Origin of the sequence: Streptomyces yerevanensis, from assembly GCF_000716805.1 — a bacterium.
GTDB classification, from domain to species: Bacteria; Actinomycetota; Actinomycetes; order Streptomycetales; family Streptomycetaceae; genus Streptomyces; species Streptomyces flaveus.
Genome location: NZ_JNWJ01000065.1, coordinates 1 through 57671, shown reverse-complemented (window position 1 = coordinate 57671; position 57671 = coordinate 1). Strand labels below are relative to the sequence as shown.

The window sequence follows — 57671 nt, the reverse complement described above, 5'->3', positions numbered from 1 at the left end:
GTACTGGGCGGCTCCGCGTATGACGTCGGCGTGGTTCTACCACCGGGACAGCGCGCAGGAGTTGGGCACGCCGTGGTGGGCCGGCGTCGTGATGACGCTCGCGCTGTTCGGCTGCTCGATGGTCCTCACGGCCTGCTTCTTCTCCTGGGTGCCGCGTCGCAAGATGTGGTTCACGGTGCTCGGGGCGGGGACGCTGTACGGCTATCTGCTGCACGGTTTCCTGGTCAAGGGCGGCCGTTTCTGGGGCTGGTTCGACTACACGTGGCTGCATGAGCCGCTCGGCGAGATCTTCGTCACCCTGGTCGCCGCCACCGTGGTCACCCTGCTGTGCACGCCGCCCGTCCAGCGCATGTTCCGCTTCGCGATGGAGCCGAAGATGGAGTGGGCGTTCAAGCGGGACGCGGCGGAGCTGGCTCGAGAGCGGGCCAAGTCCTAGGCCGAGGCCCAAGTCCTAGGCCAAGCCCAGGAGTTCGCGCATCCTCGCGTACTTCTGGGCCAGTCGCGTCCGCGTGGACTCGTCCAGGGCCGCCAGCCTGGCCGGATTCGCGTTGTGGGCCAGGTCGGATTCCTTGACCAGGAGGGCCCCCGGCGTCGCCAGGATGCGTTCGGCGTACGACTCCGGGGGCTCGCCGGGGCGCCTGGTGAGGGCCAGGACGATGTCCTTCGTGCGCCGGGTCAGTGCGGCCTTGCGCAGGAGCCAGTCCTCCGAGACGGCGTCGTCCTCGACGGCGTCGTGGAGCCAGGCGGCGGCGATCTGTTCGTCGTCGCCGCCCCGGGCACGTACCCCTTCAGCCACCGCCTGGAGATGCTCGGCGTACGGTCGGCCCGCCTTGTCGGTCTGGGCCGCGTGTGCGTTGCGGGCGATGGCTTCGACTTCGGTGAGGGTCAGCAGCGCTTTTTCGGTCATGCGTCGAGTGTGCCCCGCAACGCCGATCTGGCCGGTACCGACGCCGCCGCCACACCGATCACGAGCACGGCCGCGGCGAGCGAGCCGTACAACAGCGGGGGTATGTAGGGCGCCTGCCCCGTCAGCCCCTTCATCATCGGGATGAGCGTGGCGAGCGCGATGCCCGTGCCGAGGACAAGGCCCGCGAGCGCGACGAGCAGGGCCTCCCAGTGGATCATGTTCAGCACCTGGCGGCGGGTGGAGCCGATGAGCCGCAGGGTGCCCAGTTCGCGCCGTCGGTCCAGAACCGTCATCACCAGCGTGTTGACGGCGGCGACGGCCGCGAAGCCGCCGAGGACCGCAGCCATGACGGTGTTGGCCCAGGCGTTCAGCTCGCGGTCGAGGGACTGGGCGGCGGTGTAGCCACCGCGGTCCGCGACCGTGCCGAACTTCGCCAGGCCGGTGGCGCTGCCGCCCTTCGTCCAGAGTTCGGTGGCGAAGGCGGAGCTGACGTGGCGCGCCAAGTCCGCATGGCTGAGGGTCACTTGGGACAGACCCATACCGCGGCCGTACGTCGCCACGACCGTCGGCCTCGCCTTCGTACCGTCGGGCAGGCGCAGTTCGACGCGCTCGCCGACGCCGACACCGGCGTCACGGGCCAGCAAGGCGTCCATCGCGACCTCGCCCCGCTCCAGCGACAGCGCACCCTTCTCGATCTCCAGGTCTTGTACGCGGGCCAGGTCCCGCGCCGAACCCGTGACGCCCTGGGCGGAAGCCTCCTGAAGGTATCCGCCCGCCGGGAGGAGGACCCCGGTCTTCAACAACCCGACGGCGGCGGTGACTTCGGGGCTGCGGGCGGCCTGACGTACGGCATCGGGTGCCAGCCCCGTCTCCGACGTCACGATGTGGTCGGCCACGGTGCCGGCCCGCTGCTGCTCCCGCGTGACCCGCTCCTCACTGGTGTGCATGAAGACGAGTACGGAGGAGAAGGCCATCGCCAGGACGATCGGGGTGATCGCGGAGGCCAGACGGCGGGCGTTCGTACGGGAGTTGGCGGCCGCCAGGGAGGCGGAGGCGCCCGCGCGGCGCAGCGGCAGCCCGAACAGGGCGGCGCAGGCGCGCGCGACCAGGGGGCCGAGCAGCGCCACGGCCAGCATGAACAGCATCACGATGCCCAGCGCCGCGTTGGCCGCGTCCTCGCCGGTCGTCGAGGCGGAGACACCCGCGCAGACGAAACCGCCGATGGCCGCCGCGATCCCCAGCGGCGTACGGATCCAGCCGAAGCGCAGCCGCTCCACGGACGCCTCGGTGAGTGCCTGCCCCGGCTTGGTCCGTGCCGGGCGACGGGCCGCCATGTACCCGGCGACCAGTGCGGTGCCGAGCACGGCGCCGACGGCTGTGAGCAGCGGGATGTACGACACCGACAGCTCCACCGGCTCCGGAATCGCCCCCTTGTCCTTGAGCTGCCCGAACCACCAACGGGCCAGGCCGATGCCCGGCAGACAGCCGACGAGGCCGGCGAGCGGAGCGACCAGCAGGTTCTCGGTGGCGATGGACCGGCGGATCTGGCGCGGGGCCGTACCGATCGCGCGCAGCAGCGCGAACTCGCGGGCCCGCTGGGCGATGGACAGCGCCACCGTCCCCGCCGCCGTGAACACGGCCACCATCGTCGCGACCCCGCCGAACGACGCGCCGAGCCCGATGAGAAGCTCCTTGGCCTCGGCGAGCGAGGAGTCCTCGACCGAGCCGCGGCCGTCGCCGGCGTGCACCTCGGCCCGGTCCCCGAGAGCGCGCGCGACCTGGTTCTTGAGTGCCTCGGCCGTCACCCCGTCCTTCGGCAGGACGGCGATCGCATCGATACGCCCGGGATGGCCGGAGATACGTACGGCCTGGGAGTCGGCGAACCAGACAGTCCCCTCTGCATCACCCTGCTCCCCTGGCTTCGCGATGCCGGAGACGCGGAAGGTGCGAGGGCCGTCGGCGGTGGTGAGGCTGACGCGCTCGCCGACCGTGCCCTTCCCGAGGACCACCTCACCGTCTACCGGCGCCCGCCCCGCCGCCAGCCGCTCGCCGGTGAACGCGGTGGAACCCCAGCCATGGGCGGTGAGCCGCGCGCCGTCGCCCGCCCGCACGGGGAAGGTCACGTCCGCGACGGCCTGGCTCGCACCGGACACCGAACCGGCCTTCGCCACCAGGGAGTTGTCCAGCCAGGCCCGGTCCGGGACCGGTACGGCGTCGTCCTCGCGACTGTCGCCGTGGCCTGTGACGCGGTGGGCGCGCTGGTCTGCGGCGGCGACCACGGGGGCGTCTTCGTAACGGACGGGCGGGACGGAGGCACGCAGGCCGGTCTCCAGGAGGATGCCGCAGGCCGACACGATGAGCGCGGCCATCGCCAGCGCGACGAACGTTCCCACGAAGGCGGCGGGCTTGAAGCGGACGGCGGCGCGGGCCAGGCCGTTGGGTACGAACATCAGGCGGCCGCTCGTACGGTCACGGGAGCCGTCAAAGCGGCCATCCGGGCAGCGATCTGCTCCGCCGGGGCGCGCTCCAGGCGGTCGACGATCGAACCGTCGGCGAGGAACAGGACGCGGTCGGCCCAGGCGGCGGCCGTCGGGTCGTGGGTGACCATGACGACGGTCGCCCCCAGACCGTCGACGGCCTGACGGAGCAGCCCCAGGACCTCACCGGCAGTGCGCGTGTCGAGCGCGCCGGTCGGCTCGTCCGCGAAGACCACGTCGGGCCGGGTGACCAGGGCACGGGCGATCGCAACTCGCTGCTGTTGCCCACCGGAGAGCTGACCCGGACGACGCCGCCCCAGCCCGTCGAGGCCGACCTGAGCGAGGACCCCGGCCGCTCGGCGCCGGTCGGGCCGGTGACCTGCGAGACGCATCGGCAGCACGACATTCTGCTCCACGGTCAGGGACGGCAGCAGGTTGAACGCCTGGAAGACGAAGCCCAGGCGTTCCCGGCGCAGCGCCGTCAGCTTGTTCTCGCTCATCCCGGTGATCTCCGTGCCGCCGAGCCGCACCGTCCCGCCGCTCGGCCTGTCGAGCCCCGCCGCACATTGCAGAAACGTGGACTTACCGGACCCGGAAGGACCCATCACGGCGGTGAAGCTGCCACGCGCGAGGGCCAGGTCGATCCCACGCAGGGCATGCACGGCGGACCCACCACGGCCGTACTGCCGCCGTACGCTCCGTAGTTCGACGGCCCAGTCGCCGTCCGGCCTCAGGCCGCTCCGTACGTTCTGCGGGGCGTCGTCCCCGGCCCCGTCGTCGTACCGCCTCTTCCGCAGGCCCATGGCCGGGTCCGTCCTTCCGTCGCACCGATCCCTACCGATGCTTCGACGCTACGGATCCGGGGCCTGCCCCGACCATGAGGCCGACCGGCGACTTGAGGGTGGGGAGAACCCCACCAGGCCCCGCCGACAAGTCGTTTGGTAATCTAATTATTGACGCTTCCTTGACCGACCCTTGACCTTTCCGAGGAGGAACAGGCCCATCGGACACGCAGACATCCTCATCGCCATGGGTGGCGCCTTTCTCGCCGCGGCGGTTCTCGCCCGCGTCGGCGCCCGTATCGGACTCCCCACCATTCCGCTCTTCATCCTGGCCGGGATCCTGCTCGGCCCGCACACGCCCGGCATCGTGATCGTCTCGGACCCGCACGACATGGAGATGCTCTCCGCGCTGGGTCTGGTGCTGCTGCTCTTCTACCTCGGCCTCGAGTTCCACATGGACGACCTCAAGGCGGGTGGCCGTCGGATGGCTCTCGCCGGAGGCATGTATCTGGCGTTGAACGTCGGTGCGGGCCTGGGGTTCGGGTTCGCCCTCGGCTGGGGCACCGCCGAGGCGCTGGTCCTCGCCGGAGTGCTCGGCATCTCGTCGTCCGCGATCGTGACCAAGGTGCTGGTCGACACGGGGCGGCTCGGGAACCCCGAGACCCGGCCGATCCTCGGCATCATCGTCGTCGAGGACATTTTCCTCGCGCTCTACCTCGCGGCGCTGCAGCCGGTTCTGTCCGGCGCCTCCTCGCTCGGGGCGGCGGTCCTCGACGGCGGCAAGGCCTTCGCCTTCCTGCTGCTGCTCGCGCTGGCGGCCCGTTTCGGTACGAGGGTCGTGGGGCGGCTCGTTGCCACCAAGGACGACGAGTTGCTGGTCATCTCCTTCCTCGGGGCCGCCGTCTTCGTGGCCGGGGTGTCGGAGTGGTTCGGAGTGGCGGACGCCATCGGGGCCTTCATGGTCGGGCTGATGCTCGGCAGTACGGCTTCGGGTACGCGTATACGCACGCTGGTGCACCCTCTGCGGGACGCCTTCGGCGCGATCTTCTTCTTCGCCTTCGGCCTCTCCATCGATCCGGGCGACCTTCCCACGGTGCTGTGGCCCGTCCTCGCCGCGGTTTCGCTGACGCTGGTCATGAACGTGCTCGCGGGGTTGGGGGCGGCTCGGGTGTACGGCTTCGGAGCCGGGCCCGCCGCCAACATCTCCACCACACTGCTCGCTCGCGGCGAGTTCGCCCTCATCCTCGCCACGATGGCGGCGTGGCTGGTCGCTCCCCCACTCTCGGCTGCTCCCCCAGTGCCTTAAGGGCCTGGGGGGACCCCCAGAGCGGGGGGACCCCCATCGCGGCGGAGCCGCACATCGATACAGCCCCGCGCCCCTGAAAAGCCTGCGGCTGCCCGCGCCCCCAGAAAAGTCCGCGCCCTGAGCAAGTCCGCGCCCCGAAGACCCCGGCGGCCCGAACAAGCCCGGGCCCCGGAAAGCCCGCACCCCGCGCAAGGCCGCGCAAGGCCGCGCAAGGCCGCGCCCTGAAAGCCTGCACCACAACGTGCCCGCAGATTCCCTCCGGCGGGAGGGGGCGTGGGCCGGTGCGTCGTATGCCCGTCGCTTAGCTCCGGTCTCGGAGGACCAGGGCCTTGTACCAGCTAAGGGCCGTATGCCCGCCCTGCGACGGGCTGACGCACCGGCCCACGACCCCGCACCCACCACCCACTCAGGGGCGCGGGGAACGGCGCGACCAACCACAACGAACCCGCACCCGCCAGTGAACCGAACCCACCCACCCGGTAGGCGCCCCGCCCAACCGCCGGAGGTCAACCGCCGGAGAGCTCCCGACAGATCAGCAGCAACGCCCTGTCATCGTTCACATCCCGCGCAACCGCCTCAATCAAATGCCACGCCGCCCCATGAAACCCCCCGGCCACATACCGGTCCGCCTCACCGGTAAGCCGGTCCATCCCCTCCGCGATGTCCCGGTCGGACGTCTCGACCAGGCCGTCCGTGAACAGCATCAGAACGTCGCCCGGACGCAACGTCCCCTTCACGGAGTCGAACTGGGCCCCGTCGTACACCCCGAGCAACGGCCCCTCCGCGGACTTCTCCTCCCAGCGCCCGCTGCCCGCGCTGAGCTGCAGCCCGGGAGGATGCCCGGCCGAGAAGAGCTCGTAGTCGCCGGAGTCCAGGTCCAGGACAAGGTGGATCGACGTGGCGAAGCCCTCGTCCCAGTCCTGCCGGAGCAGGTAACCGTTCGCCGCGGGCAGGAAGGCGTGCGGCGGCAGCGAGCCGAGCAGCCCCCCGAACGCCCCCGACAGAAGCAGCGCACGCGACCCGGCGTCCATGCCCTTGCCGGACACGTCCGTCAGTACGACCTCGAGCGTGCGCCCCCCGTTCGTACGGGCAGCCACCACGAAGTCCCCCGAGAACGACTGACCACCGGCCGGCCGCAAGGCCATCTCCCGATGCCAGCCCACCGGCAGCTTCGGCAACTTGCTCTGGACCCGGATGCGTTCCCGCAGGTCGAACAGCATGGTGCCGCCGCGTCTCCACGGAACCCCCACCCGGCTGCGGAACTGCGCGATCAACAGACCGAAGAAGCCGCAGGCGGCGACCACCAGCACGGTTCCCGGCGTCACCCGGGACGGCCCCTCCGTGTACGGGCCGAGTTTCACGGACTCGACGATCAGGGCGGTGGCGGCGGCCGCGTACAGGCCGAGCAGGCTGGCCGGCCGCAGCACCAGGCCGCCGGCGACGATCGGGAGGACCAGCGCGGCCGGCGAGAACCACACGGAGTTGACGAGTGTGGCGCCCGTGATCACGGGAATCGTCAGCAGCAGAGCGGCCAGCGCCACCCAGTCCGAACCGTCCCCGCGGAAGTAGTCGACAGCGGATCTGCGCAGCCCGGTGCGGACCCGGTGCAGTTGCTTCTTGCACCGGGCCGCAAACGTGTCGGCTTCCGCGCGCCGCTCTCGTCCTGCTGCCATTGTTCGGGACCCTATCCATCGGACCTGGTACTTGGCACGGGAGGTCCCACTTGTCCCCCGTCCGAGAACCGAAGTCACAGAAACGTCCGATCCCCGAGGATCGCATGCCGCGGTGGGCGGCCCGCCCCGAGCCGGCAGAAATCCACTCGCTGATCCCGGATTGCCCTGGTAGGCATGGCACATGACGACTGACTTGCGCGTGCTCCGGCCGGAAAAATGGGACGAGTGGTACGGAAAGCTGGTGCTCGCCTTCGGCGGAGTCGACGAGTCGCCCGAGGAGCGCGCCCTGTGGAACGGCCTCACGGAGTTCGACCGCTTCATCGGGGCCTGGGACGGCGACGTGTGCGTGGGAACGGCGGGTGCGTTCAGCTTCCGGATGACCGTTCCGGGCGGAACCCCGGTGAAGGCGGCCGGCATCACGATGGTGAGTGTCGCCGCGACGCACCGCCGCCGCGGGGTGCTGACGTCCATGATGCGCAGGCAGCTGGACGACATCCGCTCCTGGGGCGAGCCGCTGGCCGTACTGACCGCCTCCGAGCCGGTGATATACGGCCGCTTCGGCTACGGCGCGGCGACCCAGCAGCTGCGCGCGGAGATCGACACGTCCCGGGTACGGCTGTCGGTGCCTGCGGGCACCGACGACATACGACTCCGCCTCGCCGAACCTGATGCGGACGCCGTACGCGATGCGTGTGAGGCCGTCTACGCACAGCGGGTACCGACCCGGCCCGGGATGATGGCGCGGCTGCCCGGCTGGGAGCATCTGCCGTTGCTCGACCCGGAGAGCGACCGGAAGGGCGCATCGCCGTTGCAGTGCGTGCTCGCCGAGCGGGAGGGGGAAGTGGTCGGCTACGTCCGGTACTCCATCAAGCCGGAGTGGGACGCGGCCGGGCCCAAGGGCACGGTCGAGCTGCGCGACCTGGAGGCGCTGGACCCGGCTGCGTACGCGGCGCTGTGGCGGTTCCTCTTCGACATCGACCTGACGTCGACGGTGAAGACCTACAACCGGCCCGTCGACGACGCCTGGCAGCACCTCGTCTCCGACATCCGGCGGTGCGGGCTCAGCATGCGCGACTCGCTGTACGTACGGACCGTCGACGTCGGCGCGGCGCTCGAGGCGCGTACGTATCAGACGCCCGTGGACGTCGTGTTCGAGGTCGAGGACGCCTTCTGCCCCTGGAACGAGGGGCGTTGGCGGCTCTCCGGGGACGCGAAGGGTGCGTCCTGCGAGCGGACCACCGACTCGGCCGATCTCGCCCTGTCCGTACGGGAGTTGGGGGCTGCCTACCTCGGTGGCGTGTCCCTTGCCTCACTCGCCGCGGCCGGGCGGGTACGGGAGCTGCGCCAGGGCGCGCTCGCGGAGGCCTCGCTCGGCTTCTCCTCCGTCGTCGCACCCTGGCTGCCGCACGGCTTCTGAGCGGTTTCAGGCCTTCTGGCAGGTGGGGCACCAGAAGAGGTTGCGGGCGGCGAGACCGGCGGTGCGGATCTCGCCGCCACAGATGTGGCAGGGCAGGTCGGCCCTGCGATACACGTAGACCTCGCCGCCGTGGTCGTCCCTGCGCGGCGCGCGGCCCATGGCCTCCGGCTCGTGTTCCGGGCGGACCGTGTCGATGCGGTTGTTGCGGACGCCCTGGCGCATGAGCGCGACGAGATCCGTCCACATCGCGTCCCACTCGGCCGGAGTGATGTCCTTGCCCGGCCGGTACGGGTCGATGCCGTGCCGGAAGAGGACTTCCGCGCGGTAGACGTTCCCTACGCCTGCGATGACCTTCTGGTCCATGAGGAGTGCGGCGATCGTCGTACGGCTGCGGGAGATGCGTGCGTACGCCTGGGCCGGCTCGGCGTCCTCGCGCAGCGGGTCCGGACCCAGGCGGCCGTGGATCGCCTGCTTCTCCGTGTCCGTGATCAGGGTGCACGTGGTGGGACCGCGGAGGTCTACGTACGCGGTGTCGTTGGTGAGGCGGAGGCGGACGGTTTCGGTGGGCGGGGGCGCGGGGGTGTCGCCGAAGGTGACCTTGCCGAAGAGGCCGAGGTGGATATGGGTCCAGTTCTCGGTCTCGAACCGTAGGAAGAGGTGCTTGCCGTGGGCTTCCGCGGTGGTGAACGTTGTCCCGTCCAGGAGGGCTGCGGCGTCGGCGAACTTGCCCTGCGGGCTGGTGACGCGTGCCTTCCTGCCACCGAACCGTCCGAGGTAGTCCTCGGCCAGCCGGTGGATGGTGTGCCCTTCGGGCACGGGGGCCTCCTGTGCGTGTTCGTGCTGCGGTCCGAGCGGGGATTCTTTCCCCAGCCCCGCCCCTTCCCGAAACTGGGGGCTCCGCCCCCAGACCCCCATCGGCCTGAACGGCCTCGTCCTCAAACGCCGGACGGGCTGACTTGTGCCTGGCCTGCGCTGAATAGCTGACCTGGCCCCTCAGGGGCGCGGGGCTGTGTCAATTTGCGGCTCCGCCGCGTGGGCGCGACCAGCCACGACGCACCGGCAGCCGCGACACGACTGTCACCCCCACCTCCTGGCGGGGGCCTGGGCGCGGCCCCCCACGCGGCGGAGCCGCAAATTGATACAGCCGGGAAGGGGCGGGGCTGGGGAAGAAGAAAACCCCTACCCCCGCGGGTGGTGCGCCGGAATCTCCGGCAGATCCCCCGTCGTCTCGTACGCCGACAGCATGTCGATACGGCGGAGGTGACGGGCATCGCCCGAGAACGGCGTGTTGAGGAACGTCTCGACGAACTTGGTCGCCTCGTCCTGTGTATGCATCCGCGCCCCGACAGCAACAACGTTCGCATCGTTGTGCTGACGCCCCAGCGCCGCCGTCTCCTCGCTCCAGGCGAGCGCCGCCCGAACCCCGGCCACCTTGTTCGCCGCGATCTGCTCGCCGTTCCCCGAGCCGCCGATCACGATGCCGAGGGACCCGGGATCCGCCGCGGTGCGCGAGGCCGCGCGGAGGCAGAACGGCGGGTAGTCGTCCTGGGCGTCGTAGATGAGGGGCCCGCAGTCGACGGGCTCGTGGCCGGCCGCCTTGAGCCACTCGACGAGGTGGTTCTTGAGTTCGAAACCGGCATGATCGGAGCCGAGGTACACGCGCATGGTCCGAGTGTGACACGCCTGTTTCGGACCGGCCGCGCCGGGTCGAGCCGCGGAAACCCGCCGGGTCCCCTGTCCGAAAAACGCGAGCAACATTACACATCCTCAAGAAAACCTCAAGTAACGATCTGAAATCAAAGGTTCAAGAATCAATTCACCTGGGATTCACTGGACCGGATTGTTCACCTCCGGTGCAAAGGAATCCGCCCCATGACCTCGCAGCCGACCCTGACGAAGGCCGGAACCGGCCCCGGAGGCACCGGAGAACCCGGCGACGGCCTCCAGGCCGGACTCAAGAACCGTCACCTCTCGATGATTGCGATCGGCGGAGTCATCGGCGCCGGCCTGTTCGTCGGTTCGAGCTCCGGCATCGCCACCGCGGGCCCCGGCATCCTCCTGTCGTACGCCCTCGTCGGCACGATGGTCGTCCTCGTGATGCGGATGCTCGGCGAAATGTCCGCCGCCAACCCGACCTCGGGTTCCTTCTCCGCTCACGCGGACCGCGCGCTCGGCCGCTGGGCCGGGTTCTCGATCGGCTGGCTCTACTGGTTCTTCTGGGTCGTCGTACTGGCGATCGAGGCGACTGCCGGTGCGGTGATTCTGGAGAGCTGGGTCCCGGCCGTCCCGCAGTGGGGCTGGGCCCTCATCGTGATGGTCGTGCTCACCGCGACGAACCTCGGCTCCGTCGGCTCGTACGGTGAGTTCGAGTTCTGGTTCGCCGGCATCAAGGTCGTCGCGATCGGCGCGTTCATCGTCATCGGCGGGCTCGCGGTCTTCGGTGTACTGCCGGGCGTCGACAGCGACAGTGCCGGGCTCGGCAACCTGACCGACCACGGCGGCTTCCTCCCCAACGGCCCCGGCGCGATCCTCACCGGCATCCTGCTCGTCGTCTTCTCCTTCATGGGCAGCGAGATCGCCACCCTCGCGGCGGGCGAGTCGGAGGACCCGCAGCGCGCGGTGACCAAGTCCACCAACAGCGTCATCTGGCGAATCGGCGTCTTCTACCTCGGCTCGATCTTCGTCGTCGTCACGCTGCTCCCCTGGGACTCCGAGGCGATCCAGAAGGACGGCTCGTACGTCGCCGCCCTGGACTCACTCGGCATCGCGAACGCCGGCGAGATCATGAAGTTCATCGTGCTGACGTCCGTACTGTCCTGCCTCAACTCCGGCCTCTACACGGCCTCCCGCATGGCGTTCTCGCTCGGCCGGCGCGGTGACGCGCCGAAGGCCTTCGGTCGCACCAACAACCGCGGGGTCCCGATGACGGCGATCCTCGCGTCGGTCGTCTTCGGCTTCGTCGCGGTGTTCTTCAACTACGAGTTCCCCGACTCGGTCTTCCTCTTCCTGGTCAACTCCTCCGGCGCCGTGGCCCTGTTCGTCTGGCTGGTGATCTGCGCCTCGCAGTTGCGTATGCGGAAGATCATCGAGCGTGAGACGCCGGAGAAGCTGGTCGTACGGATGTGGCTGTACCCGTATCTGACGTACGCGACGATGGCCCTGATCGTGTTCGTCCTCGGCTACATGCTCACCGACACCGAGCACGACGGCCGCCAGACGGTGCTGCTTTCGCTTCTGGTGGCGGCGGTCGTCGTCGGTATCGCGCTGGTGCTGGAGAAGGTACGGCGCGGGAAAGTCGCGCAGACCGCTGAGACCCAGACTCAGGAGGACGCCGGGGTCTGATTCCGCTCTCGTACGCGACGCCTCCGCGGCCTCACCGCGGGGGCGTCGTCGTGTTCGGTGACTCCGGGCGCGAGGTGCCCGCCACCGTCGGCGGCGGGCTGGTGTCGGGCAGCTTCGTCTCACCGCCGGGACGGATCGCGGTGATGATCATGACGATGCCCACGGCGGCGGCGACCACCAGGACGAGGACGGTGAGCAGACGCGGGAGCCACTCGGGACTCTCGCTCTCCTCGGTCTCCCGCTCGCTCTCGGCGGGGAGTTCGCGCACCGCCGGTGCGGGCGCAGGCGCGAGCGCGGGTACGGCCACCGGCGTCGCGAGCACCCGGTGCAGGAACCGCGCCACCTCCCCCACATCGGGCCGCGCCGCCGGATCCCGGGCCAGCAGCCTCCGCAGCAGCGGAGTCAACGGCTCGCCCTCAGGCGGCAGTCGGGGCTCCTCGTACATCACCGCGGCCAGTGTGGCGAGCGTCCCGGCACGCTCGAACGGGGAGTGCCCGGTCAGGGCGGCGCAGAGCGTGGCGCCGAGGGACCACAGGTCGGAGTGCGGGCCCTGTGGGCGGCCGGAGATACGTTCCGGCGGGATGTACTCCGGGGAGCCGACGATGACTCCGGCCTGCGTCAGCCCCTGGGCGTCCTGGAGAGCGGCGATCCCGAAGTCGGTGAGAACGACCCTGTCTCCCGGCCCCAGCAGGACGTTGCCGGGCTTGATGTCACGGTGCAGCACTCCGGCCGCGTGCACCCGACGCAGCGCCTCGGCGAGCGCGAGACCGATCCTGGCTGTCTCGCGTACATCGAGAGGGCCGTGTTCGACGACGGTCCGGGCCAGCGAGGGTGCCTCGACCAGTTCCATGACGATCCAGAGCCGGTCGTCCTCCTCGGCCACGTCGTAGACCCGTACGACATTGGGGTGGTCGATACGGGCACTCGCGCGGGCCTCGCGCAGCGCGCGCTCGCGTCGGACCTCGAGTTCCTCACTGCTGGCGACGTCGAGCCGTAGCTCCTTCACCGCGACCGGACGGTCGAGCAGTTCGTCGGTCGCGCGCCAGACTCGGCCCATGCCGCCCTGCCCGATGGGTTCGAGGAGCCGGTACCGGTCCACGACACGCAACATGCAGGTACACCCCCCAACCTCCTTCCATGACAACACAATTCGGGGCAATGGCACCAGACCGGAAATCAAGCAGCCCCCGCACCCATGACGGGCGCGGGGGCTGGAACTGCGACGTCACTCTTACCGGTTCACGAGCTTCCAGGCGGTGGGCAGCAGGCCCATCGCCAGGGCTGCCTTGAGGGCGTCGCCGATGAGGAAGGGCGTGAAGCCGGCGGCAACGGCCTCCGTGGGGCTCAAGAACGTGGCGGCTGAGAGGTAGGGGACGCCGATCGCGTAGATGACGGCCGAACCGAGCAGCATCGTGCCGGCCATGCGCAACACCGAGCGGTCGGCGCCGCGGCGGGCCAGGGCGCCGACGAGTGCGGCCGCCAGCATCATGCCGATGATGTAACCGAAGGTCGGGGAGACGCCGTGGCTGCCCTCCGCGAACCACGGGACACCGGCCAGTCCGACGAGCGCATACAGGGCGAGCGAGAGGAAGCCGCGCCCTGCGCCGAGCGCGGTGCCGACGAGGAGAGCCGCGAAGGTCTGCCCGGTCACCGGCACCGGCGAGCCCGGCACGGGCACGGCGATCTGGGCGGCGATCCCGGTGAGCGCGGCACCGCCGGCCACGAGCGCGATGTCGCGGACGCGTGACGCGGGGAGCAGGTCGGCGAGGACCTTGCCCGGGAGGGCGGTGGCGGCAGCGGTGCTCATGGGGACTCCGGCGGTGTGCGAGCGGACGGTTCGGGATACCGCGACGCTACCTCAGGGCCCTTGACCCGATCACCGGCAGTGCTCGACAAACCACGGATCGCGGGCTTGGTGCGCTCCATACAAAGAGCGGTGGATACACCCGGATCGACGTGACCCTGGTCACTGAGGTACAGCCGCTTTCCCCACAAGGGCAGGACCGACGGGAACTGTCGGATCCTGCCAATGCCCTCAGGGAGAGAGTGGCAAAACATCCGTACGGGACTGAAGAAGGCTCCCGCGAGGACGTGACTCGCGGGGGCCTTCCTTGCGCCTCATACCTGGCAGGTGACTCAGTCGTCGGCCGCGCTCAGTCGTCGGCCGCGCTCAGTCGTCGGCGTCCAGCCTGAAGTGGAAGACGCCCCAGGTGAGATGCCCTTCCCTTCCACCGTCGACCCAGTGGCCGAGCCCTTTCTTCATCTGGGCCAGGTAGTCGTGGCTGATCTTTCTGGCCAGGCCTTCGGCCTCTTGGCGTCCGGTCTCCTCGAGGACCCGCGTGTAGTGGTTCACCAACTGTTCGCGGTGTTCTTCGAAGCCACCGTCGACGGCGGTGAATCCGAGCCGGTTCAGCTCGCGTGTGTAGAAGGCGGGCGAGCCCATGTCGTCCAGATGGATCCGGTCGAGAATCGGCTGCAGCACGTCGGTCGAGCCGCCGTCCGCCGCGGCCATCGGGTCGGTGAAGATGAGCCGGCCGCCGGGCCGCAGCACCCGCGCGATCTCCTCGAGAACCTGGACGCGGTTCCCGCTGTGCAGGAAGGCGTCCTGGGACCAGACGACATCGACCTGGTCGTCCGGGTACGGGATGTCCTCGAAGGACCCGTCCACGACCTCGATCCTGTCGGTGAGCGCGCGCGCCGAGTTCAGCTCCTTGTGGCGCTGGTTCTCCACCTCACTGAGATTGAGGGCGAGAACCCGGCAGCCGTACGTCTCGGCCAGGTACCGTGCCGAGCCGCCGTATCCGGAGCCGAGGTCGAGCACTATGGAGTCCCGGGTCAGTTCCAGCTTCGAGGCCATCCGCTCGACGGTGCGCCTGCTGGCGTCCGCGATGGGCTCCACGGGGCTTTCGTAGAGGCCGATGTGGATGTCCTCGCCACCCCACACCGTGGCGTAGAAGGTGTCGGCGTCGGGCGAGTTGTAGTAGCTGCGGGCGGTGCTGACCGCGCCCGTGTACCGCCCCTCGTGCTGGTCGTCCATCCGGTACTCCTTCTCCGCCACATGCACGAAGAAGTCCGGCTCGTCACTGCGGTAGGTGTGCTGGAAGTCGCCGTAGGTCTCGATGTGCTGGAAACCCACCTCGGACATCAGCCGACGGGTGTAGTCCTTGCGCAGCGGGAACATGTTGAGGTGGTACGTGGAGTCGTCCGGGAAGTGGTACCGCATGCGGCACAGGCCCTCGTCGACGTACTCCGGCTCCACGGTGACATCGTCACCGCAGTAGTAGTACGTGTGCTTGCTCGTGTACCCGTCGTCCAGGATCGCGTCGTAATTGCGCTGGTCCAGGACGAGAATTCCGTCGTGCTTGAGCATCGCGTAGAACTCGGCGAGCGCCTTGCGACGGTCTCGCTCCGAGAAGATGTGCGTGAAGGAGTTGCCGAGGCAGACGATGGCGTCGTACTCCCCGTGGACGTCTCTGTTGAGCCACCGCCAGTCCGCCTGAACGACCCGCAGGATGTGCCCGCCCTGCTTGGTGCCGTTCTCGAAGGCCATCGCCAGCATGTCCGCGCTGCCGTCCGCGCTGACGGTGTCGAATCCGGCGGCCAGCAGCCGTACGGAGTGGAATCCCGTGCCCGTCGCGACGTCGAGCACACTCTTCACGCCCCACTTGCGCAGCAGGTCGATGAAGAAGTTTCCTTCGCTTTCCGCCCGTTTCTCCCAGTCGATGAGCGAGTCCCATTTCTCGACAAAGCTGGGAACGTATTCCTCCGTGTAGTGACCGGTTTCGCGTACTTCGACAGGATTGTCGCCGAACTTCTGAGCCGGTTGCACGATGATGGGGAACTCCTTCAGTCATCGGGAGTCATGCTCAGCAGATCGCTATCCGATGTCGTGGACCTCATGCCTCCAAAGTTCGTATACGACGGCGGAGTTGACGCGGATAGCGACCCTGGTCAGCGGCTTTCCCGCCTCAAGATTCTTTGGAGCGGCATGGGTTTGCCGAGGTTGCAGACACCTCACACACAGGGCATTCACGGGCGTTTCACCTCTCCGACGACAGCCAGCCAGCCACGGCGGAAAATCGCTCCAGAGCCACCCCACCCAGCCTCCATCAGACAGGCCGGGCCGGACGCTCCGACCGCTTCGGAGACGCCGTGCCCATGGGACGGTGGACCATCGACACCAGTAGGTTTCCCCAGTACCGGTAGTCCCACCGCCGTGTGGTGCGGTGTGGGCGGGGTGACAGGGAGAGCCCTCTGGGAGAGTCCCCAACCCCGCCCATCCCCTCAGAGGTTCGAGAAGTCCGGGCCCGCCGTGCGCGTCCGCTTGATCTCGTAGAAGCCCGGGACCGAGGCGACCAGCAGTGTGCCGTCCCAGAGCTTGGCGGCATCCTCGCCCTTGGGGGCGGGGGTGACGACCGGGCCGAAGAAGGCGATCTGTTCGCCGTCGGAGCCGGGGACGGCGATGACCGGAGTGCCGACCTCCTGGCCGACCTTGTCGATGCCCTCCTTGTGGGAGGCGCGCAGCTCGGCGTCGAACTCGAAGTCCTCCTGGTCCGCGTACTCGATCAGGTCGGCGGGCAGGCCGACGTCGGCGAGGGCGCCGGTGATCGCCTCGATGGTCGGGCCCTCATCGTTGTTGTGGATGCGGGTGCCGAGCGCGGCGTAGAGCGGGCCGAGGACGTCCGCGCCGTGCTTCTGCCAGGCCGCGGTCACCACGCGCACCGGCTTCCAGGCCTTGGTCGCGAGCATCTCCCGGTACTCCTCGGGCAGCTGGTCGATCTTGTCCTCGTTCAGCACCGCGAGGCTCATGATGTGCCAGCGGACCTCGATGTCGCGGACCTTTTCCACTTCCAGGACCCAGCGCGAGGTCATCCACGCCCAGGGGCACAGCGGATCGAACCAGAAGTCGACGGGGGTCTTGGCGGAGCTCGTTGCGGCCTCGGACATGGTTCTCCTCGTAAGAACGCGGTCAGCACATGCGGCAGACAGGGCTGTCTTCGCAGACAGAAGGGGCTGTCATTGAACCCGCAACCACTCTTTTCCGCGCCCTATTCCCTGCTGCCCGCAACCAGGCCGCATGGCAGGATCGGCTCTGTCCACATGCTGAACGCCACCCGAGGGAGTACCGCCCGTGCCCGGTGAGAATCTGTCCCGCGACGAGGCCCGCGAGCGGGCCGCCCTGCTGTCCGTCGACGGGTACGAGGTGTCGCTCGACCTGCGCTCTGCCGTGGGCGACACGGACGCCGAGCCGCGGACGTTCCGTTCGGTGACGACGATCCGCTTCCGCTGCGCCGAGCCGGGCGCCACGAGCTTCGCGGACCTGATCGCCCCGAGCGTCACCGCCGTCTCCCTCAATGGCAAGGACCTGGACCCGGGCGCAGTCTTCGACGGCTCCCGCATCCTCCTGGAGGACCTCGGCGACGACAACGAACTGATCGTCGACGCCCAGTGCGCCTACAGCCGCACCGGCGAGGGCCTGCACCGCTTCGTCGACCCGGAGGACGGCGAGGTCTACCTCTACACGCAGTACGAACCGGCCGACTCCCGCCGCGTCTTCGCGAACTTCGAGCAGCCGGACCTCAAGGCCCCCTTCCGGTTCGAGGTGCGGGCCCCCGAGGGCTGGGTCGCGTGGAGCAACGGCCTGGGTGAACTGCACGACGGGGTATGGCAGTTCGCCGAGACGAAGCCGATCTCGACGTACATCACGGCGATCGTCGCGGGCCCGTACCACTATGTGACGGACCACTACTCCCGCACCTTCGACGACGGTACGACGCTGGAGATTCCCCTCGGCGCCATGTGCCGCAAGGGCCTCGCCAGGCACTTCGACTCCGACGATGTGTTCCTGGTGACCAAGCAGGGTCTTGACTTCTTCCACGACCACTTCGACTACCCGTACCCGTTCGGGAAGTACGACCAGGCGTTCGTGCCGGAGTACAACCTCGGCGCGATGGAGAACCCGGGCTGTGTGACGTTCCGCGAGGAGTTCATCTTCCGCGGCAAGGTGACACAGGCGTCGTACGAGCGGCGGGCGAACGTCATCCTGCACGAGATGGCGCACATGTGGTTCGGCGACCTGGTCACCATGGAGTGGTGGGACGACCTGTGGCTCAAGGAGTCCTTCGCGGACTTCATGGGCTCCTTCTCCATGGTGGAGGCGACCCGCTTCACCAACGGCTGGATCACCTTCGCCAACAACCGCAAGTCATGGGCGTACCGCGCCGACCAGTTGCCCTCCACGCACCCGATCACGGCCGACATCCGTGACCTGCAGGACGCCAAGCTGAACTTCGACGGGATCACATACGCCAAGGGAGCGTCCGTCCTCAAGCAGTTGGTGGCGTACGTCGGGCGGGACGCCTTCCTCGAGGGCTCGCGGCGCTACTTCAAGCGGAACGCGTACGGGAACACGCGGCTCGGGGATCTGTTGTCGGTCCTGGAGGAGACGAGTGGGCGTGACATGGTCGCCTGGTCGCGGGCCTGGCTGCAGACCGCCGGGGTCAACTCCCTCACGCCGCAGGTGCTGTTGGGTTCCGAGGGGCGGATCGACGAACTCGCGATCCTCCAGGAGGCCGCTGAGTCGCACCCCGAACTGCGGCCGCACCGGGTGGCGGTGGGCCTGTACCGGCGGACTTCCGAGGGTGCGCTGGAGCGGTACGCGCGGGCGGAGGTGGACGTCGACGGGCCGCGTACGGTCGTGGCGGAGCTGGCCGGGGCCGAGGCTCCCGAGCTGGTGCTGGTGAACGACGACGACCTGACGTACTGCAAGATCCGTTTCGACGAGGGCTCGCTGGCGACGCTGCGGGAGCGGCTCGGTGAGATGAGCGATCCGCTGGCGCGTGCGCTGTGCTGGTCCGCGCTGTGGAATCTGACGCGCGATGCCCTGATGCCGGCCCGGGACTTCATCGACCTCGTCCTGCGCTTCGCGGGCCGCGAGTCCGACATCGGTGTGCTCCAGATGCTGCACGCGTGGGCGAACTCCGCGCTCACGCACTACGCGACGCCCGAATGGCGGGACACCGGCGGGCAGTTGCTCGCGGAGGGTGCGCTGCGGGAACTGCGGCAGGCCGAGCCGGGCAGCCAGCATCAGCTGACGTGGGCGCGGTTCTTCGCGGCGGTCGCCTCGAGCGAGACCGAACTGGGGCTGTTGCGGGACCTGTGGGAGGGGACCGCCAAGATCGACGGGCTGGAGGTGGACCAGGAGCTGCGCTGGGCGTTCCTGGAACCGCTCGCCTCGCACGGCGTCGCCGACGAGGCCGTGCTCGCCGCCGAGCTCGCCCGCGACAACACGGCCTCCGGGAAGCGGCACCAGGTCCGCTGCCTCGCCGCCCGGCCCTCCGGGGCGGTCAAGGCGCAGGCGTGGGCGGCGGTTGTCGAGTCGGACTCGCTGTCCAACGCGCTGGTCGAGGCGACGATCGCGGGCTTCGCCCAGCCGTCGCAGCGGGCGCTCGGCGCTCCGTATGTCGCGAAGTACTTCGAGGTGATCGAGCGAGTGTGGGAGGAGCGGTCCATCCAGATCGCCATGCATGTGGTCAGGGGGCTGTTCCCGTCGTTGCAGGACTCGCAGGAGACGCTGTCCGCGACGGATGCGTGGCTCTCCGAGCATGAGGGGGTGGCTCCTGCGCTGCGGCGGCTTGTGTTGGAGGCGCGGGATGACTTGGCGCGGGGATTGCGGGCGCAGGCTTGTGACTTGGCTGCTGCCGGGTAGGGGGCTCGCCCCAGGGGCGGGTGGGTTGCTGCGGTGTTGCGACCGCGGGTTGTGTGTGGCTGGTCGCGCAGTTCCCCGCGCCCCTAAGGGGCGCATGACCGGGCGTAGCGCTGACAGCGCGGCGTCAACAAGCGTTGCCGGGCATAACAGTTACCGAATGCTGGTAATCGGAGCCGTAACCCCCATACGGACCAGGGGGTTTCGGCTGTCGAACGCTTGCACTTTAGGGCTGGCCTGTCCGGGTTTGTCGACGGGGACGTAACAGCGGTTAGAGGGCCGGGCGGGTGCGGGAGATTCGGGGGCATGAACCACAACACCCCTCTCTCCCCCCGCCCCCTGAGCCACCTGTCCGACGCCCAGCCGCGCGTGCTGAGCACCGCGCAGCTGCGGGCGCACGGCGTGGCCAATGCCGAGATCAACCAGCAGTGCCGGCCGGGCGGAGCCTGGCAGCAGTTCCTGCCCGGCGTCTGTCTGCTGCACCCCGGCCCACCCACCAGTGAGGAGCGGCTGCACGCGGTCCTGATGTACGCGGCCCGCTCATCGTTGCGTGAACCGGCGCCGAGAGGCCAGGGCATCCCTGCCCAGCCGGCCGCGACGGAGCCCGGCGCGCAGGAACCGCCCACACCGCAGCGTTACCCCGACGCGATGATCACCGGCCTCGCCGCCCTCGCCCTGTACGGCTTCTCGTCCGCGCCCTCGCTGCTGTCCCTTGACCGCATCGACGTCCTCGTACCGCGTCTGCGCCGGCTCCGCTCGACGGGCTGTGCGCGCATCGTCCGCACGCCCGCGCTGCCGAGGCCCGAGCAGGTCACCGGCCTCCCGGTGGCCCCCGTACCGCGCGCGCTGGCCGACGCCGTCGCCGAGCTCTCGGAGGCGGGCATCGTACGCCGTCTGCTCACCGAGGCGGTACGCGGCGGTCATTGCGAACCGGCCGCCGTCGTACGGGAGTTGACGCAGGCCCGGCTGCTGAACCGGCCGCACGTCGTGGACGCCGTCGACACCCTGCTCGCCGAGGGCCGGGCCATCGCGGAGGACCACCTGTACCGCATGGTCCGCGAACACGGCCTGCCCGACCCGGTCTGGAACGTGGACCTGCGCCTGCCCGGCGGCCCGCACCTGGGCGGCCTCGACGCGTACTGGCCCGAACAGGCCGTGGCCCTCGAACTGGACACCCGGGCACCCCGCCAAGGTCCTTGGCAGGACGACGACGCGCTGTGGTCGGAGTACGCCCGCAAACGCGAACACCTGGAACGGCTCGGCATCACGGTCATCCACGTAACCCCGCGGAAGCTGCGCGATGCGATGGAGCAGCAGGCGGCCGTCGTACGCACCGCACTCATGGCGGCGTGCGACCGCGATCCGGCGGCGTATGTGGTGGTGCTGCCGCGGTAGGAGGGGAGAGGAGGGGGCGGGCCGGGCAACTGGTGGCCCACCCCCTCTTCGTACGCTCACTCGGTCGTGGACGCCGTACGCAAGACGGATTCCGGTCAGCGGCCGGCGCCGAGCCGGAGCAGGGGACGTCTGGAGAGGCACGAGCGCGGCACGCGGTTCGTGGGACCGTCCGTGGAACGGGACTCCATCGGCGCCCGGTGACACCATGCGGAGGCGACGGAGCATGGGCGGGGGTGGCGCGCTGTGGAGCGGGTGTTCGTGGGGCGGGGCGAGGAGCTCGCCGTGCTGGAGGGGGCGAGGGAGCGGGCCCGGGCCGAGCAGCCGCAGCGGGTGTTGGTGGAGGGGCCGGAGGGCATCGGCAAGACCGCGCTCGTACGGCGTTTTCTCGCGGGAGTGCCCCATGTCCTGTACGCGGAGGGCGAGGACGCCGGGACCGCGCCGGCCTTCGGCGCGTTGGAGCAGCTCATCGGGCCTGTCCGCTGGACGGATCCGGGTTCTGCCGGCGTCACGCTGCTGGAGGCACTCCAGAAGGCGCTTCAGAAGGCCGGAGGTGTCGGCGAGGACGAGGTGACCGTCGTGGTGGACGACGCCCAGTGGGCCGGCTCCGCCTCGCTGTGTGCCCTCGGTTTCGCCGTCCGCAGGCTGCGCGCCGTACGCGTCCTGGTCGTCGTGGTGACCAGGGACATCACCGATCCCCGGATCCCGGAGGGCCTGCGCCGTCTCTTCACGGCCGACGCCGCCGTCCGTGTCCGGCTCGAAGGGCTGGAACCCGCCGCGCTCCGCGCTCTCGGCGACGCCCTGGGCCCCGTACGGCTCACCGTTCGCGCCGCTGCCAGGCTGTGCGAGCACACCGGCGGCAACCCGTTGTACGCGCGGGCCCTGCTGGAGCAGGAGGGGCCCGGACTGGTCGAGGCCCTGGAGCGCAGCGACATCACCCCGCCCGCCCCGAAGTCGTGTGTCGAGCTCGCCCTGGCCCAGCTCGCCTCCTGCACCGCGGACGCGGAGACGCTGCTGGCCGCGGCGAGCGCCCTCGGCCGATGCTGCACCCTCGCCGAGGCCGCCCACCTCGCCGACCTCGCCGATCCACTGCCCGCGCTCGAACAGGCCGTACGTACCGGGCTGTTGACGGAGCGGCAGGGCGACCCCGTCGTCCGCTTCCCGCACCCGATCGTGCAGGCCGCCGTCTACCACGGGCTCGGCCCCGCCCGCCGCCGCGCCCTGCACCGCCGGGCCGCCTCGCTCGCCGAAGACGAGGAGACCGCCCTGCACCACCGGGCCTGCGCCGCGACCGGCCCCGCCCCGCAGCTCGCCGCCGAACTCGCGGCGCACGGACGCCGGTCGGCCGCCGAGGAACGGTGGGAGCAGGCCGCGCGTCATCTGTCCGCGGCGGCCAGGCTGGCTCCCGACCGGGCGGCGTACGAGCAGTACACGCTGGAGTCCGTCGAGTGCCGGCTGCTCGCGGGGGACGTACCGGACGCCGCCGAAGTCGCCGAGCGCGTCGAGGGGTTCGCCGAGAGCGGCTGGCGCAGCTATCTGCTGGGGCGGCTCTGTCTGGCCGACCCGGTTCGTGCCGAGGTGCTGCTGCGGGACGCCTGGCGGCGTTGCGATCCGGCTGCCGACCGGGGCGACCGGGTGCTCGCCGCCCGGATCGCGGGCCGGTTCGCGGCCCTGTACGGGAGCGTCGCGCGCGGCACGGAAGCCGCCAACTGGGCGCGTCTGGCCCTGCGCCTCGCACCGGAGGCGACCGCCACCGACACCATCCGCTACCTGGCGCTCAGCGGTACGGCGACGAGCGGCGGCGCGGCCCGTGCCCTCGGCGAACTGGGCCCGCTGCCCGACCCCGCCGTGGCGTCACCCGCCCAGCTCCAGGAACTCATGGGCCGCGGCACCCTGCGGGTGTTCACCGGCGATCTCACCGGAGCCCTGCGGGACCTGACCGGGGTCCTCGCGGCGACGCGGGAACGGAAGTCGGCACGGACGGCTGCTGCGCCGACGGCACCGGCGAGGTCGCCCGTCGACGGCCAGACGTACTCGGCGTTGTTCCGTATCACCGCCGCGGGCGCGCTCGCCGCCGCCGAGTACCTGGCGGGCCACTGGGACGACGTGCTCGCCCACTTCGAACTGGCCCTCTCGCTCACCGACGACAGCGGCCGGCCGCATTCCGCTCCGTACTGCCGGATGCTCGCGACGCTCACCCACGCCGCCCGCGGCTCCTTCGCCGAGGCGCGGACCCAGGTGCGTCGGATGTGCGAGGACGGTGGCCCGGCCGTGTGGACGGCACTCGCCGAGGCCCACCTGGCGCGGACCCTCGGCCGCCCCGAGGACGTCGTAAGCGCCCTGGCACCACTGCTCCCACCGAGCAAGCAGGACACCTTCGGCCCCGCCGACTCCTCCAGCCCCGCCGATTCCTCCGGCTCCTTCGACGAGCCGGGCGCCGTGCCCTGGCCGGACCTCCTCGCCGACGCCTGGACCGAGCTCGGGGACCACCGGCGGGCCGCGCAACTCCTCTGCCAGTACGAGGCTTTGGCGGTACGACGCGACCACCCGGCCGCGCTGATGCGCGCGGCCCGAAGCCGGGGCACCCTGGCGGTGGCCCGCGGGGACCCGGCCGCCGCCGAGAGCGCCTTCCGCTCGGCGCTGCGGCACGCCCAGCGCGCCCAGGAGCCCTTCGGCCGTGCGCTGGTGCACCTCGCGTACGGGCAGTTCCTTCGCAGGACGGCCAAGCGCACCCCGGCCGCGGAGCAGCTGCGCAGGGCCCAGGGTCTTCTCGTACGCCTCGATGCCCGGCCCGATCTGGAGCGCTGCGAACGGGAGTTGGCGGCCTGCGGCCTGGGCACCCCCGCGCGCGGAACGGACGTCGCTCCCCTCAAGGCGGATGCCGCGCCGCTCACCGCGCAGGAGCTGGTGGTCGCCCGCAAGGTGGCGGCCGGGCTGACCAACCGCCAGGTGGCGCGGGAGCTGGTGATCAGCCCGAAGACCGTCGAGTTCCACCTGGGCCGGATCTACGCCAAGCTCGGCGTCGCCTCGCGCACCCGGCTCGCCGTGCTGCTGGCGGCGGGGAACGAGGCAGCGCTGCCGGGGCGGAACTGAGGCTTCCGGGCAGGACTGGGGATTCTCCCGGGTCCTTCCCCAGGTCCGTTCCCCGGCACCGGCGGCCTACCGTCTGGCCTCGTGGCCGTCACAGACCATCGAAGGCCATACCGGACCGGTCCCCTCGGGGCCGGCCGGCCGCATGGGGGAAGGAATCTCATGGCCGAAAACAAGGAACTGGTCGTCACCGGCATACCCAGCGCCAAGGTCAAAGCCATCGCCGAACGCGTCGCGCTGGAATTCCAGCTCGCCGCCGACAAGGTCGCCGCGCACCACGCGGAGCCCGGCAAGTACCCGCTGCCGTCCGACGCCAAGAGCACCGAGCAGCTACTCGCCCGCCGTTTCCGTACGTTGCCCGAGGCCCAGCAGAAGCAGGCCGCGGACCGGATCTCGGTGGAGCTGCGGGGCGGTGCGGCGCGCACCAAGCGGCTCGGCGACCTCGCCAAGATCGACCTCAAGTCGCCTTCCGGGATCGATGAGCAGGTCCGCAAGACACCGCTCCCGGCGCGGATGAAGTTCCCGGTCGACGAACTGCAGCGGATGTCCGACGCGCTGGTGGGCCCGATGACCACCGCCACCCAGGAGACGGCCGCGGCGGCGGCGTTCCCGGAACTGCGCAACCTGGAGCTGCGGATCCACCGGGTCAAGTGCGTGGATGAGACGAGCGAGATCGGCAAGGACGAGATCGACGCGGGCGGCACATCCGTCGACGAGGACGGCGACACCAAGAAGATCTCGGCGTTCCGGGTACGCAGCTTCAGCACCGGAACCGTGCAGGCGTACTCGCCGCCGAGGCGTTTCACCACTTTCAGCCTCACCGAGCAGAGCAAGGTGACGTTCCCGAAGACGTACTTCGTCACGCTGGTCGTCGCGGAGGTCGACTGGGGCGGCCTCGCCGACTTCCTCAACGAACTCCTCGACAAGGTGAAGGCCAAGGTCGCCGCGGCACTCGCGGCCGCCATCGGCGGAGCGATCGGCTCCCCCGGCGGGCCCCTCGGCATCGCCATCGGGGTCGCGGTGGGCTTCGTGGTCGGCCTGGTCTTCGACTACCTCAAGGGTTTGTGGGGCGACGAGGTCTTCAAGCCGATCACGGTCAGCGCCACCATCTCGTCGCTGATCAGCCGCTTCCCCGGCGGCCAGGACAACAGCACGGACCGCACCCTCGACTTCAAGGGCCACGGCGGTCACTACCAGCTGACCTACGACTGGCGAAAGTACAACTGACCATCTGAAGACGGGGGAAGAAAGAGGGCCGTCACCCGACTGTCCCGCCGGGTGACGGCCCTCTGGCGCACCACCGGCCAGGCGAGACCGATGGCGAGCGACATCAGACCCGCTTGGTGAGAGACATCAGACCCGCTCCAGGGACCGGTGCGGTCCGCTGGGAAGTTCCGCGGCGATCGTGTCGCCCGGGCGCACCACGCCGCCCGCCTTCACGACGCTCATGATTCCGGACTTGCGCACGAGGTTCCCGGCTGCATCACGGCCGACGACCTGCTTCAGCAGCCCGTCCTGGAAGTTGTCGATCTGCAGGCAGGGATTGCGCAGGCCGGTCACCTCCAGCACCGCGTCGTCGCCGATACGCAGCAACGTGCCGACCGGCAGGCCGAGCAGGTCGATGCCGCGGGTGGTGATGTTCTCGCCGAGGTCACCGGGCACCACCGTGAATCCCTCCGCACCGACCTCGGCGAAGAGCTCTTCATGGATGAGATGGACCTGGCGCAGGTTCGGCTGGGTGGGGTCCTGCGCGACCCGCGAGCGGTGCTTGACCGTCACGCCGGCATGTACATCGCCCTCCACACCGAGCCCGGCGAGCAGCGTGATGCTGTCCCGGTTCGGCTTGGTGAACGAGTACTCGCCATTGCTGCTGACCGCCGTCACTATCCCGCTCATCCTCGGATCCCCTCCTCAGCGACATGATCAGCCACGACCCTAGCCCTTACCTCAGCCCTTACGTCGTGTCCGGGCGGTCATTGAGCCGTACCGGCCAGCAGCCAGCGCCGTACGGGGACTTCGAGCAGTACGCGGTCTCCGTCCGGTGTGTACGGGGCGGAGACATCCCACCCGTACTTTGCGTCGAAGGCATCCATGATCTCTTCCGGGAACAGGCCACGGTGCAGCACCGCCTCTCCCTCGGCCACGACGGGAAGCCGGCCGTCCTCCAATGCCAGGGAGACCCGCGAGAACTTCTCGACATTGCGGACCTTGACCGAAATCGCGTCCGTGCCGATCCACCAACTGCCCCGCAGGAACACGAACCAGACCGGCGTCACATGGGGAGACCCGTCCGGACGCACGGTACACAGCCAGACGTTCTTCTCCTGGGCCAGGCGATCGCGAACAGCCACAGGCAGAGACTCGGAATCACTCATGCACCCATCTCACCCGCATCCCTGCCAGTGCGCCTCGGTCCGAAGGCTCAGAGACCTCGGGCATGCGCCCTACTGCCATAGGACCAGAAAAACGTGAACACCCGGCGGGAGTATGTCCTTCGGCCACTCAAACGAGCGCTGCGTGAACACGACGGGGAGCAGTGCTCACGCCGTGGGACCAGCACACACAGGACCCGGCTGCAGATCACCGGGGTCGCCCCCGTCGTGCGCCGTGAAAGCAAACGCCGACGTATCGCCGTCCAGATCGATGGTCAGCGAAGCATCCAGCGCCTTGGCCAGACGCGTGAGCAGAGGCAGAGTAGGTACGGAGTTGCCGCCCTCGATGCCGGAGATCTGCGACTGGGTCATCCCCGCCCGGCGCGCCAGCTCGGTCTGCGACAGACCGAGCTCGGTACGCCGGTCATGGACCGCCTGTCCCAAGGCGAACGCGTACCCGGCCTCCACGTAGGCCGAGGATTCCTCGACGGACTCGCCCAGCAGCTTCCTGGTCCGCCGGGTCTTCCACTGGGAGTGGTTCACGGCCGCTCCTCCTCGATCCGCTCATAGCTGTGCTCCGCAGGACCGTGATCCGCTTCGCACACCTTTTATGCCTGCCGGGCACGCTCGATCTCGGCGCTGCTAGGCGGTCTCGGGCTCCCGACGTCCGTCCGGCGAGCGAACAGCAGGTTACGCTTCCGCCCGGCCACTTCAACTTCCCATCTCTGAAATCGAGTTCACACGTGTCCATACACTCGCCCAACTCTGCTCGGCGCACCGCAACCCGTGCCGCCGTGCTCGCGGCAGCCTGCCTGGCGGTGGCGCTGAGCAGTGGTTGCACGAAGGACGACGCCGGGCGCGAGGACACAGCCACCGCTACCACCGGGTCGCCCTCCGCGAAGTCGTCGGCGGGGCCCGCGAAGGCCACGGAGCGGGCCGAGCACATCGACGGCGAGACCGTGACCGAGGCGCCCGGGGGCGTCGACGGTGAGGTGATCGCGTCGGTGGCGGACGCGCGCGGGAACCAGGTCGTACCGCTGGAGGGCGGAGTACGGACCGGGCCGGTGTCGATCGCCGTGAACTGTCAGGGTGAGGGGACGCTTACGGTCGAACTGAAGTCGGTGGGCCTGAGCTTTCCCCTGAAGTGCGTCGCCGACGAGGTCAGCAGCACGTACAACCAGGTCGTCCTGGAGAAGGCCGACAAGGACGCCGTACTCCAGGTGACCGCGCAATCCGGGGTGCGTTGGGCACTGTCCGTCGGGCAGTGAGCCCAGCGAGGGCGGGAGCCCTCGAGCGCCCCGCGATCTCCGGGAAATAGCTTCCGTACCCAGCAAGGTGAACATGGAGTGACCGCCTCCCCTCTGTTCGACGAGGGGTCGGTGGACGCGGAGAGTGACCAAGATCCACGTACGGTGATCGGCGTTGCCCGTTGCCGCTCAGTTAACGTGCAGGTCACTCCAGGTGCCAACGATCCAGTGTGAGCGGGTAGTTCGCGTCAGTGAACCGCCCGCGACCACTGCTGACGCGTTCGCACTCGGGGAGACCGCGCCATGTCGCGCATACGCTCTGTCGCCACATCCGTTCGTGACCGCCGTGCCTTCCTGGCCGCAACCGGGGCGGTGTCACTCTCCGCGGGTATCGGCTTCGCACTCCGCCCGGACAGCGGCGGGAGCACCGTCCCCGCCGCCGCCGAGGGGCAGGCGGCCGTCGCCTTGTCATCCCGCCAGGCACCCGCCGCGCCACTCGCGCCGTACACCCGCGGCACCACCCTCGGTTCGGTCGCGGCCCCGCGGGGCTCCTCCGGCTTCCGGCGGCTCGGCGACGGCCCCGCCTGGCAGCGCGTCGTCCGCGGCGACCTGGCCGCGCCCAAGGCGGGCCGCGGCGAACGCCGCACCGCACTCGCCGCGTTCGTGCAGTTCACCGACCTGCACATCGTCGACGTACAGCACCCGCTGCGGTACGAGTACCTGCGCGCCCAGGCCGCCAACGCCTGGCGTCCGCAGGAGTCGCTGTCGGTGGCCGGCGCGGTCTCGCTCGTCGAGCGGGTCAACGCGCTGCGCGGCGCCCCCGTCACCGGCTCCCCGCTGCACTTCGTGATGACCACCGGCGACAACACCGACAACAACGCCAAGAACGAGCTCGACTGGTTCCTGAAGGTGATGAGCGGCGGCCGCATCACCCCCGACTCCGGTGATCTGAAGCACTACGAGGGCGTCCAGAACAGCGGACTCAAGCTGTACTGGCAGCCCGACGCGGACGTCCGCGACGGCGACAAGCAACTCGGCTTCCCGCAGATCGACGGCTTCCTCGCCGCCGCCGTACGCGAGCTGCGGAGCCCCGGCCTCAACCTGCCCTGGTACTCCACGGTGGGCAACCACGACTCCCTGCCCGGCGGCTGCTACGCGCCCGCCGACCCCTTCTTCGCCGAGCTGGCCGTCGGCGGCAAGAAGCTGATGTCGCTGGACGAGGCGACGAGCGCCGCCCTCTGGAAGGACATGAGGAAGGGCGGCGACCCCAAGGGCTCGGCCTTCAAGGAGATGTTCAAGTCCCAGGCGCGGAAGATGCGTTCGGTCACCCCGGACGAGGGCCGCGCCCCTGTCACCTCCGCCGAGTACCTCCAGGCGCACCTCGACCCGTCGCACACCGGCCCTGGCCCTGTCGGGCACGGCTACTCGCAGGCGAACCTCGCCGCGAAGACCCAGTACTACACCTTCCGGATCGCGGACGGCCTGCTCGGCGTCAGCCTCGACAGCACCAACTCCGGCGGGCACTACGAGGGTTCACTGGGCACGGCCCAACTGCGCTGGCTGGAGCGCACGCTGAAGACGGCCGAGCGCAACAAGGAACACGTCATCGTCTTCAGCCACCACACCAGCAAGACGATGCGCAACCTCCGCGAGGACCCGAACCACCCCGGCGAGCGCCGCCACGGTGGCGAGGAGGTCCTCGCCCTCCTCGGCAGCTACCGTTCCACCCTGGCCTGGGTGAACGGCCACAGCCACAAGAACAACATCACCCCTCACCCCGCCCCCGGCAACCGCTCCTTCTGGGAGATCTCCACGGCCTCCCACATCGACTTCCCCCAACTGGCCCGCGTCATCGAGATCGTCGACAACCACGACGGCACGATCTCCCTCTTCACCACCCTCATCGAATCCGCGGCCCCGCACCGCACGGACTTCGCCGACCTCTCCCAGACGGGCCTGGCCGCCCTGTACCGCGAGTTGTCGTTCAACGCGCCGGGGTCCCGCTCGACGCTTTCGGGCGATCCGGGGGACCGGAACACGGAGCTGGTCCTGAACAAGGGGTAGTTCCAGTTCTCCGACGGGGCGACGAGGCTCAAAAACGCCCAACCCTCAAGGGCAGTTCAACCAACTTGCCCAGCCACGGTGTCCCTTCCGTCGATCACCCTCCGACGGAAGGGACGTACCGACACATGACCGCATCACCACGCACGCTGCGCATCGCACTGCTGAGCACTGTCGCACTCACCGCGGTGTCGCTCACCGCATCCGCGACGACCGCCACCGCGGTGGCCGCCCCCTCCCCGACCACCAGAACCCACAGCGCGACCCAGGAGGCGATGGACGCTGCCGTGAAGGACGGCGTCCCCGGTGTCGCCGGTCAGGCCAAGGACAAGTACGGGACCTGGAAGGCCACTTCGGGCGTCGGTAACCTCAAGACGCAGCAGCCGCGCTCCGCCCACGACCGCTACCGCGTCGGCAGCATCACCAAGACCTTCGTGTCGACGGTGCTGCTCCAGCTGGAGGCGGAGGGCAGGCTCTCACTCGACGACAAGGTCGAGAAGTGGCTGCCCGGGGTGGTCCGCGGCAACGGCCACGACGGCAGCAAGGTCACCCTCCGCCAGCTCCTCAACCACACCAGCGGCATCTTCAGCTACACGGCGGATGACGAGTTCGTACGGAAGGCCTTCCTCAAGGAGGGCTTCTTCAAGCACCGTTACGACACGGCGACCCTCGGGCAGCTCGTGGAGATCGCCATGGCGCACAAGCCGGACTTCGCTCCCGGCACCTCCTGGAACTACTCGAACACCAACTACACCCTGGCCGCGATGGTCATCGAGAGCGCCACGGGCAACTCGTACGGGCACGAGATCCGCGACCGCATCGTCGAACCGCTCGGCCTGCACGCCACGTCCGTCCCCGGTACGTATCCGAAGGTGCCACAGCCCAGCAGCCGGGCGTACGGCAAGCTCGCCGAGACCACGACCGGCCCGACGTACGACGTCACGGAACTGAACCCCACGCTCGCCGGCGGCTCGGGCGACATGATCTCCGACTCCGGCGACCTGAACCGCTTCTACTCCGCCCTCCTGCGCGGCAAGTTGCTCCCCAAGGCCCAACTCGCCGAGATGAAGAAGACGGTCAAGATCGACGGTTCCCCCAACCTCGAGTACGGCCTCGGCCTGTCGGCAAGCAAGCTGAGCTGCGGGATAACGGTCCCGGTACGAATACCGGTCTTACCTGCGCTCCACAGGCTGACACCGCCAGTCCGGCGGCCTTGGCGACGTTGACCGCCGCGTTGATGTCCCGGTCGAGGACGGCCCCGCATGCCCCGCATTCCCACACGCGGATGTGCAGGGGTTTGGGGCCGTCCTTGACGCCGCACTGCGAGCAGACCTGGGAGGTCGGCTCGTACCGTCCGATGCGAAGGAAGCCGCGGCCGAACTTCGCGGCCTTGTACTCCAGCATCGTCACGAACGCGGACCATCCCGCATCGTGGACGGACTTGGCCAAGCGCGTACGGGCGAGCCCTTTCACCGCCAGGTCCTCAACGGCAATCGCTTGGTTGTCGCGAATGATCCTCGTTGAGAGCTGGTGGTGGAACTCGCGCCGTGCGTCGGCCACCTGCGCGTGAGCGCGGGCGACCTTGATGCGGGCCTTGTCCCTGTTCTTCGATCCCTTGGCCTTGCGGGACAGGCGGCGCTGTTCCCTCTTGAGCTTCTTCTCGGCCCGGCGCAGGAAGCGCGGAGCGTCGATCTTCGTGCCGTCGGAGAGGACCGCGAAGTGCCCGAGGCCCAGGTCGATGCCGACGGCGGATGCCACGTCGGGCAGCGTCTGGGGGTCGGTCTCCACAACGAAGGACGCGAAGTATCTCCCGGCAGCGTCTTTGATCACGGTCACCGTGGACGGCACGGAGGGGAGGTTGCGGGACCACTTGACCCGCACGTCGCCGATCTTCGGCAGGGACAGGTCCCCGCCGGTGGTGATCTTCCATCGGGCGTTCGCGGTGAACCGTACGGCCTGCCGGTTGTCCTTGCGGGATTTGAACCGGGGCGCTCCCATGCGCGGGCGCTTGCCCTTCAGCCCGTCGAAGAAGTTCCGGTATGCGGTGTCCAGGTCCCGCAGGGACTGCTGGAGGACGACGGCGGACACCTCGCCGAGCCATGCGCGCTCTTCGGTGAGCTTGGCCTCGGTGATCAGCAGCTTGGACAGGTCCCCGGTCTTCGGGAACGCCTCGCCTGCGGCGCGGGCGGTCTCACGGGCGCGGAGCGCATCGTTGTAGACCACTCGCGCGCACCCGAACGCCCTGGCCAGCGCTGAGCGCTGAGGGCCGTTCGGGTACAGGCGGAAGCTGTACCTCAGCTGCATACCGATCACCGTACTAAAGGTGGTTTATGACTGAGTATCAGAACATTCGTACTGGTCGGCACTGCGCCTTCGTCCTTCACGCGCATTTGGTTTTCGTGACGAAGTACCGGCACAAGGTCTTCGAGGACGCCCACCTGACGCGCATGGAAGAGATCATGCGGGCCGTCTGCGCCGACTTCGAATGCGAGCTGGTCGAGTTCAACGGCGAGAACAACCACGTCCACCTGCTCGTGAACTTCCCGCCGAAGGTTGCCCTGTCCAAGCTGGTCAACAGCCTCAAGGGCGTCAGTTCCCGCAGGCTCCGCCAGGAGTATCCGGAACTGGTCCGGCACTACTGGCGGGCACAGCGGCTGTGGTCCGGCTCGTACTTCGCCGGGTCGGCCGGCGGGGCTCCACTGTCGATCGTGAAGCAGTACATCGAGCAGCAGAACCGGCCCGTCTGAGCTGAGGTCGACAGTGCGGACCCGTGCGCGCGGCGCGGGTCAGAGCACTTCTCAGAATCGCTTCACCACCGGGCTAAAGCCCGGTGCACTGAGCACGGTGCATCGTGCTCACTGCGATTAGACCTGGTAGCGCGCGGGGCAGGCGGGCCATGCCCGTCCGGCGCGCCGGACGGGCATGGCCCAGCCGCAGATCTCCAACATCAAGGGCGGCACGTTACGGCAGCGGTGGGTTGGCCGGTGAGTACTCGGGCGCCGACCAGCGCAGTGGGCTTGCTCCGGGCGTCTCGACGGCCTCGGTGACGGTGAAGCGGACCGTGCGCTCCCCGTCCGGGGCGAACTCGGTGCGGGCCGTACCGGTGAGCTGGAGCGTGGTGCCGGTGGTCCAGTCGAGGAAGAGCAGCCCGGCGCGCGGGTCGGCCGTGAGGTTGCCGAGCGTGAGGAACATGGAGTTGCCCGAGTAGTCCGGCCAGCTCAGTTCGTCCGGCGAATCGGTCCGTACGAAGCCGGGGTTGCCGCCGCGATGGCTGGCGTCGGCACCTTGGCTGTGAACGGTGGCGAGGAAGAAGGTGTCGGCTGTTTCGATGAAGGTCCGCTGTTCGTCAGTGAGTTGGACACCCCTTCGGACGGCGTCCGAGGACGGGCGCTCCACCTCCTCGTAACGCTCCCTCTTCTGCAGGTACTTGGGGCAGTTGGAGAACACCTGGTCGGCCTCGACCGCGAAGCCGCGCGGTGTGGGGCGCGCCCGTCCGTTGAGGCGCATACGGCGACGGGTGCGCGGGTCGAGCGCGATGGTGCCGACCGGGGCGCCGGCCGCGAGCGCGTCCGCGAGGGGGTCGCTCTCGTGGAGACCGCCGGCGACCGAGATCTGCCGGGGGCCCGTGGCCCTGACGAACCCGGGGGCTCCGGTGAGCAGCGAGGCCCAGACGCGGCCCGCCCCGTCCGCCGTGCCGAGCACCAGCATCGGCTGGAGCTCCAGGAAGGCGGCGGCCACCGGCCTGATGCCCTGGCCGATGGACCGGCCGACGTGATCGGCGGACTCGCGCACACCGACACGGTCCTGCACGGCGCGTGAGCCGGAGTGGTAGGGGTCGTACACGGCCTGGCCATACGCGGCCTGGTCGTACGCAGCCACTGAGTCCACTCCTCTTAGAAGAAACCGCAGGTCGGAGCGGCCCCAGAAGGCGCCGGAGCCTCCTCGGCGCCGCTCGGCGCGTAGATCTCCAGGCGGGTGCCGTCCGGGTCGTGGAAGAAGATGCCGCCCGAGGCCGCGCCCTCGCCGTGGGCGACGACACCGTCGTACGCGAAGTCGACGCCGTGTGCGCGCAGCGCCGTCTCGTACTCGCGGACCTGCTCGACCGTGTCGGCCTCCACGGCGAGGTGGTGGAGACCGGCGCGTCCCGCGTCGTAGCCGTCGCCGGCCTGTTCCCACAGCGTCAGCGTCGGGCGGCCGTCCTCGCCGAAGAACGCGAACCGGCGGCCCTCCTCCTTCCCCTCGGCGAGTACCCCGAAGCCGAGGAGGTCCCGGTAGAAGGCGAGCGAGCGGTCGAGGTCCGTGACATTGAGGCCTATGTGGCCGGTGCGCAGCGTGCTGGTTGCCGACATGGCACACCCCTTCGTCGACGGCTGCCCGCCCCTTGCGGACTAACCTGTGTAATGGACATTAGCGGTTAGATACGTAGGGCGCAACCGGTCAAGTACTCTTTACCGGTTAGCAGGGAAGGGAGCCCTCAGATGTCCGCCGCTCGCGATCCGCGTCCGCTCACCGGTGAGCCGCTCTCCCTCGACCTGCTCAACACGCGCTGGATGTACGAAGGCGTCGCGCAGGACCTGCTCGTGGACACCGACGGGCTGAGCGTGTGGCTGGCCGCGAACGGGCTCGACCGCTTCGCCGCCGATGAGGCGACGCTGCGCCATGCACTGGGGGCCCGGGACGCCCTGCGGGCGGTCGTCGACGGCCCGCTGGACGCGGACGGCGCCGGGCCGGTCGACGCAGTCCTCTCGCACGGCCGGATCCGGGCGACGCTCACCACCGAAGGGCCGGGCGAGCGCGTGGAGTTCGGTGACGAGTCCTGGGGCCCTGCATGGCTCGCGGCGCGCGACTACCTGGAGTTGCTGAGCACGGCCCCCGATCGCATCCGTGCCTGCGCGCACGAGGCGTGCATCCTGCACTTCTTCGACACCTCGCGGAACGGGACGCGACGCTGGTGTTCGATGGCGGTTTGCGGTAACCGGGCGAAGGCGTCCCGCCATTACGCGCGAGTGAAGGAGAGCTGAGCAGTACGACGGCTGCGGGTCGTCTGCGACTGGTCGCTCCCCCACTCTCGACTGCGCTCGAGAACGGGGCACCCTCACCGCATCCCGGACACGTCCGCTTATGACGCCCTATCAACTCCATGGCGCATGGCGGGATTGCGCCAACTTACTCTCGCGTACCTGTCGACTCTCCCCAAACATGCATCTCTTACGTAAAGCTGAGCGGTCATCCGGGTTCACATACCGGACTCATGCTCGTCCTTACCTAACAGGGATGCTGATGACCCCCACTCCCGAGCCTCAGCGCACTCCGATCAGAGGCGCGAGACACGTGGCCAGAATTGCCGTGGCCGCAGGCCTGGTGGCCGCACTCTCCGCGACGGGGCCGATACCCATGGCCTTCTCCGCGGACGACCCGGCTGCCCGTGCGGCAACCGACCCGGCTCTCAAGTCCGCCGACGACAAGCTCGGTTCGGCCGATGCCGACCTGCTTGCCGAGGCCCAGGCCGACGGTGCGAAGAACGTCACGATGATGATCGCCACCGCGCCCGGTGAGACCGAGAAGGTCGCCGACCAGCTGGACGCGGTCAAGGGCGGCTCCGTGGGCCGCACCTACGACAAGCTCGGCTACGTCCGCGCCACCGTGCCCACCGCCAGGGCCGAGGCCGCCGTCGACGCCGCCGCCAAGCTCTCCTCCGTGCACGGCATCGACCTGCGCCACGAGATCATCCGTGAGGACCCGACTCCGGGCGCCGACGGGGCCAAGGGCGCCAAGGCCGAGGCCCAGGCGAAGAGTTACCCGGCCCCGGACAAGAACACCCCGGCCGAGAACCCGTACAACCCGTCCTTCGAGACGGGCGCCGTCGACTTCGTGAAGAAGAACCCGAAGGCGGACGGCCGCGGCATCACCATCGGCATCCTCGACTCCGGTGTGGACCTCGCCCACCCAGCGCTGCAGAAGACGACCACCGGTGAGCGGAAGATCGTCGACTGGGTGACCTCGACCGACCCGATCGTCGACGGCGACGGCAGCTGGCGTCTGATGTCGACCTCCGTGTCCGGGCCCACCTTCACCTTCAACGGGCAGACGTGGGCGGCGCCTTCGGGCGCGTACAAGATCAACCTGTTCCGGGAGTCCGTCACGGCGGGCGGTGACGCCGCCGGTGACGTGAACCGCGACGGAGACAAGACCGACACCTGGGGCGTCCTGTACGACGCGGCCGGCACGGTCACCGTCGATGTGAACGGCAACAACGACTTCACCGACGACACCGCGATGAAGCCGTACAAGGACGGCTATCAGATCGGTTACTTCGGCACCGACGACCCGTCGACCGCCGTCGCCGAGCGGCAGCCGTTCGTCGTCGAGATCCGCAAGGACGTGCCGACCGACCCGCTGGGCGGTGACTGGGTCGGCAAGAAGGCCGACTTCGTCAACATCGGCCTCATATCGAGCGAGCACGGTACGCACGTCGCCGGTATCACCGCGGCGAAGGGCCTGTTCGGCGGCAAGATGAACGGCGCCGCCCCGGGTGCGAAGCTCGTCTCGTCCCGTGCCTGCGAGTTCGGGCCCGGCTGCACCAACGTCGCGCTCGCCGAGGGCATGATCGACCTCGTGACGAAGCGCGGCGTCGACATCGTCAACATGTCGATCGGCGGCCTGCCCGCCCTGAACGACGGCAACAACGCGCGCGCCGAGCTCTACACGCGTCTCATCGACGAGTACGGCGTCCAGCTGGTGATCTCCGCGGGCAACTCCGGCCCCGGCGCCAACACCATCGGCGACCCCGGCCTCGCCGACAAGGTCATCTCGGTCGGTGCGGCCATCTCCAAGGAGACCTGGGCGTCCAACTACGGCTCGGCCGTGGAGAAGAAGTACGCCATGTTCCCCTTCTCCTCGCGCGGCCCGCGTGAGGACGGCGGCTTCACCCCGACCCTGGTCGCGCCCGGCGCCTCGGTCAACACCGCGCAGACCTGGCTGCCCGGCGTCATAGCCCCCGAGGCGGGCTACACGCTGCCGCCCGGCTACCAGATGCTCAACGGCACCTCGATGTCCTCCCCGCAGGCCACGGGCGCCTCGGCACTGCTGCTGTCCGCCGCGAAGGAGAAGGGCGTCGACCTGACGCCCGCGAAGCTGCGCACCGCGCTGACGTCGACCGCCGACCACATCAGCGGTGTCCAGGCGTACACCGAGGGCGTGGGCCGGATGAACATCGTCGACGCGTGGAAGTCCATCCAGAAGGGCGCCACGGCGCACGAGTACACGGTCAAGGCCCCGGTCGACACCGCCATCGACGAGGCGCTCAAGACCCCGGGCTTCGGCACGGGCCTCTACGACCGTGAGGGCGGGCTCAAGGCCGGCCAGAAGAAGACGTACGACATCACGATCACCCGTACGTCCGGCCCGGACAGCGCGCTGCGGCACGAGCTGCACCTGGAGAACAACAGCGGCAAGACGTTCCGCATCGAGAGCTCCGACGAGGTGTCGCTGCCGCTGAACAAGCCGGTCACCGTGAAGGTCTCCGCGAAGCCGTCCTCGGCCGGCATCAAGAGCGCGATCCTCGAGGTCGACGACCCGCGCACCGAGGGCATCGACCACCAGGTCATGTCGACGGTCGTGGTCTCGGCCCCGCTGAAGTACTCCTTCTCCGCGTCGGGCTCGGTGCAGCGCAACAGCAACGACTCGTACTTCGTGACCGTCCCCGAGGGCGCCAAGACCCTCGAGGTCCGGATGAGCGGGCTGAAGGACAAGAGCCAGACCCGGTTCCACTCCATCCACCCGTACGGTGTTCAGCTCGACCCGTCGGCCTCGCTGGACTGCTACAACAACTTCACCAGCCCGGACAGCAAGCCCTGCCGCCCCGACCTGCGCTCGTACACCGACCCGCAGCCGGGCGTCTGGGAGATCGAGGTCGAGTCGCGCCGTACGTCGCCGCTGCTCGACAACCCGTACAAGCTGGACGTCGCCGTCCTGGGCGCGACCTTCGACCCGGAGCTCGTGACCATCCCCGAGGCCAAGGTCGGCACCCCGACCGACGCCTCCTGGAAGGTGACGAACACGCTGGAGCCGGTCGAGGGCAAGCTCGCGGGCGGCCCGCTCGGCTCCGCCAAGAACGAGCGGCCGACCATCGCCGAGGGCGCCGCGCAGACCAGCACGGTGGAGGTGCCCGCGGGCGCCGAGTCGCTGAACGTGACCATCGGCAACCCGTCGGTCGCGAACGCCGACCTCGACCTGTACGTGTTCGACGCGGCCGGCAACCAGGTGGGCAGCGCGGCCGACGCCGACTCGGAGGAGTCGGTGACGATCGCCAAGCCCGCCGCCGGTACGTACACCGTGGAGGTCCAGGGCTACGCGGTCCCGGGCGGCACCACGGAGTACGACTACCGTGACGTGTTCTTCTCGGCCGCGCTCGGCACGATCGAGACCGACGACACGCAGGTGTCGCTCGGTACGGGCGACTCGGCTACGTTCTCCGGCTCGATCGTCGCGGCTGCCGCGGCGCCCGAGGGTCGCGAGTTCTTCGGCCAGGTACAGCTCGTGAACGCGCGCGGTACGGCCGCGGGCACGGGCAGCGTGCTGATCGAGAAGGTCACGCCGTAGTTCTCGGGTTCTGTACGACTGTGGGCGGGCGTCCGGTGGGTAACCGGGCGCCCGCCCCTTTTGTTGCCGTCAGCCGCCGTTCTGCTGTGGGGCCGGGCACTTCAGCCCCTGTGCCCCGGGCAGCGCGTCCAGAATGCCCTTGCGGGCGTCGCCGACACCCCAGCCGGTCTCCCAGTCCTGCCGGTCCTGCGGGTACACCGGCACCCTGACCAGGGTGTACGTACCGACCTTCAGGTCCTGCCTCGCACTGGCGAGCAGCGTGACGGTGATCGTCGGGTGGTCCGTCACCGACTGCTCGGGCCGGTAGTAGCGCTTCACCTTCAGTGCGACGCGTACGTTCCCGTCGGCAGTGGGTGTGATGCTCTGTACGGTCCCCTCGACGAGGACCTTCGAGCACGCGATGTGCATCTCGGGTGAGTACATGTCCTTGCCGTCCGCGGCCGTGTCGTCGCCGCTGCCGGTTTCGGCCCGGCCGGCGCCGGAATCGGCGGAGCTCGCGCCGGCGTCACCCCCGCCACCATTTTGGACGCCGAGCCATACGAGCCCGCCGAGCAGCGTGGTGCCCATGGCGACCACGAGGGCGCCCAGGGCGAGGCCGGCGTAGCGCCGGGGCTGCCATGATCGCGCGGCGCGTCTGGGCGGCTTCGCCGTCCTGGCCGGCGCGGGTTCCGCCTGGGACCGCTCGCTCTCCGCGGCCAGCGCGTCCCCCATGAACAGCAGCTGCTCGCGCAGCGCCGCCACGTCCGCCTTCGCCGACCGGTGCTCCGCCATGAACTCCGGATCGTCCAGGGCCTCTTGGGGCAGCGGTTCATCGGTGATCGCGGCCAGCAGCGCGTCGGTTCGCGCATCGCCTTCGCCCTCGTACTCGGCCACGTCACACCACCTCGTCCTCGTGCAGGCGGGCGCGCAGCGCGCGGACCGCCGTGTGCAGCCTGCTCTTGACCGTGCCCTCCGGGATGCCGAGCTCCTCGGCGATCCCGCGGACCGGCAGATCGGCGTAGAAGCGCAGGACGAGGATCTGCCGCTGGGCGTCGGGCAGCTCGTCCAGGCCCTGGGCCACGGCGAGCGAGAGCACCTTCGTGTCGTCGCCCGAGGCGTCCACATGGTCCAACTGCCGCAGGGCGGCGAGACGTTCCCCGATCCGTTCCTGGCGGCGCCTGGCCCGGTGCCAGTCCATCGCCAGGTTCGACGCCACGACCGCCGCCCACGCGGACACGTCGCGCGGAGCCTCCGCCCCGCGCGCGGCCCGCTCCAGGAGCCGCAGGCGGACCTGCTGCACCCCGTCCGGCAGGTCCGCCTGCGGTACGCCGCCGAGCGCGAGCACCGCTCGCACCCGGCGTTCCTGGGCCGCGTCCAGCGGATCGTCCGCCGGAGCGTCGCTCCCCAGGCCATCGCTCCCCTGGCCGCGGCGGCTTTTTCTGCGCAGCACAGCCACCCCTCCCCTCGCCCTGCCTCTACGACGCCGGTGCGGGCCAAAACGTTCGGCCGAGACGTACGTCACGTCGTGCGGGCGCACACCGTCCCACTCCTCGGGCAGGAGCACAAAGGATTGGACAGGCGGGCCGGGGTGGGACGCATGATGGAACGCCGCCCATCGACGCACAGCACAGCTATGCACAGGCAGAGGGAGTCGCCGTGAAGGTAGGAATCGTCGGAGCCACCGGTCAGGTCGGCACGGTCATGCGCAGGATCCTCGTGGAGCGGGACTTCCCCGTCTCGGAGCTGCGTCTGTTCGCCTCGGCCCGCTCGGCCGGGTCGGTACTCGACGGTGTGACGGTGGAAGACGCTTCCACGGCGGACTACTCCGGCCTGGACATCGTGCTCTTCTCGGCGGGCGGCGCGACCTCGCGGGCGCTGGCCGAGAAGGTCGCCTCGCAGGGCCCGGTCGTGATCGACAACTCCTCCGCCTGGCGCAAGGACCCGGACGTACCCCTGGTGGTGTCCGAGGTGAACCCGCACGCCATCGTGAACCGCCCCAAGGGGATCATCGCGAACCCGAACTGCACGACGATGGCCGCGATGCCGGTACTGAAGCCGTTGCATGAGGCGGCGGGCCTTGAGGCGCTGGTCGTCGCCACGTACCAGGCGGTGTCGGGTTCCGGCCTCGCGGGCGTGGCCGAGCTGCACGGCCAGGCGCAAAAGGTGATCGCGGACGCGGACAAGCTGACGCACGACGGTTCGGCGGTCGACTTCCCCGAGCCGCAGGTCTACAAGCGCCCCATCGCCTTCAACGTCCTCCCCCTGGCGGGCTCGATCGTCGACGACGGCCTGAACGAGACGGACGAGGAGCAGAAGCTCCGCAACGAGTCCCGCAAGATCCTGGAGATCCCGGCGCTGAAGGTCTCCGGCACCTGCGTACGAGTCCCGGTCTTCTCCGGCCACTCCCTCCAGGTGAACGCCCGCTTCGCGCGTCCGCTGAGCGTGGAGCGCGCGACGGAGCTGTTGGCAGGCGCCCCGGGTGTCGCCCTGTCCGATATCCCGACCCCCCTCCAGGCCGCCGGCCAGGACCCGTCCTTCGTAGGCCGCATCCGCACGGACGAGACGGTGGAAAACGGCCTCGCCCTGTTCGTCTCGAGCGACAACCTCCGCAAGGGCGCTGCGCTGAACGCGGTGCAGATCGCGGAGCTGGTGGCGGCGGAACTCAAGGGCTGACGCCTGCCCGTACGAGGAGCGGGGCGGCCACCGTACGGTGACCGCCCCGCTCCTCATTCCTCGCGCTGACTCAGCTCGTGTCCACGAATGCGAGCCACGTTCTCGGCCCGCATCCTGGCCCGGTCAAGCCGGGCCTGGGCGGAATCCAGCTCCGGATAGCGCTCGAACGCCTCGGCACGTACCTCGCGCCAGGATCGCCCCTTGTCTGCTCCGCCGGCGTCCGGCTTTCCCGAACCACTCATCGGCGAGGCTTCGGCGGATAGAGCTTGAACTGCGTGGTGTCCAGGCTGAAGCCGAACGGATCCGGAAGCTCGATGGGGTCACCGAAGGCGAACGGGTCCGATGTGCGGTAGCGGAGCTTGTGCGGATCCGGATCGGAGCACAGCTCCATGCTGCCGTCGTTCGGGTCGACGAGCAGGTAGAGCGGGATCTCGCTCATCGCGTACCACATGCGCTTCTTGATGTAGTCGCTGTCCTTGTCCGTCGAGACCACCTCGACGACCAGGTCGACGCGGTCGGCGGGCAGCGGGTTCCGGTTGTCCGCGATCTTCTCGAAGGTCGTGACGGTCAGGTCGGCCTTCGGCTCGAAGCCAGGTGAGCCGGAGATCAGGGTCTGCCCAGGCAAGGCGTCCCAGTCCCTCTGTCCGAGCTGCGCGGCCAGGTGGGACACGATGCGATTGTGGAAGGGCGCCGCGGATGCCCGCATGACGATCTTCCCATCGATGAGCTCGATCCTGAGCTGGTCGAGTTCGGGCAGCGTCTCCAGGAAGCGCAGCAGTTCGTGCCAGGTTTCGCTTCGCATGCCCCCTCCTTCCGGACCGGAGCGTAGAGGCGGCGGTGTCCCAGTGATCCACAGCAACTGCATTACCGCACTATCGAGTGAACGCGAGGTGGCGTGGAAGGATGGCGAAACCCGCCTACCCCATCAGTCTCGGCGCACCTCGTAGAGGAAGCACCCGTACTCCACGGCCCGCACATGGACGAGCGCCACCTCCGGGTCCGTGAACGCTTCCGCGAAGGCCTCGTCGAAGCTCTCCGACGAGTCCACGAGCCGCCCGCCGAGAATGCGGCCCTCCGCCGAGTAGCGCCGCAGGACGCGGTGAGCGCCGGTGAAGGGGTGGCCGGTCGAGTCGGGGCCGCCGCAATCGTCGGCGTGGACGAAGACCGGACCTCGTTCGTCGTACGCCCCCGGGTCGGCGCCCGTTTCCGCCGCCCAGCGGCGCAGCGGGGCGTACGAGAGGAGGGCGATCCGTTCCCCCGGCTCGCTGCGGCGCAGGCAGCAGCGGAGTGGGGCTCCGCCCTCGTCGTCCACGAAGGGGGCCATCGGACGGCCCGCGTCGTCCGTGGCGCGCAGCTCCTTCAGGGCGGCCGGTTCGATGGGACGTGCGTGATAGCTGGTCATGCAGTCCAGGCTGACCTCCGCCCGGCCAGGGCACCGGCGGGAAACGGACATCGCCTTACACACAGCTCCCGTGGAAGGATGGCTGAACCGTTACATACGAGGACCGCACCGAGGAGATGACCGCGTGCCTGGCACAAACCTGACCCGTGAAGAGGCGCAGCAGCGGGCGAAGCTGCTCACCGTTGACTCGTACGAGATCGATCTCGACCTCTCCGGCGCGCAGGAGGGAGGCACCTTCCGGTCCGTGACCACCGTGCGCTTCGACTCGGTCGAGAACGGCGCGCAGTCCTTCATCGATCTGGTGGCCCCGACCGTCCACGAGGTCACCCTCAACGGTGACCACCTCGATGCGGACGAGGTCTTCAAGGACTCGCGTATCGCCCTCCCGGGCATCCTCGATGGCCGCAACGTCCTGCGGGTCGTCGCCGACTGCGCGTACACCAACACCGGTGAGGGACTGCACCGGTTCGTCGACCCCGTCGACCAACAGGCCTACCTCTACACGCAGTTCGAGGTCCCGGACGCCCGCCGCGTGTTCGCGTCCTTCGAGCAGCCCGACCTGAAGGCCACCTTCCAGTTCACCGTGAAGGCGCCCACGGGCTGGACCGTCATCTCCAACTCGCCGACGCCCGAGCCCAAGGACGACATCTGGATCTTCGAGCCGACGCCGAGGATCTCCTCGTACATCACCGCGCTGATCGTCGGCCCGTACCACAGCGTCCACAGCGTGTACGAGAAGGACGGGCAGACCGTCCCGCTCGGCATCTACTGCCGGCCCTCCCTCGCCGAGTACCTGGACTCGGACGCGATCTTCGAGGTCACGCGGCAGGGCTTCGAGTGGTTCCAGGAGAAGTTCGACTACGCGTACCCGTTCAAGAAGTACGACCAGCTCTTCGTGCCGGAGTTCAACGCGGGCGCGATGGAGAACGCGGGCGCGGTCACCCTCCGCGACCAGTACGTCTTCCGGTCGAAGGTGACGGACGCGGCGTACGAGATGCGCGCCTCGACGATCCTGCACGAGCTGGCGCACATGTGGTTCGGCGACCTCGTGACCATGGAGTGGTGGAACGACCTGTGGCTGAACGAGTCGTTCGCCACCTACGCCGAGGCCGCCTGCCAGGCGTACCACCCCGACAGCCGGTGGCCGCACTCGTGGACCACCTTTGCGAACCAGATGAAGACGTGGGCGTACCGCCAGGACCAGCTCCCGTCCACGCACCCGATCATGGCCGAGATCCGCGACCTGGACGACGTCCTCGTCAACTTCGACGGCATCACGTACGCGAAGGGCGCGAGCGTACTGAAGCAGCTCGTCGCGTACGTCGGGATGGACGAGTTCTTCCGGGGCGTGCAGGCGTACTTCAAGGCGCACGCGTACGGGAACACGCGGCTGTCCGACCTTCTCGGCGCGCTGGAGGAGACCAGCGGGCGTGACCTGGGGAACTGGTCCGAGAAGTGGCTCCAGACCGCCGGTATCAACATCCTCCGTCCCGAGATCGAGACCGACGCGAACGGCGTCATCACCTCCTTCGCCATCCGCCAGGAGGCCCCGGCCCTGCCCGCGGGCGCGAAGGGTGAGCCGACGCTGCGCCCGCACCGCATCGCGATCGGCCTCTACGACCTCGACGACGACAGCGGCAAGTTGCTGCGTGATGAGCGTGTCGAGCTGGACGTCGACGGTGAACTGACCGCCGTCCCGCAGCTGGTGGGCAAGCGCCGCCCGGCCGTCGTACTGCTCAACGACGACGACCTCTCGTACGCGAAGGTCCGCCTCGACGAGCAGTCGCTGGCCTTCGTCACGGAGCACCTGGGCGACTTCGAGGCGTCCCTCCCCCGCGCCCTGTGCTGGGCCTCGGCCTGGGACATGACGCGCGACGCGGAGCTCGCCACCCGCGACTACCTCTCGCTGGTGCTGTCCGGCATCGGCAAGGAGTCCGACATCGGCGTGGTGCAGTCGCTGCACCGCCAGGTGAAGCTGGCCCTCGACCTGTACGCGGACCCTGCCTGGCGCGAGAGCGGCCTGACCCGCTGGACCGTGGCCGCGCTGGAGCACCTGCGTGCGGCCGAGCCCGGCAGCGACCACCAGCTGGCCTGGGCGCGCGCCTTCGCGGCGACGGCCCGTACGCCCGAGCAGCTGGATCTCCTGGAGGGGCTGCTCAGCGGCAGCGAGACCATCGAGGGGCTGGCCGTGGACACCGAGCTGCGCTGGACGTTCGTGCAGCGGCTCGCGGCGGCGGGCCGGTTCGACGAGGCGGAGATCACCGCCGAGTACGAGCGGGACAAGACGGCCGCCGGTGAGCGCCACGCGACGACCGCGCGGGCCTCCCGTCCGACCGAGGCGGCGAAGGCGGAGGCCTGGGCCTCGGTCGTCGAGTCCGACAAGCTGCCGAACGCCGTGCAGGAAGCGGTGATCGGCGGCTTCGTGCAGACCGACCAGCGCGAACTGCTCGCCCCGTACACGGAGAAGTTCTTCGCGGCGGTCAAGGACGTCTGGGAGTCCCGCTCCCACGAGATGGCCCAGCAGATCGCGGTCGGCCTCTACCCGTCCATCCAGGTCTCCCAGGACACCCTGGACAAGACGGACGCCTGGCTCGCCTCCGCCGAGCCCAACGCGGCGCTGCGCCGGCTGGTCTCGGAGTCCCGCTCGGGCGTGGAGCGTGCGCTGAAGGCGCAGGCGGCGGACGCGGCTTCCGCGCAGGAGTAGTAGCCAGTAGTCCGTACGCGGTTGGGGGCGCTCGGTGCCGTACCGGGCGCCCCCTTCACGTCTCCAGGAGCTGCCCTGCCAGCCGGAGCATGGTGCGGGTGTGCAGCGCGGTCTGACGGTGGACCGGCACCCAGCGGGCGTCGAACGTGGCGTCCAGCTCGCGGCTCCAGTCGCTCACCAGGGCGTCGAGGGCCTCGATGGCGGCCGTACCCGTCGCCGCCTCGCCGAAGGCACCCCGCATCATCGCCGCCGCGCGCAGCGGGATGCGGCGGGCCGCGATGCCGAGGGAGACGGAATTGCCGACGGTGGTGGCGAGTCCGGCGTCGCCGAGGCCACGGGCGTCATGCGTGGTCCAGGTGTCGACCACGCCGGGGCTGATGTCCATGAGCTCGCGGGCGGCCGTGTAGAACGGCAGACGGGCGGGGTCCCGGGGCGGCCGGTCGGCCAACGGGCCGAGTACTTCCTCCAGTTGCTTGGAACGGCTGAGCAGGAGTTCCGAGGCACGGTCGATCTCCCGTCCGGGGTCGGCGACGCGGCTCGGGTCGCTCACGGCCGCCACGCTCCACAGGGGCGCCTCGACGACGGCCGACACGGTGCCGTGCCGCAACGGGTACGTCCAGGTGGAACGGGAGGTGTAGCCGGACGGGTCGCGTTCGTCGGCCGGGCTGCCGTCGGGTCGTACGAGCACGCCGGGGCTGTCGACGAACCAGCCCATACCGTCGAACGGCCGGTATTCCAGGGGTATTTCGAGCTCCGCCACTACGGCACGGAAGGCGTCCGGTGCGCCGGGCACGGGACGGGTGAGTTGCAGGAACGATCCGCCTGCTTCGACCCCGTGCAGCGAGAACTGCACGACGGGACACAGCTCGTCGAGGAGCCGGGTGAGCGCACGGGACTCCGGCAGGGCCGGACGCGGATCGGCCTCGACGGGCGGAAACTCCGGCTGCCCGGCGAAGGCGGGCCGGTAGAAACCCCGGTAGTACTCCTCCAGCGTGGGCCGCTCGGCGAACCGGCGCTCGACGAGGGCGGCACCGTCCGGATCCAGGCAGAGCAGGAAGTGCCAGGTGCAGTCCCACTCTTCGAGGACACGGGGGGCGCGTACGAACTCCTCGGCAAGGGCCAGCGCGGACACCCCGCCCACGGGCTCATTGGCATGCGCCCCGGCCACCGCGAGCACCTGCCGCTCGCCACGCCCGACGGACAGCACCCAGAGCGGCCGCCCGGCCCGCGACTCCCCGACGCTCCGCATCCGCACCACCCCGGGACGGGCCACCACCATCGCCCGCGCCGCCCGCGTCAGCTCGTCGACAGTGAGGATCACGCCCCCAACTCCTCACTTCCGCACGGATATCGAGCGTTCATGACGGCCACTGAGGATCCCCCCGCTCGAACGAAGTCGAGAGTGGGGGAGGTCCGAGGTCACCGCCTCGTCAAGGCTCAAGGTGCCGGGTCAGGGAGTCAAGGGCGCGGTGCGGGGGAGCGGAGGGGTCGTTGGGGCTGGTGCGACGCAAGCACCGAGCCACTCGGGGGCACTCCCACTCGCTCGCGGATCTTCGTACGCGGCCCGAGCTGACCCGCCACCGTTGCCGCGAACGCCAGTGCCATGCCCGCCAGTTGTACGGGACCGAGCGACTGACCGAGCGCGGCCCAGCCGACGACGGCCGCGGTCAGCGGTGAGAGCGGGCCGAGGAAGGTGACCTGGGTGGCGGCGAGGCGGCCTATGCCGCGGAACCAGAGCCAGTACGCCACCGCCGTGTTGGCCAGCGCGAGATAGAGGTAGCCGCCGATCGCCCGGCCGTCGAGCGCGGGCGGCGCCCCCTCGACGAGCAGCGCCACCGGCGCGATCAGCAGGCCGCCCGCGGTCAACTGCCAGCCGGTGAGCGCCAACGGGCCCACGCCCTCCGGCCGCCCCCACCTCTTGGTGAGCACCGTCCCGGCGGACATCGACGCGGTCGCGGCGAGCGCCGCCACGACCCCTATGACGTCCAGCGCACCCGTCGCCTTGAGCACGACGAGGCTGACGCCGAGGGCCGCCGCGATGCCGGTGAGGAGCGTACGGACAGTCGGGCGCTCGCCGAGCAGGACCGCCGCGAGGCCCGCGACGAACAGCGGGCCGACGGAGCCGACGACCGCCGCCAGTCCGCCGGGCAGGCGGTACGCGGAGAGGAAGAGCAGCGGGAAGAAGGCACCGATGTTCAGCGCGCCCAGGACCGCCGCCTTCCACCACCACACGCCGCTCGGCAGCTTGCGGGCGACGGCGAGCAGCACGAGCCCGGCGGGCAGGGCCCGCACCAGGCCGGTGAACAGGGGGCGGTCGGCCGGCAGGAACTCCGTGGTGACGGCGTAGGTGGTGCCCCAGGAGATGGGGGCCAGGGCGGTGAGGGCGATGGTGAGGGGAGCGGCGAGCGTGGTGGGGCGGTTCATGACCGGCTCCAGGGGGCGGCGGGCAGCGCGAGTGGCAGGGCAGGCTGAAGCAGCTTGGCCGTAAGTAGCTTAGCTCTAAGCTACTTTCCGTCAAGCTACTTTCTTGCGAGCGACCGACCCGGCACGGATACTCGCCCCATGAGCAGCACGCCCAAGACCCCCCGGGACGCCGTCGACGCGATCATCGACCAGTGGGCCGTCGTACGGCCCGATCTGGACACGGCCGCGATGGAGGTGTTCGGCCGCGTCTACCAGCTCTCGCGGACGATGGGCGACCGGATGGACAAGGCGTACGCCCGGTTCGGGATCTCGCGTGGCGAGTTCGACGTACTCGCCACGCTCCGGCGGTCCGGCGCCCCGTACACCCTCTCGCCCCGCCGGCTCTCGGACACGCTGATGCTGACCACCGGTGGCATGACGGGGCGGCTCGACAAGCTGGAACGGGCCGGCCTGCTGCGCCGGTCCCCCGACCCCCACGACCGCCGGGCCCTCCACGTCACGCTCACGAACAAGGGCCTGGCGATGGTCGACGAAGCGGTCGAGGCCGGGCTCGCCCTCCAGACGGAGGCGCTGTCGGCGCTCGACGAAGAACAGGCCGGCCAACTGGCCGACCTGTTGCGTCAGTTGCTCGCGGGCACGGTCAGCCCACGGCCTTAGCCATCGAAGAGGACCGAGGTCAGGAAGCCTGCACCTGATCCTCGCCCTGCATCCTGCCCTGCGCCTTGCCCCCGGGCTTCGGCTTCGGCTGCCGGTCCGTCGACTTGTCCAGGACCATGGTCAGCCCGGCGATGACCGCGAAGAGCGCGATCGGCGCCACGACAAAGAGGCCCAGCGTCTCGACGACGCTCAGGCCCGGGCCGGGGTCGTCGCCGTCGTCGCGGGCCAGCGCGAGGGCGGGGGACGACATGAGCAGCATCATCAGCGTCGTACCGGCTGCCACGGCGCCGGCTCGCAGGGCGTTCTTCTTGTCCACGGGGCCACGGTAACGAACGGTTCGGGCGGGCGCTTGCGCGGGGTGCCCGTCGGGGGGTTTCTTTCCCCAGGCCCGCCCCTTCCCGGCTGTATCAATGTGCGGCTCCGCCGCGTGAGGGGGCTGCGCCCCCAGGCCCCCGCCAGGGGGTGGTGGGTGACAGTCGTGTCGCGGCTGCGGGTTCGTGGGTGGTTGGTCGCGCAGTTCCCCGCGCCCCTTAAGGGCGCGGCTCGAACCCCGGCGTCACGCAGCACCCTCCGCACACGCCAGCCTTCACGCGCCACCCGGCGCCCGCCCTCGCACCACATCCAGCAAGGCATGCAGCCGAGGCGAAGCAGCCAGTTCCTCCAGCGTCACCGGGCGGCCCTCCGCGTCGGCGATCGGGAGGCGCCAGTTCGGGTACTGGTCCCAGGTGCCGGGGACGTTCTGGGGGCGGCGGTCGCCGACCGTGTCCGGGAGCCAGATGCCGATCATGCGGGCCGGGGTGCGGAGCAGGAAGCGGTGGACGGCCTGGATCTCGGCTTCTTCCGAGACGGCGGCTCCGCCGCCCAGGCCGTCGAGGAGGCCCAGGCGGGCCAGCAGGGTCAGCCACTCCCCCGCGTCCGCGGCGGCTTCGGCGCGTTCCTCCTCCAGGGGGCGGGTCAACAGGCCCAGGCTGTCGCGGAGTTCGACGTGGTCGCCGGTGAGGCGGGCCGCGGTGGACGGCAGGTCGTGGGTGGTGGCGGTGGCGAGGCAGTCGGCGCGCCAGCGTTCGGGCGGCAGGGGCAGACCGTCGCCCTCCCAGTCGCGCTCGAACCACAGCACGGACGTGCCGAGCACGCCTCGCTCGTGCAGCGTGTCGCGGACGCCCGGTTCGACGGTGCCGAGGTCCTCGCCGATCACCAGCGCTCCGGCGCGCGAGGCCTCCAGTACGAGAATCGCGAGCATGGCTTCAGCGTCGTAACGGACGTACGTCCCTTCCGTCGGCGCCTCGCCCTGCGGAACCCACCAGAGCCGGAACAGGCCCATGACGTGGTCGATGCGCAGGGCGCCGGCGTACCGGAACAGGGCGCGCAGCAGGTGGCGGTAGGGGGCGTAGCCGGAGTCGGCGAGCCGGTCGGGGCGCCAGGGGGGCAGGCCCCAGTCCTGGCCACGGGCGTTGAAGGCGTCGGGGGGCGCGCCGACGGACATGCCCGCCGCGAAGTACTCCTGTTGCGCCCAGGCGTCGGCGCCGCCGGGATGCACGCCGACCGCGAGGTCGTGCACGAGTCCGACGGGCATGCCCGCGTCGCGCGCGCTGCGCTGGGCGGTGGCGAGCTGGCTGTCGGTGAGCCAGACGAGACGGCTGTGGAAGTCGATGCGGTCGATCAACTCGGTCCGGGCGCGGGCGGTTTCGGGCGAGCGGGGATCACGCAGGCCGGCCGGCCAGTTGTGCCAGTCGGAGCCGTGTCTCTCCGCGAGCGCGCACCAGGTGGCGTGGTCCTCGAGGGCCTCGCCCTCCTCGGCGAGGAAGTCGCAGTAGGCGGCGCGCCGTCCGGGCCCGAGCGGCACGTCGCGTACGAGCTCCAGGGCTTCGCGCTTGAGTGCCCATACGGCGTCGCGGTCGATCAACGCGCCTTTGTGGAGCACGGATTCACGCAGCCGGTCGGCCCGCTCCAGCAGCGTACGAACCCGGTCGCGGTCCTCGACGTACGCGAATTCCGGGATGTCCTCGACGCGCAGATGCACCGGGTCGGGGAAGCGGCGCGAGGAGGGGCGGTACGGGGAGGGGTCGGTGGGCTCACCCGGCACGGCCACGTGCAGCGGGTTGACCTGCACGAATCCGGCGCCGAGCACCCGCCCTGCCCAGGCCGTCAGTTCGGCGAGGTCTCCGAGGTCGCCCATGCCCCAGGAGCGACGGGAGAGGAGGGAGTAGAGCTGGACGAGCAGTCCGTACGTACGTCCCGGAGGCGCCGGCAGCCGGGACGGGGCGACCACGAGGTGGGCGCGGGCGGTGCGGCCGTCGGGGGCGGTGGCCTCCAACTCGTGGATGCCGTATGGGAGTTGCTCGGCCGAGGCACGGGTCTCGCCCTGCTCGGTGCGGATCCGCAGGCGGGTACCCGCGGGCAGTGCGGTGAGCGCGGCCGGCAGCGGACCGCCCGGGCGCCCGGCCCGGGCGGTGGGCGCGGGGTCGTCCGCCGCGGGTTCCCGGTCGCCGATCACGGCCGGGGCTCCGCCCCAGCACACCACCGTCGGCGGCAGCAGCCGCTCCCGCAGCTCCGTCTCGCGGGCCGCGAGCGACCTCTGGACGGCGTCCGGAGTCCGGGCGTCCACGCCCAGCGCGCCGAGGACGGCGATCACCGCCGAGTCCGAGGCCTCGACCGTACGGTCCGGGGACGGGCTGTAGGAGGTGGCGACGCCGTGCAACGCGGCGAGCCGGGACAGCGGCATCAGACCCCCGGGAAGTCCAGGCCGGCGGCGGCGCCCGTGGAGGTGGGCTCGCTCGTCAGGGGGGCGGCGTCGGCGAGGGGCGGTTCGCTGGTGAGGGGTTCGGCGTCGGGCAGCGGCGGCTCACTGGTCAGTGGAGCCTCGGCGCAGGGGCCCTCGGCGCTGAAGGCGCAAAGGTGCAGGTCGGGGTCGGCGGGCAGGCCCGCCAGGCGTTTGGAGGGGTCCTCCAGGCGGTCTCCGGGGCGTTTGGACAGGGCCGAGAGCAGAAGCGGTGCCGGTGCGGCCACGAGGGCCTCCTTGGAGATGTCGAAAGTGCGGGGTCAGGGGCCCCATACCCAGCGGGCGCGGACACAGACGTAAACGAGTGGGCAACGTGTTGGTGTTCACATTCTCTCCCGGATCCGGGGTTACTACCGAGGATCTTTTTGTCGGGCCGAGTCTTGGGCGGATTTCCTGCCTGCTATTCACTCAGTACATATACCGGGTACATACTGGCCCCCATGAGCACCCGCCACATCCTGCTGGGGCTGCTCGCCGGTGGGCCGAGCCATGGCTACGACCTCAAGCGACGGCACGACGAACGTTTCCCGCAGGCCCGCCCGCTGGCCTACGGGCAGGTCTACACGACCCTGCAACGCCTGGTCCGCGACGGCCTCGCCGAGGTCGACGGCACCGACTCCGCCGGCGGCCCGGAGCGGACGCGGTACCGGTCGACCGACGAGGGAGCCCGTGAACTGGCCAAGTGGGCGGGCGAGATCACCCCGCCCGCCCCCTTCGTGACGAACGAGATCTTCGCCAAGGTCGTCTGCGCGATCCTCGCCTCGACGGACCCGGCCGACTACCTGCGCGCCCAGCGCGCCGCACACATGGAGCGGATGCGGCAGCTCACGGCGGTCAAGACCGCCACGGGCACCGATCTCGCGACGGTCCTCTCGGCCGACTACGCCCTGTCCCATCTCGACGCCGACCTGCGCTGGATGAACACCACCGCCGCCCGGCTCACCACACTGACCGCGGAGGTCGACGCAGCATGAGTAACGAAGTGCCGCTCCTGGCGGCCCGTGCCCTCACCAAGGCACACGGCAGAACGCAGGCGCTGCGCGGCGCCACGATCGAACTGCGCGCCGGCGAGATCCTCGCCGTCACCGGCACCAGCGGCAGCGGAAAGTCCACGCTCCTGCACTGCCTGGCCGGGATCGTCCGCCCCGACGAGGGCTCGGTGGTCTACGACGGGCGGCGCCTGGACCAACTGCCGGAGAAACAGCTCAGCGAGCTGCGGCGTACGGAGTTCGGGGTGGTGTTCCAGTTCGGGCAGCTCATCCCGGAGCTGACCGCGATCGACAACGTGGCGCTGCCGCTGATGCTCGCGGGAGTACGGCGGACCGAGGCGCACAAGCGGGCGGGCGAATGGCTGGAGCGGTTCGGCGTACGCGGCCAGGAGGAGCTGCGACCGGGCGAGATGAGCGGCGGTCAGGCCCAACGGGTGTCGATGGCACGGGCGTTGGTGACCGGCCCGAAGGTCGTCTTCGCCGACGAGCCGACCGGTGCTCTCGATTCCCTGGCGAGCGAGCAGGTGATGACGGCGCTGGTGCACACCGTCCGGGAGTCCGGCACGGCCGTGCTGCTCATCACGCACGACGCGCAGGTGGCGGCGTACGCGGACCGTGAGGTGGAGTTGCGGGACGGGACTGTCGTCTCCGAGGCCGGCGCCGACGGCCACGCCGTGGTGGAGGTGTCCCGATGAGGGCCGACCTGCGGCTTGCGTGGCTGCTGACACGGGGGTCGGACCGACAGGAGTGGTGGCGGGTCACGCTGACGGCGGTGGGGGCGCTGCTCGCGACGGGGTTCGCGCTCGGGGCCGTCGTGCTCGGCTCGCTCCAGGGGCAGTATTCGGTGTCGTTCGGCGGCGGGCTGCTGGGCAACCCCAGCAACCGTTCCGGTGTGATCATCGCGCTGGTGCTCCTGCTCGTGCCAGTACTCGGGTTCCTCGGGCAGTGCGCCCGCATCGGGGCCGTGCACCGCGACCGGCGGCTGGCGGCCCTGCGGCTCGCCGGGGCCACATCACGTCAGGTGCGGCGGATCACGGCGCTGGAGGCGGGCCTGACCTGCCTGGTCGGATCGGCGGTCGGGACGGTCTTCTGCGTGCTGATGATGCTGCGCGTGTGGACTGAGCCCACCGCCCTGGCCTGGGCGGGAATCACCCTGGTGACGTTCGCCGTGCCAGCGCTGGGTGCGCTGGTGAGCGCCCTGTCGCTGCGCCGCGTGGTGTCCTCGCCGCTCGGCTGGGTACGCAGGGTGAGGCCGACACGGCGCCCGGGGCGCTCGTTCCTGGTGGGGGCGCTGCTGATCATGGTCCTGACGCTTCCCGTCTTCGTCAGTCCGTACCTGGACATGGGCAGAGGCAGGCCGATCCAGATCGCCACGGCCCCGCTGCTGGTGTTCGCCCTAGTGCTGGTGACCGGCGTGGGCGCGGTGTGGCTCTCCGGTGCCTCGGCCCGCCTGGTGGGCCGGCGCCTCGCGGCCCGTACCGAGGACCCGGCGGTGCTGATCGCGGCGGAACGGCTGCGCGACGACCCCTGGGCCGGCGCCCGCACCCACGCGGCCGTGCTCCTGGTGACGGTGGTGGGTATGGGCTTCATGGGCATACAGCAGATGTTCCTTGACGCCGTGCACCATCCGCAGGAAGGCCTGCCCTACGACCCCGAGTACGTGGCCTTCTACACCACCGGCGTCAACCTCGCGGGCGCCGCCGTCCTGGTCGCGCTGGTGATCAGCCTGAGCGGTCTCGCCGTGGGCACCGCCGAGTCGCTCGCCACCCGGCGCCGGGGGCTCGCCGCGCAGGCCGCTGTCGGCGTACCGCAGAAGGTGCTCGGTCGGGCGCTGCTGCTCGAGACCGCGCTGCCGCTGGCCCCCGCGATGCTGCTCGCGGGCATCGGCGGTACGGCGGTGTACATCGCATACGGAGTGATCGTCGACGCCAGGGCCATCCCGATACTGCTGCCGCTGCTCGTACCCGTGGCCGTCTACACGGCCTGCCTGCTCGCCGCGGCGACCTCACTCCCGCTGCTGCGGCGCTCGGTCCGGCCGGGCGAGCTGCGCTACACGTAGCGCGGCGTGACCATACGGCTCGGCATGGCTCGGCTCTCCGGGAGGCACGAGGGGACTTCCCGGAGAGCCGTGACGCCGCGTGACGCGCCCCGAAGGGGCGCGGGGCTGTGACATATGCGGCTCCGCCGCGCGGGCGCGACCAGCCACGACGGACCTGCGGTCGCCCATGAACCGAACCCACCCTCCCGGTGGGCGCACCCGCGCGGCCCGGCGGAGCGCTTACGCAATACGAAGGCCCGGATTCGTCAGGCAGAAATGCCGTCGATCCGGGCCATCGCGTCCTCCGCGCCGTACGGCTGCAAGTACGGCAGCCAGCGCGGGTCCCTATGCCCGGTTCCGATGATGCGCCAGGCCAGTCCCGAGGGCGGGGCGGGTTTGTGGCGCAGCCGCCAGCCGATCTCGAAGAGATGGCGGTCGGCTTTGACGTGGTTGCAGCGGCGGCAGGACGCCACCACGTTGTCCCAGACGTGCTGACCCCCGCGGGAGCGCGGGACGACGTGGTCGACGCTGGTTGCGACGCCACCGCAGTACATGCACCGGCCGCCGTCGCGGGCGAACAGTGCCCGACGGGTCAGCGGAACGGGCCCCCGGTAAGGGACCCGTACGAACCTCTTCAGCCGGACCACGCTGGGTGCGGGGACAGTAACGGTCGCGCTGTGCATGAAGGCGCCGGATTCCTCGAGGCAGACAGCCTTGTTCTCGAGGACGAGGACGAGCGCGCGGCGGAGCGGTACGACGCCGAGTGGCTCGTACGACGCGTTGAGGACCAGGACATGCGGCACGGATGCCTCCTTGTACGCCGGCGGCGCGTGGCTCGCGCCGGGACGATCTGTAGTCAGTCTCCCCTCATGCCTGGTGGAAGCGCCACCATGTCCCGGTAACGGGCTGGGAGTGTTTTCGACCACACCGTCTTCACTTCCCCGTGTTCATCCCCAGGTGAGCACAGTCTCTCCCGCGAACTTTGCGGCGATCCACACATGGTGCCCCGTTAGTGTGTTGAGTCTGTCCGTCCGGTGACCCTCTTGTGACCCCCATGCCGCGGGCGGGCCGCTACGCCTGGAGGTACCTGCAGTGTTCTTGTCCGTCCTGTCGATCGCCGAGCCCTCGGACGAACCATCGGCGCCATCGCTCCAGGACGCCCAGGAAAGCGCGACCGAGGCCGCGAGCTGGGTGGAGCAGAACTGGTCGACGTGGCTCAGCATCGGGCTCAGAGTCCTGCTGATCATCGTGATCGCGGGCGTCCTGAGAGTGATGATCCGGCGGGCCATCACCAAGCTGATAGACCGCATGAACCGCACCGCCCAGGCTGTCGACGGCACCGCCCTTGGCGGTCTCCTCGTCAACGTCGAGCGCCGCCGTCAGCGTTCCCAGGCCATCGGTTCGGTACTGCGCTCGGTCGCGTCCTTCCTGATCCTGGGCACGGCCGGACTGATGATCCTCGGCACGTTCGAGATCAACCTGGCCCCACTGCTGGCGTCGGCGGGTGTGGCGGGCGTCGCGATCGGTTTCGGCGCGCGCAACCTCGTCACCGACTTCCTCTCCGGCGTCTTCATGATCTTGGAGGACCAGTACGGCGTCGGCGACACGGTCGACGCGGGCGTCGCCTCCGGCGAGGTCATCGAGGTGGGCCTGCGCGTGACGAAGCTCCGCGGCGACAACGGCGAGATCTGGTACGTCCGCAACGGCGAGGTCAAGCGCATCGGCAACCTCTCCCAGGGCTGGGCCACGGCCGGCGTCGACGTCACGGTCCGCCCCGACGAGGACCTCGACGTCGTCAAGGCCAAGATCCTCGAGGTCGGCGAGACGATGAGCAAGGAAGAGCCCTGGAACGAGCGCCTCTGGGGCCCGATCGAGGTCCTCGGCCTCGACAGCGTGCTCCTGGACTCCATGGTCGTCCGCGTCTCGGCGAAGACGATGCCCGGAAAGGCCCTGTCCGTGGAGCGCGAGCTGCGCTGGCGCATCAAGAAGGCCTTCGACGCGGCCGGCATCCAGATCGTGGGCGGCCTCCCACTCCAGCCGGACACCGAGGTCTCCGCCGGCGACCCGACGGCAGGCATGGCCCCTCCGTCGGCGTACGCGAACACGTCGTCCCCGCAGGCCCAGGCGGCTACGCCGCTCACGCCTGCACCGGCGGCTTCGGGTTCGCCGAACGTAGCGAAATAGCGGCCTGTACGAGGACGGCGGCGCCCGGAGGGTTCTGGGCGCCGCTTCGTCGTCTGCACGGCGACCGCGTAATGGCGAGGTCACTTCGGTCACGGGCGAAGGTCGGTGATCTCGGTCGGTTTCACCACGCCGGCGATGCGCCACAGCCCGATCCAGCTCTCCGGGAAGACGGACTCGTCGAGCAGCGCGGAATGGACCTGCGGGTCGGGGTCGGCGCAGGCGTCGGCGCAGACGGCGACCTCGTAGCCGACGTCGTACGCCCACCGGGCGGTGGACAGTACCGTCCCCGACGTCGCCACACCGGCGATGATGATCCGGCCGACGCCGGATGCGCGCAGCAGCTCGTGCAGGTTGGTGGTGGCGAACGCTCCGAGGGTGCTCTTGCCCAGCACGGGTTCGTCCCCGACGGGCGCCAGAAGCGGGTGGATCTGATCGCGCATCGCCTCGTGGAGGACATGGAACACGGGCAGCCCCGCGGCCCGGGCCAACGCCATGGCGTTCGACGCCTGCTCCGCGACGGCGGCGTCGTGGCTGAAGTTCTCGACGATGTAGGTCGCGAAGTCCAGCGCGAGGAAAGCCGTACGCGTCTTTACTTCTTGGTCGGCCAGGATCATCAGATCTCCAATGTGAGGGAGCGGGGTGCCGCGGACCGTAATCGGAGACTGCGCCCCGGTTACGGTGGCGCTAGCATAACCGGAGACATCGCCCCGCTTCGAGCGGACGGACCGACTGAGGAAGGAGCCCTACATGGCGGCGGAGAACCGCCCCTTGCGCGCCGACGCCCGCCGCAACCGGGACCGGCTCCTCGAGGTGGCGAGGCAGGCTTTCGCCACCGAGGGGCTGTCCGTCTCGTTGGATGAGCTCGCGCGCCGGGCCGGAGTGGGCCCGGGCACCCTCTACCGTCACTTCCCCACCAAAGAGGCGCTCTTCGAGGCCGTGGTCCACGAGCGCCTCCGGCGCCTTGTCGACGAGGCCCGAACCCTGTCGTCCCGCGCCGACGACCCCGGAGCGGCCCTGTTCACAATCCTCAACCGCATCGTGGCCGACGCCGCGGAGAAGGCCGACCTCATCGAGGCCCTGGCCGGCGCCGGCGTCGAGGTCCGGACAACGGTCTCCGCGACAGCCGCCGACCTCCGCCACGAGATCGGCCACATCCTCGCCCGCGCCCAGGACGACGGCACGGTCCGCGCCGACATCGACACCGCCGACCTCATGGCGGTCCTGGGCGGCGTACTCCTCGCCCTGCGCCACCCCGCCAACAAAGCCGCGGATCCACGGCGCTCCCTGGCGATCGTGCTCGACGGCTTGCGAGCCGCACCACGGGGAGACCAGGAGTCCGCCGACTGAGGGCCACGTCCTGTGGCGGCCCCAGCTAGTGCCCCGGCAGGCAACGTTCGCCCCGTCGCGACGCCCGGCACGCCCTCTCGCCGCACCGGGCACAAGCCCAAGTACGTCCAGTACGAGGGCTTG

The 57671-nt window shown here is 69.9% G+C and carries 49 protein-coding genes and 1 pseudogene (1 of these 50 running past the window's edge); 22 read left to right on the top strand and 28 right to left on the bottom strand.

Annotated features, from left to right (window positions below):
- Positions 1–436, top strand: partial view of an acyltransferase family protein gene (locus OP79_RS40825; protein WP_425428675.1) — the 3' portion only. It extends 665 nt beyond the left edge of the window; the window shows 436 of its 1101 coding nt (coding positions 666–1101); the start codon falls outside the window, past its left edge; the stop codon is at positions 434–436.
- A gap of 15 nt (positions 437–451) precedes the next feature.
- On the opposite strand, the gene OP79_RS40820 is transcribed toward OP79_RS40825, so the two are convergent.
- The 3 genes from OP79_RS40820 to OP79_RS40810 are packed head-to-tail and all read right to left on the bottom strand — an operon-like array spanning position 452 to position 4187.
- Positions 452–907, bottom strand: a complete 456-nt coding sequence (locus tag OP79_RS40820) for an HD domain-containing protein (RefSeq protein WP_033328029.1) — start codon at positions 905–907, stop codon at positions 452–454.
- A complete protein-coding gene (locus OP79_RS40815) occupies positions 904–3357 on the bottom strand; it encodes an ABC transporter permease (protein WP_033328027.1) in 2454 nt (817 codons plus the stop codon). The genes OP79_RS40820 and OP79_RS40815 overlap by 4 nt, the downstream gene beginning before the upstream one ends.
- On the bottom strand, positions 3357–4187 hold the full coding sequence (locus OP79_RS40810; protein ID WP_033328025.1) for an ABC transporter ATP-binding protein: 831 nt from the start codon (positions 4185–4187) through the stop codon (positions 3357–3359). The genes OP79_RS40815 and OP79_RS40810 overlap by 1 nt, the downstream gene beginning before the upstream one ends.
- A gap of 226 nt (positions 4188–4413) precedes the next feature.
- On the opposite strand from OP79_RS40810, the gene OP79_RS40805 reads away from it, so the two are divergent.
- Positions 4414–5472, top strand: coding sequence for a cation:proton antiporter (locus tag OP79_RS40805; protein WP_245685623.1), 1059 nt, complete (start codon positions 4414–4416; stop codon positions 5470–5472).
- A 506-nt stretch (positions 5473–5978) separates the two neighbouring features.
- On the opposite strand, the gene OP79_RS40800 is transcribed toward OP79_RS40805, so the two are convergent.
- Positions 5979–7145, bottom strand: coding sequence for a PP2C family protein-serine/threonine phosphatase (locus OP79_RS40800; RefSeq protein WP_033328023.1), 1167 nt, complete (start codon positions 7143–7145; stop codon positions 5979–5981).
- Between the two features lie 181 nt (positions 7146–7326).
- Between OP79_RS40800 and OP79_RS40795 the strand changes: the two genes are divergently transcribed.
- Positions 7327–8562, top strand: a complete 1236-nt coding sequence (locus OP79_RS40795) for a GNAT family N-acetyltransferase (RefSeq protein WP_033328022.1) — start codon at positions 7327–7329, stop codon at positions 8560–8562.
- Between the two features lie 6 nt (positions 8563–8568).
- Here the strand turns inward: OP79_RS40795 and OP79_RS40790 are convergent, their stop codons facing one another.
- Positions 8569–9378, bottom strand: a complete 810-nt coding sequence (locus OP79_RS40790; RefSeq protein ID WP_033328020.1) for an Fpg/Nei family DNA glycosylase — start codon at positions 9376–9378, stop codon at positions 8569–8571.
- 363 nt (positions 9379–9741) lie between these two features.
- The gene (locus OP79_RS40785) at positions 9742–10227 is read right to left on the bottom strand and encodes a ribose-5-phosphate isomerase (RefSeq protein WP_033328018.1); all 486 of its coding nucleotides are present in this window, start codon (positions 10225–10227) and stop codon (positions 9742–9744) included.
- A gap of 207 nt (positions 10228–10434) precedes the next feature.
- Between OP79_RS40785 and OP79_RS40780 the strand changes: the two genes are divergently transcribed.
- On the top strand, positions 10435–11904 hold the full coding sequence (locus OP79_RS40780) for an amino acid permease (protein ID WP_033328017.1): 1470 nt from the start codon (positions 10435–10437) through the stop codon (positions 11902–11904).
- 31 nt (positions 11905–11935) lie between these two features.
- Here OP79_RS40780 and OP79_RS40775 read toward each other — a convergent pair whose 3' ends face one another.
- The 4 genes from OP79_RS40775 to OP79_RS40760 form a co-directional block, all read right to left on the bottom strand.
- Entirely contained in the window at positions 11936–13015 is a 1080-nt protein-coding gene (locus tag OP79_RS40775; protein WP_051745402.1) for a protein kinase domain-containing protein, read from the bottom strand.
- Between the two features lie 120 nt (positions 13016–13135).
- Positions 13136–13711, bottom strand: a complete 576-nt coding sequence (locus OP79_RS40770; RefSeq protein ID WP_033328016.1) for a biotin transporter BioY — start codon at positions 13709–13711, stop codon at positions 13136–13138.
- Between the two features lie 363 nt (positions 13712–14074).
- Positions 14075–15733, bottom strand: a complete 1659-nt coding sequence (locus OP79_RS40765) for a glycine/sarcosine N-methyltransferase (protein WP_078492334.1) — start codon at positions 15731–15733, stop codon at positions 14075–14077.
- A 455-nt stretch (positions 15734–16188) separates the two neighbouring features.
- A complete protein-coding gene (locus tag OP79_RS40760; RefSeq protein WP_033328014.1) occupies positions 16189–16851 on the bottom strand; it encodes a DsbA family protein in 663 nt (220 codons plus the stop codon).
- Between the two features lie 184 nt (positions 16852–17035).
- Here OP79_RS40760 and pepN (OP79_RS40755) point away from each other — a divergent pair, with 184 nt between their 5' ends.
- From pepN (OP79_RS40755) to OP79_RS40740, 4 genes are all read left to right on the top strand, one after another.
- Positions 17036–19612, top strand: coding sequence for an aminopeptidase N (pepN, locus tag OP79_RS40755; protein WP_033328013.1), 2577 nt, complete (start codon positions 17036–17038; stop codon positions 19610–19612).
- A 303-nt stretch (positions 19613–19915) separates the two neighbouring features.
- Positions 19916–21004 carry a hypothetical protein gene (locus OP79_RS40750; protein WP_033328011.1) on the top strand — a complete coding sequence of 363 codons (1089 nt, stop codon included), beginning with the start codon at positions 19916–19918 and terminating at the stop codon, positions 21002–21004.
- Between the two features lie 243 nt (positions 21005–21247).
- Positions 21248–24094, top strand: coding sequence for a helix-turn-helix transcriptional regulator (locus OP79_RS40745; RefSeq protein WP_245685622.1), 2847 nt, complete (start codon positions 21248–21250; stop codon positions 24092–24094).
- A 159-nt stretch (positions 24095–24253) separates the two neighbouring features.
- Entirely contained in the window at positions 24254–25318 is a 1065-nt protein-coding gene (locus OP79_RS40740; protein ID WP_033328010.1) for a hypothetical protein, read from the top strand.
- A 126-nt stretch (positions 25319–25444) separates the two neighbouring features.
- Here the strand turns inward: OP79_RS40740 and OP79_RS40735 are convergent, their stop codons facing one another.
- From OP79_RS40735 to OP79_RS40725, 3 genes are all read right to left on the bottom strand, one after another.
- Positions 25445–25987, bottom strand: coding sequence for an MOSC domain-containing protein (locus tag OP79_RS40735; RefSeq protein WP_078492333.1), 543 nt, complete (start codon positions 25985–25987; stop codon positions 25445–25447).
- Between the two features lie 77 nt (positions 25988–26064).
- Complete coding sequence (locus tag OP79_RS40730) at positions 26065–26442, bottom strand: pyridoxamine 5'-phosphate oxidase family protein (RefSeq protein WP_245685621.1); 378 nt, start codon at positions 26440–26442, stop codon at positions 26065–26067.
- A gap of 189 nt (positions 26443–26631) precedes the next feature.
- Positions 26632–27006 (bottom strand): helix-turn-helix domain-containing protein, encoded by a 375-nt coding sequence (locus OP79_RS40725; protein ID WP_033328007.1) that lies wholly within the window; start codon positions 27004–27006, stop codon positions 26632–26634.
- Positions 27007–27206: 200 nt separating this feature from the next.
- On the opposite strand from OP79_RS40725, the gene OP79_RS57485 reads away from it, so the two are divergent.
- The 3 genes and pseudogenes from OP79_RS57485 to OP79_RS40710 form a co-directional block, all read left to right on the top strand.
- On the top strand, positions 27207–27731 hold the full coding sequence (locus OP79_RS57485; RefSeq protein ID WP_245685620.1) for a hypothetical protein: 525 nt from the start codon (positions 27207–27209) through the stop codon (positions 27729–27731).
- A 282-nt stretch (positions 27732–28013) separates the two neighbouring features.
- Complete coding sequence (locus OP79_RS40715) at positions 28014–29774, top strand: TIGR03767 family metallophosphoesterase (RefSeq protein WP_033328006.1); 1761 nt, start codon at positions 28014–28016, stop codon at positions 29772–29774.
- Positions 29775–29899: 125 nt separating this feature from the next.
- Positions 29900–30925, top strand: a pseudogene (locus tag OP79_RS40710) (serine hydrolase domain-containing protein); the annotation flags it as partial.
- On the opposite strand, the gene OP79_RS40705 reads toward OP79_RS40710, so the two are convergent.
- Positions 30849–32075, bottom strand: a complete 1227-nt coding sequence (locus tag OP79_RS40705) for an RNA-guided endonuclease InsQ/TnpB family protein (protein WP_033328004.1) — start codon at positions 32073–32075, stop codon at positions 30849–30851. The pseudogene OP79_RS40710 and the gene OP79_RS40705 sit on opposite strands and share 77 nt — an antisense overlap.
- A 26-nt stretch (positions 32076–32101) precedes the next feature.
- On the opposite strand from OP79_RS40705, the gene tnpA reads away from it, so the two are divergent.
- Positions 32102–32518 carry an IS200/IS605 family transposase gene (tnpA, locus tag OP79_RS40700; protein WP_033328002.1) on the top strand — a complete coding sequence of 139 codons (417 nt, stop codon included), beginning with the start codon at positions 32102–32104 and terminating at the stop codon, positions 32516–32518.
- 214 nt (positions 32519–32732) lie between these two features.
- Here the strand turns inward: tnpA and OP79_RS40695 are convergent, their stop codons facing one another.
- Complete coding sequence (locus OP79_RS40695; RefSeq protein ID WP_245685619.1) at positions 32733–33650, bottom strand: pyridoxamine 5'-phosphate oxidase family protein; 918 nt, start codon at positions 33648–33650, stop codon at positions 32733–32735.
- A gap of 14 nt (positions 33651–33664) precedes the next feature.
- Positions 33665–34120, bottom strand: a complete 456-nt coding sequence (locus OP79_RS40690) for a VOC family protein (protein ID WP_033328001.1) — start codon at positions 34118–34120, stop codon at positions 33665–33667.
- Between the two features lie 129 nt (positions 34121–34249).
- On the opposite strand from OP79_RS40690, the gene OP79_RS40685 reads away from it, so the two are divergent.
- Together OP79_RS40685 and OP79_RS40680 are read left to right on the top strand one after the other, a co-directional pair.
- Positions 34250–34792, top strand: a complete 543-nt coding sequence (locus OP79_RS40685) for a CGNR zinc finger domain-containing protein (protein ID WP_033328000.1) — start codon at positions 34250–34252, stop codon at positions 34790–34792.
- Positions 34793–35045: 253 nt separating this feature from the next.
- Positions 35046–38372, top strand: a complete 3327-nt coding sequence (locus OP79_RS40680; RefSeq protein ID WP_033327999.1) for a S8 family serine peptidase — start codon at positions 35046–35048, stop codon at positions 38370–38372.
- 69 nt (positions 38373–38441) lie between these two features.
- Here OP79_RS40680 and OP79_RS40675 read toward each other — a convergent pair whose 3' ends face one another.
- Entirely contained in the window at positions 38442–39245 is an 804-nt protein-coding gene (locus tag OP79_RS40675) for a hypothetical protein (RefSeq protein WP_051745401.1), read from the bottom strand.
- Between the two features lies 1 nt (position 39246).
- Positions 39247–39807 (bottom strand): sigma-70 family RNA polymerase sigma factor, encoded by a 561-nt coding sequence (locus tag OP79_RS40670; protein ID WP_425428674.1) that lies wholly within the window; start codon positions 39805–39807, stop codon positions 39247–39249.
- Between the two features lie 200 nt (positions 39808–40007).
- Here OP79_RS40670 and OP79_RS40665 point away from each other — a divergent pair, with 200 nt between their 5' ends.
- On the top strand, positions 40008–41024 hold the full coding sequence (locus OP79_RS40665) for an aspartate-semialdehyde dehydrogenase (RefSeq protein WP_033327997.1): 1017 nt from the start codon (positions 40008–40010) through the stop codon (positions 41022–41024).
- Positions 41025–41077: 53 nt separating this feature from the next.
- Here the strand turns inward: OP79_RS40665 and OP79_RS52720 are convergent, their stop codons facing one another.
- The 3 genes from OP79_RS52720 to OP79_RS40655 all read right to left on the bottom strand — a co-directional run bounded on the left by OP79_RS52720 (position 41078) and on the right by OP79_RS40655 (position 42426).
- Positions 41078–41266 (bottom strand): hypothetical protein, encoded by a 189-nt coding sequence (locus OP79_RS52720; protein WP_106972606.1) that lies wholly within the window; start codon positions 41264–41266, stop codon positions 41078–41080.
- Entirely contained in the window at positions 41263–41826 is a 564-nt protein-coding gene (locus OP79_RS50760; RefSeq protein WP_051745399.1) for a Uma2 family endonuclease, read from the bottom strand. Before OP79_RS50760 ends, OP79_RS52720 begins: the two co-directional genes overlap by 4 nt.
- A gap of 123 nt (positions 41827–41949) precedes the next feature.
- A complete protein-coding gene (locus tag OP79_RS40655; RefSeq protein ID WP_033327996.1) occupies positions 41950–42426 on the bottom strand; it encodes a DUF1203 domain-containing protein in 477 nt (158 codons plus the stop codon).
- Positions 42427–42550: 124 nt separating this feature from the next.
- Here OP79_RS40655 and pepN (OP79_RS40650) point away from each other — a divergent pair, with 124 nt between their 5' ends.
- Positions 42551–45130, top strand: coding sequence for an aminopeptidase N (gene pepN, locus OP79_RS40650; protein ID WP_033327995.1), 2580 nt, complete (start codon positions 42551–42553; stop codon positions 45128–45130).
- A 55-nt stretch (positions 45131–45185) separates the two neighbouring features.
- On the opposite strand, the gene OP79_RS40645 is transcribed toward pepN (OP79_RS40650), so the two are convergent.
- A complete protein-coding gene (locus OP79_RS40645) occupies positions 45186–46451 on the bottom strand; it encodes a M14 family zinc carboxypeptidase (RefSeq protein WP_033327994.1) in 1266 nt (421 codons plus the stop codon).
- A gap of 137 nt (positions 46452–46588) precedes the next feature.
- The gene (locus OP79_RS40640; protein ID WP_051745397.1) at positions 46589–47554 is read right to left on the bottom strand and encodes an EamA family transporter; all 966 of its coding nucleotides are present in this window, start codon (positions 47552–47554) and stop codon (positions 46589–46591) included.
- Between the two features lie 138 nt (positions 47555–47692).
- Between OP79_RS40640 and OP79_RS40635 the strand changes: the two genes are divergently transcribed.
- Complete coding sequence (locus tag OP79_RS40635; protein ID WP_033327993.1) at positions 47693–48211, top strand: MarR family winged helix-turn-helix transcriptional regulator; 519 nt, start codon at positions 47693–47695, stop codon at positions 48209–48211.
- A gap of 19 nt (positions 48212–48230) precedes the next feature.
- Here the strand turns inward: OP79_RS40635 and OP79_RS40630 are convergent, their stop codons facing one another.
- From OP79_RS40630 to OP79_RS40620, 3 genes are all read right to left on the bottom strand, one after another.
- Complete coding sequence (locus OP79_RS40630; RefSeq protein WP_033327992.1) at positions 48231–48527, bottom strand: hypothetical protein; 297 nt, start codon at positions 48525–48527, stop codon at positions 48231–48233.
- Positions 48528–48797: 270 nt separating this feature from the next.
- Entirely contained in the window at positions 48798–50933 is a 2136-nt protein-coding gene (gene malQ, locus OP79_RS40625) for a 4-alpha-glucanotransferase (protein WP_033327991.1), read from the bottom strand.
- On the bottom strand, positions 50933–51217 hold the full coding sequence (locus OP79_RS40620; RefSeq protein ID WP_033327990.1) for a hypothetical protein: 285 nt from the start codon (positions 51215–51217) through the stop codon (positions 50933–50935). Before OP79_RS40620 ends, malQ begins: the two co-directional genes overlap by 1 nt.
- Before the next feature lie 213 nt (positions 51218–51430).
- Here OP79_RS40620 and OP79_RS40615 point away from each other — a divergent pair, with 213 nt between their 5' ends.
- The 3 genes from OP79_RS40615 to OP79_RS40605 are packed head-to-tail and all read left to right on the top strand — an operon-like array spanning position 51431 to position 54038.
- A complete protein-coding gene (locus OP79_RS40615) occupies positions 51431–51964 on the top strand; it encodes a PadR family transcriptional regulator (RefSeq protein ID WP_033327988.1) in 534 nt (177 codons plus the stop codon).
- The gene (locus OP79_RS40610; RefSeq protein WP_033327986.1) at positions 51961–52674 is read left to right on the top strand and encodes an ABC transporter ATP-binding protein; all 714 of its coding nucleotides are present in this window, start codon (positions 51961–51963) and stop codon (positions 52672–52674) included. The genes OP79_RS40615 and OP79_RS40610 overlap by 4 nt, the downstream gene beginning before the upstream one ends.
- A complete protein-coding gene (locus OP79_RS40605) occupies positions 52671–54038 on the top strand; it encodes an FtsX-like permease family protein (protein WP_033327984.1) in 1368 nt (455 codons plus the stop codon). Before OP79_RS40610 ends, OP79_RS40605 begins: the two co-directional genes overlap by 4 nt.
- Before the next feature lie 245 nt (positions 54039–54283).
- Here OP79_RS40605 and OP79_RS40600 read toward each other — a convergent pair whose 3' ends face one another.
- A complete protein-coding gene (locus tag OP79_RS40600) occupies positions 54284–54820 on the bottom strand; it encodes an HNH endonuclease (RefSeq protein ID WP_033327982.1) in 537 nt (178 codons plus the stop codon).
- A 289-nt stretch (positions 54821–55109) separates the two neighbouring features.
- Here OP79_RS40600 and OP79_RS40595 point away from each other — a divergent pair, with 289 nt between their 5' ends.
- Positions 55110–56201: a mechanosensitive ion channel family protein gene (locus OP79_RS40595; protein WP_033327980.1), complete on the top strand. Its 1092-nt coding sequence runs from the start codon at positions 55110–55112 to the stop codon at positions 56199–56201.
- An 89-nt stretch (positions 56202–56290) separates the two neighbouring features.
- Here the strand turns inward: OP79_RS40595 and OP79_RS40590 are convergent, their stop codons facing one another.
- The gene (locus OP79_RS40590; RefSeq protein WP_033327978.1) at positions 56291–56815 is read right to left on the bottom strand and encodes a cysteine hydrolase family protein; all 525 of its coding nucleotides are present in this window, start codon (positions 56813–56815) and stop codon (positions 56291–56293) included.
- 133 nt (positions 56816–56948) lie between these two features.
- On the opposite strand from OP79_RS40590, the gene OP79_RS40585 reads away from it, so the two are divergent.
- Positions 56949–57548 (top strand): TetR/AcrR family transcriptional regulator, encoded by a 600-nt coding sequence (locus OP79_RS40585; protein ID WP_033327976.1) that lies wholly within the window; start codon positions 56949–56951, stop codon positions 57546–57548.
- Positions 57549–57671 lie beyond the last annotated feature (123 nt).

Excerpts from the sequence above, each read along its gene's own strand:
- OP79_RS40820 (WP_033328029.1), bottom strand. The coding sequence starts at position 907 with ATGACCGAAAAAGCGCTGCTGACCCTCACCGAAGTCGAAGCCATCGCC.
- OP79_RS40815 (WP_033328027.1), bottom strand. The coding sequence starts at position 3,357 with ATGTTCGTACCCAACGGCCTGGCCCGCGCCGCCGTCCGCTTCAAGCCC.
- OP79_RS40810 (WP_033328025.1), bottom strand. The coding sequence starts at position 4,187 with ATGGGCCTGCGGAAGAGGCGGTACGACGACGGGGCCGGGGACGACGCC.
- OP79_RS40805 (WP_245685623.1), top strand. The coding sequence starts at position 4,414 with ATGGGTGGCGCCTTTCTCGCCGCGGCGGTTCTCGCCCGCGTCGGCGCC.
- OP79_RS40800 (WP_033328023.1), bottom strand. The coding sequence starts at position 7,145 with ATGGCAGCAGGACGAGAGCGGCGCGCGGAAGCCGACACGTTTGCGGCC.
- OP79_RS40795 (WP_033328022.1), top strand. The coding sequence starts at position 7,327 with ATGACGACTGACTTGCGCGTGCTCCGGCCGGAAAAATGGGACGAGTGG.
- OP79_RS40785 (WP_033328018.1), bottom strand. The coding sequence starts at position 10,227 with ATGCGCGTGTACCTCGGCTCCGATCATGCCGGTTTCGAACTCAAGAAC.
- OP79_RS40780 (WP_033328017.1), top strand. The coding sequence starts at position 10,435 with ATGACCTCGCAGCCGACCCTGACGAAGGCCGGAACCGGCCCCGGAGGC.
- OP79_RS40775 (WP_051745402.1), bottom strand. The coding sequence starts at position 13,015 with ATGTTGCGTGTCGTGGACCGGTACCGGCTCCTCGAACCCATCGGGCAG.
- OP79_RS40770 (WP_033328016.1), bottom strand. The coding sequence starts at position 13,711 with ATGAGCACCGCTGCCGCCACCGCCCTCCCGGGCAAGGTCCTCGCCGAC.
- OP79_RS40760 (WP_033328014.1), bottom strand. The coding sequence starts at position 16,851 with ATGTCCGAGGCCGCAACGAGCTCCGCCAAGACCCCCGTCGACTTCTGG.
- OP79_RS40750 (WP_033328011.1), top strand. The coding sequence starts at position 19,916 with ATGAACCACAACACCCCTCTCTCCCCCCGCCCCCTGAGCCACCTGTCC.
- OP79_RS40740 (WP_033328010.1), top strand. The coding sequence starts at position 24,254 with ATGGCCGAAAACAAGGAACTGGTCGTCACCGGCATACCCAGCGCCAAG.
- OP79_RS40735 (WP_078492333.1), bottom strand. The coding sequence starts at position 25,987 with ATGAGCGGGATAGTGACGGCGGTCAGCAGCAATGGCGAGTACTCGTTC.
- OP79_RS40715 (WP_033328006.1), top strand. The coding sequence starts at position 28,014 with ATGTCGCGCATACGCTCTGTCGCCACATCCGTTCGTGACCGCCGTGCC.
- OP79_RS40705 (WP_033328004.1), bottom strand. The coding sequence starts at position 32,075 with ATGCAGCTGAGGTACAGCTTCCGCCTGTACCCGAACGGCCCTCAGCGC.
- tnpA (WP_033328002.1), top strand. The coding sequence starts at position 32,102 with ATGACTGAGTATCAGAACATTCGTACTGGTCGGCACTGCGCCTTCGTC.
- OP79_RS40690 (WP_033328001.1), bottom strand. The coding sequence starts at position 34,120 with ATGTCGGCAACCAGCACGCTGCGCACCGGCCACATAGGCCTCAATGTC.
- OP79_RS40685 (WP_033328000.1), top strand. The coding sequence starts at position 34,250 with ATGTCCGCCGCTCGCGATCCGCGTCCGCTCACCGGTGAGCCGCTCTCC.
- OP79_RS40680 (WP_033327999.1), top strand. The coding sequence starts at position 35,046 with ATGCTGATGACCCCCACTCCCGAGCCTCAGCGCACTCCGATCAGAGGC.
- OP79_RS52720 (WP_106972606.1), bottom strand. The coding sequence starts at position 41,266 with ATGAGTGGTTCGGGAAAGCCGGACGCCGGCGGAGCAGACAAGGGGCGA.
- OP79_RS50760 (WP_051745399.1), bottom strand. The coding sequence starts at position 41,826 with ATGCGAAGCGAAACCTGGCACGAACTGCTGCGCTTCCTGGAGACGCTG.
- OP79_RS40655 (WP_033327996.1), bottom strand. The coding sequence starts at position 42,426 with ATGACCAGCTATCACGCACGTCCCATCGAACCGGCCGCCCTGAAGGAG.
- OP79_RS40640 (WP_051745397.1), bottom strand. The coding sequence starts at position 47,554 with ATGAACCGCCCCACCACGCTCGCCGCTCCCCTCACCATCGCCCTCACC.
- OP79_RS40635 (WP_033327993.1), top strand. The coding sequence starts at position 47,693 with ATGAGCAGCACGCCCAAGACCCCCCGGGACGCCGTCGACGCGATCATC.
- malQ (WP_033327991.1), bottom strand. The coding sequence starts at position 50,933 with ATGCCGCTGTCCCGGCTCGCCGCGTTGCACGGCGTCGCCACCTCCTAC.
- OP79_RS40615 (WP_033327988.1), top strand. The coding sequence starts at position 51,431 with ATGAGCACCCGCCACATCCTGCTGGGGCTGCTCGCCGGTGGGCCGAGC.
- OP79_RS40610 (WP_033327986.1), top strand. The coding sequence starts at position 51,961 with ATGAGTAACGAAGTGCCGCTCCTGGCGGCCCGTGCCCTCACCAAGGCA.
- OP79_RS40605 (WP_033327984.1), top strand. The coding sequence starts at position 52,671 with ATGAGGGCCGACCTGCGGCTTGCGTGGCTGCTGACACGGGGGTCGGAC.
- OP79_RS40590 (WP_033327978.1), bottom strand. The coding sequence starts at position 56,815 with ATGATCCTGGCCGACCAAGAAGTAAAGACGCGTACGGCTTTCCTCGCG.
- OP79_RS40585 (WP_033327976.1), top strand. The coding sequence starts at position 56,949 with ATGGCGGCGGAGAACCGCCCCTTGCGCGCCGACGCCCGCCGCAACCGG.